Source organism: Sanguibacter sp. Leaf3 (assembly GCF_001425965.1).
GTDB classification, from domain to species: domain Bacteria; phylum Actinomycetota; class Actinomycetes; order Actinomycetales; family Cellulomonadaceae; genus Sanguibacter; species Sanguibacter inulinus.
This window is the reverse complement of the sequence record NZ_LMRH01000001.1, coordinates 512,527-570,197: the sequence shown is the minus strand read 5'-3', so window position 1 is coordinate 570,197 and position 57,671 is coordinate 512,527. Positions and strand designations below refer to the sequence as shown.

Sequence of the window (57,671 nt, the reverse complement as noted above, 5' to 3'; positions counted from 1 at the left end):
GCACGTCCGGGGAGGCCTCGATCGTCGAGGTCGTGGGGCTGGCTGTCCCGGCGACGAAGGTCACTGCCGCCGTCTCGAGACCAGGGGTCCCGTCGAGAGTGAAGCTGAGGGTCGCGACCCCGGCGGTCACGGCTGAGGTGAGCGTCGTTGTGTAGGTGCCGTCGCCGACGTCGGTGGTCCCCGAGACCGTCCCCGCGTCTGTCGCGACGACGACGGTCTCGCGGGAGGAGGTGATGGGGTTGCCGAGAGCGTCCCGGAGCCTGACGGTCACCACAGAAGTCGAGACCCCGTCGGCGACGACCTGCCCCGGAGACGCCTCGATGGTCGTCAGGGTCGGGTCGGCAGCACCTGCCACGAGGGCGACCGTGGCTGTCGCCTCTGCGGGCACCCCGTCGACCGTGAAGCTGATGGTCGCGGTCCCTGTCGTGGTGGGAGCCAGGAGGGTCGCCGTGTACGTGCCGTCGCCCTGGTCTGTCGTCGCGCTGACCGAGCCGGTGTCGGTGATCAGCACGACGGTGCCACCCGAGGAGGTGAGCGGGTTGCCGTTCGCGTCGATCAGACGGACGGTGAGCGTCGAGGTGGAGACCCCGTCGGCGGTGATGGTCGTCGGGTCGGCCTCGACGACAGAGCGCGCGGGGTCGCCCGGACCGGCCACGAAGGACGCCTGGGCTGTCTGGGCACCGGCCGCGCCGTCGAGCGTGAAGCCCACGGTCGCCGTGCCCACGGTGGTCGCGGAGGTGAGGGTCGCCGTGTAGGTGCCGTCTCCGAGACCGGTGACGGGTCCGACAGCGCCGAGGTCCGTCGTGACGGTGACGGGCACGCCGCCTGCCGCCACAGGGTTGCCCTGGGCGTCGACGGTCCGGACCGTGACTGTCGCCGTGGTCGTGCCGTCGGCGACGAGGGTCGTCGGGGACACCTCGACGGTGGTCCGCGTCGGGTCTGGGGCTCCGGCGACGAGGTCGACGGTGGCTGTCGCCTCGGCGGCCGAGCCGTCGAGCGTGAAGCCGAGCGTCGCGGTCCCGACCGTCGTCGCGGCCGTGAGGACCGCTGTGTAGCTGCCGTCCCCGAGGTCGGTCACCGTGCTCACGGTGCCGAGGTCTGAGGTGACCACGACGGTTCCGCCGCTCGAGGTGAGCGGATTGCCGTTGGCGTCGACCAGGCGGACGGTGACCGTCGAGGTCGACGAGCCGTCGGCCGTGAGCGTGGTCGGGTCTGCCTCGATGGTCGAGGCGGTCAGGTCGGCGGCGCCGGCTGTGAGCTCGACCGTGGCGGCGGCGTCTGCGGGGACGTCGTCGAGGGTGAAGGACAGCGTCGCCGTGCCGGTGGTCGTCGAGGACGTCAGGACGGCTGTGTACGTGCCGTCGCCGTTGTCGGTCGTCGTGCCGAGCGTCCCCGCGTCGGTCGCGATGACGACGGCACCGCCGGAGGTCGTCAGCGGGTTGCCGTTCGTGTCGAGCAGCCGGACGGTGACCGTCGAGGTCGAGGCGCCGTCAGCGGTGATCGACGTCGGGCTCGCCTCGACGGTCGAGGTCTCGGTGTCAGCGGGCCCCGCCACGAAGCCGACGGCTGCCGTGGCCTCCGCAGCCGCGTCGCCGAGCGTGAAGGACAGCGTCGCCGTGCCGGCCGTCGTCGAGGACGTCAGCTCGGCCGTGTACGTGCCGTCACCGACGTCCGTCGTCGCACCGACGGTCCCGGCGTCTGTCGCGACGACGACGGTCCCGCCGGAGATCGTCAGGGCGTTGCCGTTGGCGTCGACCAGACGGACCGTCACCGTCGAGGTCGACGCCCCGTCGGCCGTGATCGACGTCGGGGACGCCTCGATCGTCGAGGTCGTCGGGTCGGCTGCGGCAGGCAGGAGGTCGACCGTCGCGGAGGACTCTGCGGGCTGGTCGTCGACTGCGAAAGTCACGGTCGCCTGGCCCGCGAAGGTCCCCGAGGTGAGCGTCGCCGTGTAGGTGCCGTCGCCGACGTCGGTGGTCGAGGAGACCGAGCCGAGGTCCGTCGAGACGAGGACGGTCCCGCCCGAGCTCGTCAGGGGGTTGCCGTTCGCGTCGACCAGACGGACCGTCACCGTCGAGGTGGACGTCCCGTCAGCGGTGATCGACGTCGGGGACGCCTCGACGGTCGAGGTCGTCAGGTCGACGGCGCCAGCCGTGAGGTCGACCGTGGTGGTCGCCTCCGCGGCCACGTCGTCGAGCGTGAACGACAGCGTCGCTGTCCCGGCCGTCGTCGAGGACGTCAGCTCAGCCGTGTAGGTGCCGTCACCCACGTCGGTCGTGGCACCCAGGGTGCCCGCGTCGGTCGCGATCGCGACAGTCCCAGCCGACGTCGTCAACGGGTTGCCGTTCGCGTCGACCAGCCGGACCGTGATCGTCGAGGTCGACGCACCGTCAGCCGTGATCGACGCAGGGCTCGCAGAGATCTCCGACAGGCCAGCCGAAGCCTCACCCGCCACGAAGGTCACGGGAACAGTCGGCCCAGCCACCTCACCACCCAGGGTGAACCCCACGGCAGCGACACCCGCAGCCGTCGACGACCTCAGGAGAGCCGTGTAGGACCCGTCCCCCTCGTCGACAGTGCCCAGCACCTCCCCACGCGAGGAGAGCACCACCACCTCGCCACCCGAGGACACCAGCGCGTTCCCGTTCGCGTCGACCAACCGCACGGTGACCGTCGAGGTCGAGACACCGTCGGCGGTGATCGACATCGGGTCTGCCTCGATCGTCGAGGACCCCAGATCGACCGCGCCCGCGGTGAACGCGACGGGCGCCGTCGCCGGGGCCCCGGCACCGTCGAGGGTGAAGGAGACCGTCGCCGTCCCTGCGGTCTGAGCCGAGGTGAGCACTGCCGAGTACGTGCCGTCGCCGGCATCCGTCGTCGCGCCCACGGTGCCCAGGTCTGTCGCGACGACCACGAGGCCGCCCGAGGTACCCGTCGGGTTCCCGTTGGCGTCGAGGAGCGTCACCGTCACCGTGGAGGTCGACGTCCCGTCGGCCAGGATCGTCGTCGGCGAGGCCGAGATGGTCGACGCCGAGAGGTCGACGTCGCCAGGCGTGAACGCGACGCTCGCGGTCTGCGTCCCGGGCGCATCGTCCAGGCTGAAGGAGACCGTCGCCGTACCAGCCGTCGTCGCGGAGGTCAGCTCGGCTGTGTACGTGCCGTCGCCGACGTCGGTCGTCGGACCGACAGTGCCACCCTCTGTCGCGATGACTACCGTCCCGCCCGACGTGGTCAGGGCGTTGCCGTTGGTATCGAGCAGCTGGACCGTGATCGTCGAGGTCGAGATGCCGTCGGCCGTGATGGACGTCGGGGCGGCCTCGATGGTCGAGGTCGCAGCGTCAGCCGCGCCCGCCAGGAGCTCGACGGCTGTGGTCGCCTCTGCGGGGACATCGTCCAGGGTGAAGGACAGGGTCGCGGTGACGGCCGTCGTCGAGGACGTCAGCTCGGCCGTATAGGTCCCGTCACCGACGTCCGTCGTGGTACCCACGGTGCCCGCGTCTGTCGTGACAACCACCGTCCCACCCGATGAGGTCAGGGGGTTGCCGTTCGCATCGAGCAGCCGGACGGTGACGGTCGAGGTTGACGTGCCGTCAGCGGTGATCGACGTCGGGGACGCCTCGATCGTCGACGCCGTCAGGTCGGCCGCGCCGGCCGTGAAGTCGACCGTCGCGGTCGCCTCCGCCGACACGTCGTCCAGGGTGAAGGAGAGTGTCGCCGTGCCGGCCGTCGTCCCAGACGTCAGGACAGCCGTGTACGTACCGTCGCCGACGTCCGTCGTCGCACCGACGGTCCCTGCGTCCGTCGCGATCACGACGGTCCCGCCCGAGGTCGTCAGCGGGTTGCCGTTGCCGTCGAGCAGCCGGACGGTGACCGTCGAGCTCGACGCACCGTCAGCCGTGATCGACGTCGAGGACGCCTCGATCGTCGAGGTCGTCAGGGCTGCTGGACCGGCCGTGAAGTCGACCGTGGCGGTCGCCTCGCCGGGGACGTCGTCGAGGCTGAAGGACAGCGTCGCCGCCCCGACCGTCGTCGCAGACGTCAGCTCAGCCGTGTACGTGCCGTCACCGACGTCCGTGGTGGCTCCGACGGTGCCTGCGTCTGTCGAGATCACGATGGTCCCACCGGAGGTCTTCAGCGGGTTCCCGTTCGTGTCACGAAGCTGGACCACGAGCTGGGAGGTGCTCGTCCCGTCGGCGACGATGCTGTCCGGGGTCGCGACGATCGTCGACGCCGCGAGGTCGACAGCCCCGACCAGCAGCTCGACCTGCGCGGAGCCCGGTGCGTCGATGCCGCCGACTGCGTACCCGAGGGTGGCTGTGCCTGCCGTGGTGCTGGAGGTGAGGGTCGCCGTGTGCAGGCCGTCTCCCACGGCCGTCGTCGCGGTGACGGTCCCGAGGTCTGTCGTGATGGAGACGACGTCGGTCGACCCGACGATGGTGTTGCCCTGAGCGTCCTTGAGCTGCACCGAGACGAGGGATGTGGACGAGCCGTCGGCGAGGATCTCGGTCGGGTTCGCCGAGATCTCCGACAGCCCGAGGTCGACGGGCCCGGGGACGAAGGCGACGCTCGCCGTGCTGGTCGCCTCGTCGTCGCCGATCGCGAAGCCGAGGGTGGCCGCGCCTGTCGTGGACGACGAGGTCAGGACTGCCGAGTACGTGCCGTCGCCGTTGTCTGTGGTCGCCGAGACAGAGCCGAGGTCTGTCGAGACGACCACGATACCGCCCGAGGTCTCGAGCGCCGTCCCCTGAGAGTCCCGGAGCCGCACGGTGATGGCAGACGTCGACGTGCCGTCTGCCACGATCGAGGTCGGGGAGGCGTCGATGGTCGAGGTCGTCGGGTCGGCGGAACCGACCACGAGGTCGACCGTCGCCCGGGCAGAGCCCTCGACACCGTCGACGGTGAACGTCAAGGTCGCGGTCCCCGGGGTCGTGGTCGACGTGAGCGTGGACGTGTACGTGCCGTTGCCCTGGTCGACGGTCCCGGTGAGCGTCCCGAGGTCGCTCGAGACGACGACGTCACCTCCACCTGTCGTGACGGCGTTGCCCGCTGCGTCGCGGAGCTGGACCGTCGCGACGGCCGTCGACGTCCCGTCGGCCGTGATCGCGACAGGGTCTGCGGTGATCGTCGAGAGCGTGAGGTCGACAGGTCCGGCGACGAGCCCGACCTCTGTCGTCGCCGTCGCCTGGGTGCCGTCGACCGTGAAGGACAGCACGGCCGTCCCAGTCGTCGTGGGGGCTGTCAGCGTGGAGATGTACGTCCCGTCCCCGTTGTCGGTCGTGCCGGAGACCGTCCCGGCCGACGTCGCGACGACCACGTCTCCGCCGGAGGCCGTGAGCGGGTTGTCGAAGCCGTCGAGGAGCGTCACCGTCACCTCGGTCGTCGCGGCGCCGTCGGCGACGAGGGTCGGGTCGGCAGCGACGATCGTCGAGCGTGCTGGGGAGGCGTCTCCCGGCACGAAGGTCACCGTCGTCGTCCGTGCCCCGACCACGGCGTCGAGCGTGAAGCTCACCGTCGCGACCGAGACCTCCGAGGGTGCTGTGAGGATCGCGCTGTACGTCCCGTCGCCGTTGTCTGTCGTCGGACCGACGGTGCCCTCGCTCGTGGCGATGGCCACGGTGCCCCCCGATGTGGTGAGCGGGTGCCCGAGCGAGTCGCGGAGCTGGACGGTGATCTCGCTCTGCGACGCGTTGTCAGCCACGAGCTCGGCGACCGAGGCGGAGATCGTCGAGGTCGTCGCGTCGGCGGGGCCGGCGACGAAGGTCACCGACGCCGGGCTCCCCTGGACCGCGGCGCCGCCGAGGGTCGCGGACACCTGGTAGGTGCCCGGCGTCGTCGACGTGACCGGGACCGAGCAGGTCCCTGCGGCCGAGGTCGTGCAGGTGGTCGACGCCGGCGACGCCCCCGGTGCCACCGAGACGACGAGCGCCACGCCTGCGACGAGACCGCCCGCAGCGTTGCGCGCCGTGACCGTCGCCGAGAGCGAGTCGACGCCGTCGGCGACAGCCGTGCCCGGCTCCACGGTGAGCGTCGACAGTGCCGCGTCGACGACGTCGTCGTCGAGCACGGTGAGGTCGACCGGTGCCAGGACGAGCCCGTCGAAGTTCTGGTCGGTCGACGTCACCGTGTGCGTGATGGTCGTCTGCCGCGTGCCGTCGGTCTCGGCGTCGTCCACTGCGGTGACGACCAGCGAGACCGAGCCGCCCGTGGTCGGCAGGCTCGCCGTCGAAGGGTCCACCGTCGCCCAGGCGGGGGTGCCGACTGTCGCCGCGACGAGGATCGGGGCTGTCGCCGCGAGCGTGCTGGACACCGTGTAAGAGGAGCCGAGGTCGCCCTCCGTCACGGTGACCGACGTCGGTGCGATCGTGAGCGGAGAGACGTAGGTGACCGACCCGTCGGTCGAGGTCGACTCGGCGGAGAGGTTGCCCGACGCGTCGGACACGGCCCCGGCGGGCAGCGAGAGTGTCACGGTGCCCGAGGCGTCCGCGCGGGCCGTGACCGTGTAGAGGGTGTCGTTCACCTTCGCCACCGCCGTGACACGAGTCCCCTGGGCTGTCGAGCCTGCCGTGGAGAAGTCCGAGGCTGTGAGGGCACCCGCACCCGAGGTCGCGAGGGGCTCCGAGACGGCGACGGTGAACCTGAGGTCGCGCACAGAGGTCGGGTCGGCCTGGCTCGCCGCCTGGTCGACCGTGACGCGGGGCCCGCAGAGGTCGGCCTGGGTCTGCTGGACCGTCCTGGAGTACTGCGAGGCCCTACCCGTCGCGTCGATCGTCTGCACCCTGATCTGGCCAGGACCGAGCGTGTAGGGGACAGTCATCTGGCCGGCTGCGCTGAGCGTCTGGCGGCCCAGGTGAACGGTGGCACCGCTCGTCGCGCCTGTCGGGAGGTAGTACGCGTCGATGCTGACGGGGACGGTCGGGACGGTTCCGGAGGAGGGCGGTGTGACGGAGATCGACAGGGTGCACTGCGCAGAGTCATAGCTCGTCGCCGTGGGGTACCAGGTCGAGACCTGGGAGTTGGAGGCCGCGGTCGCGTTGGTCAGCATCGAGACGGCGCTCGTCTCGTTGCCCGCACCGACGCCTCCGTAGGACGCCGTGCCGAAGGTGTTGCGCTGGGCTGTGAGGATCCCGGTCCCGGCGAGGTAGACCGAGCTGCTCGTGAAGCCGTCGAAGTAGTTGTCCTCGATGCGCCAGCCGCTCTGCTGGGCCGCGGTCCGGCTCAGGAGGGCGTAGACGGCGTAGGACGTGGTGCCGGCATTCGCCCCGGCATTGTCGAAGGTGTTGCCCGAGATGACGTTCGGGGCCCCGAGCCCCGGGGTGTTGATGAAGACCAGGGTGTACCCGGCGGTCAGGCTGTTGCGGGTGAAGGTGTTCCCGACGATCTGCGCGTTGGTGAGCGTGAAGCCGCGCAGGTCGAGGGCGTGGTTCGCCCCGCCGAAGCCCTCGAACCTCGACCCGATGACCGTGAGGTTGCTCAGTGTCGCTGCCCCCTGACCCTGGAGTCCTGTGTAGCGCTCGGTGTCAGGGTCGTACATGTGGATGCGGTCGAGGGTCAGACCGTCGACTGTCGCCCCTGCGGCGATCCTGATCGCGGACCCGCCTGCGGCGTAGGTCGAGCCGATCTCGACGGCTCGGACCGTCACCCGGTCCGCACCGTCGGCGAGCCACAGGAAACGCTCGAGGTCGATGCTGCCCGGGTCGAGAGAGGAGCCGTTCTCGATGACGGCGCCGTCGCCCGCCGGGCCGACCACGACGGCAGTCTCGTTGGACCTCACGGTGGTGAAGTTCCGGAGCGTGACGCCGGGGCCGTTGAGGTAGATCGCGGTCGAGCCGTAGACGTCGTTGAGCGATCTGATACCGAGGCGGCCCTGGAAGTCGAGGGTCACCGGAGCCGTCGCCACGAAGTACGCGCCCAGGTCGCCGAGCGGCGTGAGCGCACCCGAGTACATCCAGCCCGCGGACGTCGTCGCGTGCCCGACGATCGTCCCCGAGGTCTGCACCCCGGGGGTGCTCGCGTCGACGTCCTCGGCGGGAGCGATGGTCACGGTGTCGGTCGTGCCGATCGCGTTGGACTCCTGGAGCGCCGCGCGGAGGGTGCACGCCCCTGCGGCCGTGGCGCAGACCCCGTCACCGACGGTCGCGTCGTCGCCGACCGCGCTCAGGCTGTCGACGAGGAAGGTGCGGTCCGCAGCCGAGGCCGTGGTCGCGGGAAGGACGGCGAGGAGCGACGCCAGCATCGCCGTGACCGCGACGGCGCCGGCAGACCGGACCCAGGCCCGACGGGTGCGGGCAGGTCTGGGACCAAGGTCCGAGTCGCGCGTGTTCATGTGTCCCCTCCGGACGAGGTCTACTGACCTCTTGGCGACCGCCCCCGTTGGTAAGGCGAGTCTCGTCTTGGGGGGAAGCGGCAGCAATGCTAGGGTCAGATTTCACCCGCTCGACGTTCTCAAGCCCCGCGGGCCTTGAAATCTGCCCATTCTGAGTGCCATATGAGGGCTCGAGGCCGGCGTTTGGGTGGAGCTCGAAGTGGACGGGACGAAACGTCTAGGTGTATGTGTGCACCTCCAAGCTCGGGCACTGCTGCGCGAGCGCACCTCGAGACGGCACCAGCAGGCCCCACGTCTGCGGTCTGAGACACGCCGACGACAGGTCGGGGTCCGGTGCGGCACCATGTCCTCATGACAGCCGACCTCGCGCAGATCTCCGCAGCCCTGACGAACCAGTGGTCCCTCCTGCGTGCGTGGGTCGCACCTCTCGGTGACGACCTCTTGGGCACACGGGACCGACCGTCGAGCCTAGACGGCTGGACGAACGGTGAGCTCGTGGCACACCTCGGCCGGGCGATGGAGGCCTTGGCTGTGTGCACGCCGGCCCCCGCGGGCACGGTGCCGCTGACCCTCGCCGAGTACCTCGGGACCTACCCCGAGCGGGCCGCAGACATCGACCAGGTCACCCGTGCGCTCGCCGCGGAGATCGCGCACGCACCGCTCGTCGAGGTCGAGGCGCGAGCCCAGAAGGCCTTCGCCGCCCTGGACGCTCTCGGCCCCGACGGGCACAGGGTCGTCCAGGCCCGCCGCGGCCCCATCCGGCTGCGAGACATGGCGATGTCGCGCCTCGTCGAGCTCGTGGTCCACGCCGAGGACCTCGTCGCGTCGCTCGCGGGGGTCGTCGGCTCGGCGGGCTCGGCGAACCCGATCGACCGGACGGCGCAGCGGATCGTCGCCGAAGAGCTGCTCGACATCGTCGTGCGGCGCGGCGCCGGTTCGCTCGAGGTGACCGACGCGGGCCTGTGGATCAGGCTGGCCACAGGCCGGACCCCCTACGACGTCGACGACCTCGCCCGCGCGCTCGCCTCGCAGGACACCGCCGGCGGCGTGCCCGACCTCGGGCGGATGCTGCCGATCCTCTGACCAGGACGTCGACCTTGGTCCCCGTCGCGCCGAGCGCGTGCGCTGTACGTTGGGTCCATGCTTGCCGCATCCGTGACGCGCTTCTCGCCCGACTCGCCCGCAGACGGCCTCGAGGTCGGTGACAGGCCTGAGCCGGCGAGACGCGACGCGTGGACGACCGTCGACGTCCGCGCCGCCAGCCTCAACCACCACGACCTCTGGTCGCTGCGCGGCGTCGGTCTGCGGGCCGAGCAGCTCCCGATGATCCTCGGCACCGACGCCGCGGGCTACGCACCCGACGGGTCCGCTGTCGTCGTGCACGCGGTGATCGGCGCGGACGGCCACGGCGTCGGTCCGGACGAGCCGCGCACCCTGCTCTCGGAGAGGTACGACGGCACCCTGGCCGAGCAGGTGAGCGTGCCGACCCACAACCTGGTGCCCATGCCCTCGGACCTCTCCTTCGAAGAGGCCGCGTGCATCCCGACGGCGTGGCTCACCGCGTACAGGATGCTGTTCAGGTCGGCCCGGCTCACCCCGGGGCAGAGCGTCCTGGTGCAGGGGGCTGGCGGTGGTCTCGCCACGGCGGCGGTCGCGCTCGGCGCGGCAGCCGGTCTCGAGGTGATCGTCACCAGCCGGTCCGGCACGAAGCGTGCAGCTGCCGCAGCCCTCGGAGCCGCGCACGTCCTCGAGAGCGGTGCTCGGCTCCCGCACCGGGTCGACGCGGTGATCGAGTCGGTCGGCGCAGCGACCTGGTCGCACTCGGTCCGCTCCGTCCGGCCCGGCGGGACCATCGTGGTCGCCGGGGCCACCTCCGGGGACCCCACAGCCGCTGAGCTCACGCGGATCTTCTTCAACGAGATCTCGGTGCTCGGCGCCACCATGGGCACCCGCGACGAGCTGTCTGACCTGCTGGCCTTCATGGTGCGCACCGACCTGCGCCCCCGCATCGACCGGACCTACCCGCTCAGCGGGGCGCGCGACGCCGTGACCCGGCTCGCCGGCGGGGAGCACGTCGGCAAGATCGTCCTGACGCCATGACGGACCGGGTCCCGCTGCCGAGGTTCTTGTCGCGTGCCGAGACCCCCGAGGGTGTCGTGCCGGCCCTCGACGCGCACATCTCCGACGTGGTCGCGCACGAGCTCGCCCGCCGGACGCGGGCCGCGTCGCCGCGCACGCGCGGCGCGGGCTGGGAGCAGGACGTCCTCGGCGAGCCCTACGAGGTGCGGACCCTCGAGCTCACCCCCGACGACGAGGGGCCCGTCGTCGCCTCCCTGGTGCGGTACCGTCCGCCGGACGCCGTGCGCTCGGCCCGCGCCGTCCTCTACGTGCACGGGTGGTCCGACTACTTCTTCCAGACCGAGACCGCAGAGTTCTGGCACCGGCAGGGTGTCGCCTTCTACGCGCTCGACCTGCGCAAGTACGGCCGGAGCCTGCGCCCCGGCCAGACTCCCGGCTACGTGACGACGCTGCGCACCTACGACGAAGACCTCGCCGCAGCCCTGGCCGAGATCCGGGTCGACCTCGGTCCGCACACGGCCGTCATGCTGCACGGCCACTCGACAGGTGGGCTCACGGCCGTGCTGTGGGCAGACCGGCACCCCGGCCAGACCTCGGGCCTGGTCCTCAACAGCCCGTGGCTCGAGCTGCAGGGCTCGTCCGTGGTCCGCACGGTCTCGACGCCCGCGATCACGCAGCTCGCCAGGTTCCAGGCGAAGGCCCCGCTGCCCAACATCGACACCGGAAACTACGCACGCACCATCCGCAGGTCCGACGGTGGAGAGTGGGAGTTCGACGAGCGCTGGCGGCCCACCCCGACCTTCCCCGTCCGGGCCGGGTGGCTGCGGGCGATCATCGCCGGCCACGCCGAGGTGGCCCGTGGGCTGCGCATCACGCAGCCTGTCCTGATGATGGCCTCGTCGAAGACCGTGATCTCGCCGCGGTGGTCGGAGGACATGCGCTCGGCCGACTCCGTGCTCGACGTGGAGGCCATCGTCCGGCGGGCCGTCCAGCTCGGGCCGACAGTCACGGTGGCCCGGATCGCCGGGGCTGTCCACGACCTCGCCCTGTCTGCCCTGCCTGTGCGCAGCATGTACTACGCGCAGATACAGCGGTGGGCGAGCGCCTACGGCTGGTCGGACTCCTGAGCCTCTGAGACGAGCTCGTCGAGGCTCGGTCCTGCCTCGCCCGCGCGCCAGACCCGCCAGCCGTTCGAGGACGACGAGCCGGACAGCGCCTGCACGGCTGCGTCGGGGTCGCCGAAGCTCGCGCCGTCCGGGGCGTGCAGCAGACCGTCGAGGCCCAGGACCACCTCGAGACGCTCGCCGCGGCGGTGCCGGACCCACACGAGGTCGAGCGGTGCCTGGAGAGTGCGCGCGACGAGGGCGAGCCGGGCGTCGACGGGGGGCGCGGCGCTCGTCTCGACGGGCTCACCGTCCTGCGGGGGCGAGTCGTAGACCGGGTAGGAACGTTCACGCCGGGGCGCTGGATCCGGCCCTGCTGGCTGCGGGCCGCTGCGTCCGAAGGCATGGAGAGGCTGCGCCTCGGCGGGGCTCTGGCCAGGCGCGGACGTCGTCTCGGCTGGCGCCTGCGGGCGGACGTCAGGGTCGGCGCCGGGAGTGCTCAGGTCGAGCGAGACCGTCTGACGGGCCCCGAGCTCTCCGGGCCGCAAGGACGACACGTCGAGCAGACGTCGACCGTTCGCCCCCTCGACGACCCCGACCGTGAGGACCTGTACCCGCGCGGCGTCGACCGAGAGGAACGAGACCGCCTCGACAGCGTCGTCGTCGATCTCCGAGCAGACCAGGACCAGGCGGGCCGTGCGGCCTGATCCCGTCGCGCGCGGTGCGCCGTCCCGGTCGAAGAACGCGGCGAGGTCACGGTGGAACCTGTCGGGCCCCTGGGCATAGGACGCGGCGAAGGCTCGCCGGGTGATCCCCGAGGCCCGTCCGGCACCTCGGAGCGCGACGACGAGATGCTGGGCGGCGAGCAGCGGCACGGCCTGGACGACCACCGGGTCGCCTGCGGCGTCGATCGCGAGCACCGTCGCGGCACCATCACCGAGGGCGGCCGGAGCCGCCTCACGCTCGAGGGTCATGAAGAGCCGCTCGCCGAGCAGCGTCGGGAGGTGCTCGAGGACGACCGAGAGGACCTGCCCGAACGAGGCGTCGTCAGGGCGCATCGTCGTCACGGGCTCGGCGCGCGCGCCACCCTCGAGGTCGAACAGGGGCATCCCCACAGGGTAGCGATCCCGACCTCACAGCGACAGGGTCGTGGGACCCTCGTAGGTGGAGCAGGACCAGACCTGCGCGGCGGAGGTCCATGTCACACGCGGTCGGACCGCGTCCCGCTGTCTGTGCTGCCTGTCGCGCTGCCCGTCGAGGCCGCGAGCCGTGCCTCGACACGCTCGACCTTGCCGTCGAGCTCGCCGGTGTGCCCGGGGCGGATGTCAGCCTTCACCACGAGCGAGACCCTGTGCCCGCCGGCGCCGACCGCTTCGGTCGCGCGCTTGATGACGTCCATGCACTCGTCCCACTCCCCCTCGATGGTCGTGAACATCGAGTCGGTGCGGTTGGGCAGACCGGACTCACGGACGATGCGGACGGCCTCGGCGACGGAGTCCGTGACGGACTCCCCAGCACCGAGCGGGGCGACAGAGAAGGCGAAGAGCATCCGCCCATCGTGCCACCGCCCGGCGTGGGGCGACAGTGGGAGAGGGCGGTCGACAGCGGAAGCCGCGTTGCAGCCGGCGGCGTACATCTCCACCCTTAGATGCCGCTGACATATCTAGATCGCGCTCTGGCCGTGATCGATCAGTTAAGACAAGGGCAGCCCGCCCACCTCCATCTCGCGTCGTATCGCATCCGCGAGAGCAGACTCCTGACCTATCGCGTGCAAAGCAGCATTTTCGTATAGGGAATACTTTTGAAATCCGAGCGCCTTCGCTATGGCGGACCTAAAACCTGAATCTCGAAATGAGACCTCGCGAACGATGGCTGCGAAATCGTCGCTTGCAAGCTGTTCGCGGAGCCTTGTAAGAATACCGTCGTACGGCGAGGAGAATTTGACCTCTATCGAGGCCTCCCGAAGATCAGGCATTATAAAGTCTCGAATCTTTCGGAAAGCTACTTTCTTCGCCAGATCTAAGGCGAGCCGCTCAACGACGCCTGCAGAACGAAGGGCTCGCAAACCTTCAGATATTGCCTTTTCGTAGAGATCCGACCAAACGGTTCCGTCTGCGGCAGCGCGACGCCGAGCCACCACGCGTATAACTTCCGGAAGATAATAGAGACTCTCCACCTCGGAGCACGGGAGCACCCAAACGTTTTTCGAAGCAAGCGCCAATCGCTCCGTTTCCTCTCGCCCGTCTCCATCAATCACCCCTGCGGCATGCACCCAATGGTGAGCAGCCGCAGAGCGCAAGCCCTCTACGCTTCGAATCACCCATTCACACCCTCCGGCTGCGGCGATTGTCCACCCTGGGAAGAGGTGACGATACAAGGAATAGTCGATACTCCCGTCAGCCCCCTCAACGAATAGTATCCTCTGCCGACCCCCGAGAATCGCCCTGCGTGCCGACTCCGTGAGTGATTCGTCTTCGCGTACTCGCTGGATATCCCAATAAGCAACTTCCTCTCCGACCCATTCGAGTCCGAGGACCGCAAAGGTCTCCCCGGAACGGGCATTCAGGCTCGAAGCTAAGTCAAGGTCGTGGGTCATCACAACGAAGCAGCAATCCGCTCTTGCGTCCAAAAGTGCTTCAATTAGTCCCGCCGAGACGGAACGATGCAAATGCCTTTCTGGCTCATCCAAAATTATTACGCACGAGTCAGGCGCAGAAAGCACCTCGGCTGATAGCAGAAGAGCCGCCCTCTCACCATCCGACATCCTGGATATCGAGTATTCACCGCCGTTCCCACGGTGGACCGCGCTAAATGACTGTCCGCCCCGGATTTCAATCCGAACATTTAGCCCCGCTGCTGACAGGACAGCCTCAAGTTTGTCGAAGACTCGAGCCCCCATCACTGAATCAATCTCGTCAGGTGACATCCGATCCTGCTGCGATAGTCGTGCGATTCGATGATCTTCGGAAGCGACCTTTCCAAGAAAGTCAAAAAGAGCCACATCCGTTCTCTGGTTGGCAGAACGATCGATATACCGCGACTCGGGCGCCTGATTAAAATACACCAATTGCTGCTCAAACTGCTCTCGACCCGAGGCGCTTATGTCCGGTCCGGAATTTTGAAACCACAGTTTTCGATGCGCGAGGACCCTCTGTAATTTTCCTGCAGGGGTCACTGAAGAGAAACTGGCGGCCAGTGCCGATTTTCCTGAACCATTCGCACCAACGAAAACCATCACCTCGCCAGCTTTGGCCTCCAAATTCAGGGATCCTGCTCTAGAAGGAATCTCCCACTGCGCTATCGGCTCCGCGCGCGCGCCCTCATCATCCATGGTGCCTATCCTATCTGAGGCCTCCAGCCGAGCAGGAAAGAAAGCTACGTAGGCCCAGACGCACGGTGGAAACGCTTCAAAGGGTCAGTCGAAGAGGTCGCTGATCGGGGTCGGACCTGAGTTGAACTGGATCGTGCGGCCGACCGAGGCCGGGGCCTCGATGACGGCTGCGGCGACAGCGGCGACGTCGTCGCGCGGGACGGAGCCGGACTCGAGGTCGTCGCCGACCTCGATGGACCCGGTGCCCGGGTCGTCCGTGAGGCTGCTCGGACCGAGGATCGTCCAGCCGAGCGAGGACTGGCGCAGGTGCTCGTCGGCCGCGGCCTTGGACTCGGCGTAGGCGAAGAAGGAGTTGTCCTCGGGCACCCCGTGGTCCGGTCCGGCACCCATGTACGAGACCATCACGTAGCGCGGGACGCCTGATGCGACGGCTGCGTCGATCGAGCGGATCGCCGCGTCGCGGTCGACCGCGTAGGTGCGCTCGGGCGAGCCCCCGCCGGCTCCCGCGGACCAGACGACCACGTCGTGCCCGGCGATCACGTCGCCGATCGACGAGGTGCTGAGCTTCTCGACGTCGGCGACGACGGGCGCAGCGCCCGTGGCGGCGACGTCGTCGCGGTGGTCCGGGTTGCGCACGAGCGAGGTGACCTCGTGGCCGGCGGTGGTGAGCAGCGTGGCCAGCTTGAGCGCGATCTTGCCGTGCCCTCCGACGATGACGATGCGGGTCATGGTGCTCCTCTCAGGCAGTGGGGTGACGGCCGTGACGACGACCTGCGACGTCTGCCGTCCGACGGTTCAGAGCCTGTCGGCGAGGAGCTCGGCGAGCGCCTTGCCCTTCACCCCGGCGAGGTCGTCGGCCTGGGTGCGGCAGGAGAATCCGTCAGCGAGGAAGACGTCGCCCTCCTCAGCCTCTCGCAGAGCGGGCAGGAGCGCATTCTCAGCCACGGCGACCGAGACGTCGTAGTGGCCCTTCTCCATGCCGAAGTTCCCGGCGAGGCCGCAGCAGCCGGCGAGGGTGCGGATCTTCGCGCCGGCCCCGACGAGCAGGGCCTCGTCGGTCTTGTAGCCCATGACCGAGTACTGGTGGCAGTGCGGCTGCACGACGGCCGTGACGTCGGAGAGGTCGGGCATGGCCCAGCCGGAGTCCTCGGCCGGGCGCGTCTGCGGGTCGGTGAGCAGCTCGGCGAGGGTGTGCGTGGCTGTCGAGACGGCGTGGGCGCGCGGGTCGTCGGGGAAGAGGTCGAGCAGGTCCGAGCGCAGCACGGCTGTGCACGACGGCTCGAGGCCGACGATGGGCACGCCGTTGACGGCGAAGGGACCGAGGGTGTCGAGGAGCGTCGACAGCTTCTTCTTGGCGCCGTCGAGCTGGCCCGTGCTGATCCAGGTAAGACCGCAGCAGGCCTCGCCCTCGGGGACGACGACGTCATAACCAGCGGCGAGCAGGACCTTGACGGCGGCCTCGGGGACCGACGGGGCGAGGGAGTCGCTGAAGGAGTCCGTCCACAGGACGACCTTGGGCTTTCGGCGCTCGGTCGTCGTACCCGCGCCTCGCGAGCCCGCGGCGAGCTGGGTGCCCTGACGCTTCCACCACGTGCGGAAGGGGACCTCGGCGAAGGACGGGATCGAGCGCCGGGTGTCCATGCCGCCGATGGTGAGGGACAGCTTCGCGAGCGGCTTGACGCTCAGCGCGAGGTTGACCAGGCGCGGCATGCGGCTCGCCAGGCGCGCCCAGCGGGGCAGCCAGCCGAGCACGTAGTGGTTCATCGGACGCAGCCGGCCCTTGTAGGACTCGTGCAGCACCTGCGACTTGTACTGGGCCATGTCGACCCCGGCCGGGCAGTCGCTCGAGCAGGCCTTGCAGGACAGGCAGAGGTCGAGGGCCTCGTGCACCTCGGGCGAGCGCCAGCCCCCGGTGACCAGGGTGCCGTTGGCCATCTCCTGGAGCACGCGGGCGCGGCCGCGGGTCGAGTCCTTCTCGTCCTTGGTCGCGAGGTACGAGGGGCACATGAAACCGCCCGCGGCGGTCGAGTCCGCGCGGCACTTGCCGACGCCGACGCAGCGGTGGACCGAGGTGGTGAAGTCGCCGCCGTCGTGGCCGAAGCCGAAGCCGCCCGAGAGCGCGACAGGCTTGGCGGCCGGGCGGCGCAGGTGCGCGTCGACGGCGTCGGGACGCACGAGCACGCCCGGGTTGAGCAGGTCGTGGGGGTCGAAGAGCGCCTTGAACTGCTCGAAGACGCTGATGGCCTCGGCCGAGTACATCGAGGGCAGCAGCTCCGAGCGGGCGCGGCCGTCGCCGTGCTCGCCCGAGAGCGACCCCCCGTAGGTGCCGACGAGCGCAGCAGCCTCGGTCATGAAGGACCTCAGGACGTCGCCCGAGGCCTCGAGCGGGATGTCGATGCGCAGGTGCACGCAGCCGTCGCCGAAGTGGCCGTAGGGCAGACCGTCGACGCCGTACCGCGCCATGAGTGCGTCGAGGTCGCGCAGGTAGGCACCCAGGTGGACGGGCGGGACGGCCGAGTCCTCCCAGCCTGGCCAGGCCTGCGCGCCAGAGGGCGTGCGTCCGGCGAGGCCGGCGCCGTCGGCACGGATCTGCCACATGGCCGTGGCCTCCGGGCCTGCCGGGAGGATGCGCGTCGCGGTCGTGCCGGAGTCTCGGACGATGGCCTCGGCGTTGGCGAGAGCCTCCTGCGCGGTGGTCCCGCCGACCTCGACCATGAGCCAGCCGCCGCCCGGCGGGAGCTCGGGGACCGAGCCTGCGCCCTTGGCGCGGCGCACGACGTCGACCAGCCGGGCGTCGAGACCTTCGACGGCGAGCGGCGAGTGCGTGAGGAGCGCGGGGACGGCGTCGGCCGCGCTCGGCATGTCCGGGTAGCCGAGGACCACGAGGGTCGGTGCACCGGCGATCGGCACGAGGTTCACCGTCGCACCGAGGATCGACATGACGGTGCCCTCGGTCCCGACGAGAGCCTTGGCGAGATTCGTGCCGTTCTCCGGCAGGAGGTGCTCGAGAGAGTAGCCGGACACCTGGCGGCCGAAGCGGCCGAGCTCGGTGCGCAGCAGGGCCATGTTGGTGGTGACGAGCTCGCCGAGCCCGGGCACCCTGTCGACGCCCTGACCGTCGGCCCCCGCTGTGAAGCGGCGGCCCAGGCCGTCGACGACGTCGAGCTCGATGACGTTGTCGGCCGTGCGCCCGTAGGCGACGGCGTGCGGACCGCAGGCGTTGTTGCCGATCATCCCGCCGAGGGTCGCGCGGTTCTGGGTCGACGGGTCGGGGCCGAAGCGCAGGCCGTGCGGCGCGGCGACCTTCTGCAGGGAGGACATGACCACGCCGGGGTCGATGCGTGCGGTGCGGTTCTCGACGTCGAGGTGGTGGATCGTGTTGACGTGGCGGGAGAAGTCGATCACCACGCCCGGGCCCACAGAGTTGCCGGCGCACGAGGTGCCTGCCCCGCGGGTGGTCAGCGGGACACCGGCCTCACGGGTGACGGTGATGGCCGCGAGCGCGTCGTCGACGTCTTTCGGCACCACGACGACCTGCGGCACGACGCGGTAGTTGGAGGCGTCCGAGGAGTACTCGGCACGGCGGAGAGTCGAGTCGGAGACCTCGCCGTCGACGGCTCTGCGGAGCGACGCGACGAGGTCTGCGTGCGCGTCTGCGGACCGGACGGTGCGCGGGGTGCCGTCGGGACCGTTGATCTCAACCTCTACCGGGGTAGCCACACGCGCATTCTTCCACCGCCCGCGCGGGACCTCGCGCGCCAACCACTCTCCGGACGCCTGCGCGGGCCGGGGTCGCGTCCTGGCGCGCGAGCATCTGAGTGGCGCACAGGTGCCGGGCTGGCGTGTGGGAATCTTGTCCGCATGTCTGCCGAAGAGATCATCGGGTTCGTCACCGGTGCCGTGTGCGTGTACCTGGCCGTACGACAGAACGTCTGGACCTTCCCCGTCGGCATCGTCAACAACGGTGTCTACATCATCTTGTTCGCCTCGACGGGGCTCTACGCCGGGGCGGGGCTCCAGGTCGTGTACCTCGTGCTGGCCAGCCTCGGCTGGTACTGGTGGCTCCGCGGAGGGACCGGTGGCGGCACGCTCGCCGTGCGCCGGACCCCGCGATGGGTGTGGCCTGCAGCCGCGGTGACCGTGGTCGTCCTCGTCGGGCTGCTCGCCTGGGTGCTGAGCACCTGGACCGACGCGTCGAGCCCGTGGCTCGACTCGGTGACCACCTCGTTGAGCCTCGTCGCGCAGCTCATGCTCGGTCGTAAGTGGATCGGCAACTGGGTGGTGTGGATCGTCGCGGACGTGATCTTCGTCTGGCTCTACCTGTCGTCGGGTCTGTACCTGACCGCCGTGCTCTACGCAGGATTCATCGGGCTCTGCCTGCTGGGGCTGCGGGACTGGAAGGTCGCGCTGCTCAGGTCGGAGGATGCGGACGACGCGCTCCTCGCCGAGCCTCGACCCGGTGCTCCGGCTCCGGGGTCGTCGCGGTGACCGGCGGGCAGAGCACCAGCAGCGTGGGAGGGACGCGCGGTGCTGACAGCGCTGACAGGGCTGACGGGGCGTCCGTCGAGGAGCAGGGGCTGCGGCAGCGGTTCCGGCACGGCCTCGTCATCGGCAAGTTCTACCCCGTGCACGCAGGGCACCTGAACCTCGTGCGCACGGCGCTCGCGCAGTGCGAGCACGTCACCGTGCAGGTGCTGTGGTCGTCGCAGGAGTCGATCCCGGCAGACCTGCGAGCACAGTGGTTGCGCGACGAGCTCCCGGGCGCGCACGTCGTCACCGGGCTCGACGACGCGCCCGTCGACTACGAGTCCCACGACGCGTGGCAGGCGCACGTCCAGGTGATGAAGGACCTGCTAGACGCCGGCTGCGTGCCCGGGTGCTCGGTCAGCGCCCCTGTCGACGCCGTCTTCACCTCAGACGTCTACGGAGCCGAGATGGCACGCCGCTTCGACGCGGCGTGGGTCCAGGTCGACCCGGGCCGCGCCGCTGTGAGCGTGAGCGGCTCGGCGGTCCGGGCCGACCCCGGGGCGCACTGGTGGGCGCTGCCGCCGGCCGTGCGGGCCTGGTTCGCGCGGCGGGTGGTGGTGGTCGGGGCGGAGTCGACGGGCACGACGACCCTCGCCGACGCCCTGCAGGCGCACTACGGGCTGCCCGCGGTCCCGGAGTTCGGGCGGGAGTGGTCCGAGGTCCGTCCGGGCGGGCTCGAGACCCCGTGGCACACGGCCGAGTTCGACCTGATCGCCCGGGAGCAGAGCCGGGTGGAGGACCATGCCGCGGCGACCACCCCGCTCCCCCTCGTGGTCTGCGACACCGACGCCTTCGCGACGACCCTGTGGCACGAGCGGTACATGGGGACGCCCTCTCCGTCCGTGCAGGAGCTCGCGGCCTCACGCGTGCCCGACCTCTACCTGCTGACCGGCGACGAGATCCCCTTCGTGCAGGACGGTCTGCGCGACGGCGAGCACATCCGGCACGGCATGCAGCAGCGCTTCCGTGAGGAGCTCGCCGCGCAGGAGGACGGCGGCGCCCCGTGGGTCGAGCTCCGCGGGACCCGGGAGGAGCGGCTCGCCGAGGCGGTCCGCCTGGTCGACGCCCTCGTCGCGGTGCCGCGGTGGGTGGCCCCGCCGATGGACCAGCACGGCCAGGAGGTCGGTGCCCCGCTGCCCGACCCGACAGCCCCGGCGCCGGCTGGCTCGGACCGCAGGGTCTGAGCCACCCGACAGACGCGCGGCGGCTCGGGCTCGGGCTCGGGCTCGGGCTCGGGCTCGGGCTCGGGCTCGGGCTCGGGCTGAGGTTCTCAGCCCTGGTGCTCGTCCACAGAGAGCGGCGATGGGGCCTTCTCCCCAGCGGCACTGCGACGGCCTGACGGGCCGGTGACCCCGTGGCAGACTCGCCCGTGTGACAGAGCACACCAGCAGCCCCGCGTCAGCGACCTCGTCCGGACCGTCTCCGGCATCGCCCCTCGGCCACGTCTCGGACGCTCCGACCCGGCCGGCCCCGGGCGGGACGTCCAGCACGCAGGGCGACTACGACCTCGACGTCGCGGACCTCTTCGGCACGGCGACCCCCACCGAGGGCTCGCAGGACGCAGACCTCGCGGAGAAGCTGCGGCAGGCGTACTTCTGGGTCGTCAACCACGCGATCATCTCCCCGCACTACGACGTCGAGTTCTCCGCAGGACCGGGGACCCCGGAGACGAGCTTCAGGCTCGGCGACTCGAAGGCGCTGCTCACGCTGCCCTCCGACCAGTCCTACTCGAGCTTCGTGCTGCTGCCGCTGCTCACCTTCGCCGTGCGAGGACGCTGCCTGCTCATCGGCGGACCGGGTCGCGGGAAGACCGCGAGCGCCGTGCTCATGGGCGTGCTGGCCGGGTACCCGATCCAGGACGTGCGCCGCGCGATGCAGCACGGTCACCCACAGCTCACGGTCTCCGACATGTTCGGCACACCGTTGCCCAAGGACCTCGTGCAGGCAGACTCGCTCGCCGACGTCGACGTCGCCTGGCGATCGTGGCTGGGCATGCGCGTGAAGATCGTCGACGAGTACAACCGCATCCCGACGCGCACGCAGTCGGCGCTGCTGACGGTCCTCGCGGACGGGTACGTCGAGGTCTTCGACCAGTTCTACGAGACTGGCGAGTCCGCCTGGTACCTCACCGCCAACGACGACGCCGGCGGCGGCACGTACCAGGTGGTCGAGGCGCTGCGGGACCGCATCGACGTGGTGGTGCACGCGCTGCCCTTCAACAACAGGTTCCTCGGCGACCTCGTGGCGCGGGCCGAGCAGGGTATCCACCCCGAGCGGGCCGTGCCCGAGTCGATCGTCTTCGACGACGCGCAGCACGAGCGCCTGCACCGCGAGGTCACGGCCGTGCAGATCGAGCGGCCCGTCCGGCGACGGCTCGAGTTCTTCGCGAGCCAGCTCGAGCTGCTCGAGGGGTCGGCGTGGCAGTTCGAGTACCGCACGAAGGACACCGCGCGCCTCGCCGGGATCGACCCGCACCTCGTGGCGAGCTCGGACACCGGGCGCGACAAGCTCTCGGACATCGGCGCCCAGACCCTCAACGGGCTCTCCGTCCGGGCGCTGCAGTCCCTCGTGGCGTACGCGAAGGCGATGGCCTACTTCCGTGGTCGCTCGAGCGTCGGCCTCGACGACCTGCGCGCCGTCCTGCCCTTCGTGCTGCACGACAAGCTCGTGCCGGACCAGCAGTCGACGGTCTTCGACGACGCCGACCGCGAGCCGCTGCGCTCGGACCGCGTGTCGTGGATCCGGACGATGTTCGACGACGCGTGCGCCCAGTACGACGCGTACGGGCTGGACCAGGACGACCCCGTCGGCGAGGTCCTCGACCAGGTGCAGGCCGGGCTCGACTCCCTGGGTGAGGACGTCGTGCTCGACAGGATGCGCCGGATCGAGCAGATCCTCGCTGGGTGGGAGGGCGCCGGCAAGCTGCACGGTCACGTCTATGAGGACGCCCTCGTGCTCAAGTACGCGCACCAGCGGTACACCAACTACCTCACGTGGCTGCGCTGGTACCGGTGATGGACCAGTCCACGGCTGCCGCTCCCACGTGGCAGGGCGAGCTGGTCGCGCAGCGCGACGTCCTCAACTCTCGCGTCGCCGCCGCTCGGTCCGCCGGCGCGTCAGCCGACGCGCTGCGCACCGCCCTGCTCGAGATGGGTCCGGGGGCCGACCACCTCGCGCGGACCATGGGAGACCCGTCAGCCTTCGCAGCGGTCGTGCCCGTCCTCGTCGACGCCGTGAGCGCCGTCGTCGTGCGTCGCGCGTGGCACGAGTCCTCGGCCGACCGCTGGGCGCTCCTGGGGGTCGTCCCCTTCCTGCCCCGTGCCATGGGCCGCTCGCCGAAGGTGACCGTCGATGTCGTCGTCCAGGGAGCCGGACGGGTCGCCCGAGGGGCCGACCTCGGTGAGTGGGGCCGACGATTCTGCACTGCCGACGCGCACCTCGACGACGACGACGCCCTGCGTGCGGCGGCTGCGGTCGCCGCCTGGAGATCGGGCTTCGTGAGGCTGCGCGGCGCAGCGCTCGCTGCTGCAGGATCGCTCCCCGATGCTGCTCTCGTACGGCTCCTCGACCTGGCCGGTGCCGTCGACGAGAGCTCCTCTGCAGACGGTGCTGGAGATGGAGTCGCTGGAGTCGCTGGAGTCGGTGAGAGCTTGGGCGCGGGCGGCGCAGGCAGTGCAGGCGGTGCTAGCGGCGCCGGCGGTGAGACCTCCGGCGCAGCCGGGACCCGTGGTGCAGGTGCCGCGCTGCCCGGCTCACGGGGCTCGGCACACGGCCCGGGCAGTCCACGGGACGTCCTGGCGCGCAGCGCTGCGGACCCCTTCTGGTGGCCCGGTGCCCCGGCGGCTGGTCGGACCGGACAGGTCGGCGGCTTCCGTGGGAGCGGCGGGCCGTGGGTCGGTGTCCCCGTCGTCCTGGGTGCCGTCGACGCAGCCACACCGACATGGCGGGTCGCGGCTGACGACCAGGTCTGGGCGGTCGTCGCCGACGTCCACGGGACCGCTGTCCTGCGCGAGAGCGCGGGACGCTCGACCTCGGCTGCCGAGCTCGACAGCCTGCTGGCGGCCGTACGGCCGGACCCCGCGCTCGTGGACGCCGTCGCACCCCACCTAGGTGCTCAGGACACCGTCACCGGAGCGGGCGTCACCAGCGCAGGGATGGTCCTGGTGAGCCGCGCGACGTCGTACAGGCTCGACCTCGTGCGGACCGGCGCAGGCGAGGACCGTGCTCGCGCCGCCTCTCACGACATCCCCCAGGACCAGCCGTGAGGGGCGGTCGTCGTCGCGGGACGGGGACCTCCGCCGACCAGGCTCCTGCGGTCCCGGCGGCACTCCCGTTCCCCGTCACCCGCGCGCCCCGCCCAGACGACGCACGCTACGCATCGCTCAGGGCCGCCTGGACGGCCGCCTGGCCCGAGGCGCTCGGCGCGTGGGGCCGCTTCACCCGTCTGCGACCACCGCGGCTCCACGGCGCTGGCGAGGTGAGCGGGGCGACGAGCTTCGCGTGGTTCAGCCTCGGCGACGTCGAGGTGTCGATCGATCTCGAGCAGGTGCTCGCAGAGGGGATCGAAGACCACGCCGTGGCTGTCCTCGCGCACGAGATCGGCCACCACGTCTACTCCCCGGCCGACATGCTCACGGCTGGCCGGATGACGGCGCAGGTCCGCCTGGGGCTGGTCGACCTGGACCACCGGGCCGGCCTGGTGACCAACCTGTGGTCGGACATGCTCATCAACGACAGGCTGCAGACCCGTGCCGGGATCGACATGGTCGGGCTGTGGCGCAGGCTCGGTCCGCCGCAGGGAGAGGTCATGACTCTCCTGCTGCGCACGGACGAGATCTTGTGGTCGCTCCCCGCGGGGACGCTCAGCGGACCCGGGCCGCACGCTGACGCCGAGGCACAGGTGCTCGCCAGGCTCGTCCGGACCTACGCCGACGACCCCGCAGCCGGCGCCGGCGGCTTCGCCATGGTCCTGCGTCCGTTCCTGGCACGGGACACCGGGAGCGGCGGCGGGCAGACCGTCGTCGACCTGCCCTGCGCCCAGCACGAGCACCCAGGGACGCCAGTCCCCGGGCTGGCGACAGCCGCGGACGCCCTCCGCCCGCCCGTCCACCCGGCGCTCGACCCGCGCGTCGTCGGCACCCTCGCAGCAACCGAGGACTCGACCTCGCCGACCCCTGGACCGCAGACTGGGCTGCAGCGCGACCCCGTCGCGTCCCAGAGCGCCGGGAGCACGCTCACCCCGGCCGACTACGCGGCTGTGCTTCAGTCGCTCGGGGTCGCCACCTCGCCCGAGTCCGCGGCGATCGCCTGGTACCGGGAGCACGCAGCCCGTCACCTCGTCCCCTTCCCGACGACAGCCACACCCGCGGCTCCTGAGACGCTGCTCGGCGGCCTCGACCCGTGGGAGACGGGCGACGACCTCGCCGACGTCGACTGGACCGCGACGATGCTCGCCTCACCCGTCGTCGTGCCCGGGATGACGACGGTCCAGCGCCACCTCGACTCGACCACCTCGACCGAGACCGACGACCAGCCCGTCGACCTCGACCTGTACCTGGACTCCTCAGGCTCGATGCCCGACCCTCGCCACCAGCCTGCCCCGATCGCGCTGGCCGGCGCGGTCCTCGCTCTCTCTGCCCTGCGCAGCGGCGCGCGCGTGCAGGCGACCACCTGGAGCGGTCCCGGGCAGATCGCCGGGACCGACGGCTTCACCCGGGACGTGACAGCCGTGATGTCAGCCGTCGTCGCGTACTTCGGCGGGAGCACGTCCTTCCCCATCCCGCTGCTCGAGCAGACGCACCTCGACGAGGCCGACCGCTCCGGGAGCACCGGGAGCACCGCGAGCGCGGGGAGCAAAGCCAGCAACGGGAGCGCCGCGAGCGCGGGCAGCCCTGCCCGGAGCCGGCGTCGGCGTCGGCACATCGCGGTGATCTCGGACAGCGGGGTCGTGAGCATGTTCGCCGACGGCGCCTGGAGCCTCCCCGAGGACTTCGAGCCGCTCACCACGAGCGCGGCCCGAGCGGTCCGGGCCGCCGGCGGCGGAGGATCGCTCGTGCTCAACGTCGCAGGACCACCCGACCGCTACGTCGACATGGCTCCCGGCTACGCCGTCTACACGGTGTCGGCCTGGGAGGATGTCGTCCCCTTCGCGAGAGACCTCGCCCGGACCCTCTGGGGGCAGAACGCATGACCGTACGAGACGGGCTCGTCGACCCCGCGCAGCCGCTGCGCCCCGGCCCGACGCTCGCGACCGTGATGCAGCGGATCGCCCAGACCCCCGCCGACAGGCTGCCAGCCGTCGGTGCCCTCGGCGACGGCAGCCCACGACCCGGCCGCGCGCACGTCGACGCCGCCGCGGTCGTCTCCGACACCCTCGCCGACCTCGCACCGGGGGGTGTGCGGACCCAGCAGCAGATCGCCTGGCTGCGGACCTTCTTCTCGGCCCCGGGCGGCTTCGGCGACCAGCGCGCACGCGCCGCGCTGATCACCTCCTGGGTGCTGGCCGACCCCGCTCTGCGGCGCACCCCGGTCCTCGCAGACGTGCTCACGGGACCAGAGGCGACGACCGACTGGGCCCTCACGGCGATCTCGCGCCTGTCGACGGTCCTCGCCCCGGTCCTCGAGCCCTCCACGTGGCCGAGCACGACGGCCACCCGCGAAGAGGCCGCGCGCGCCGTGCTGCGTGCCTGCGGTCTGCACCCCGGCGACGAGACCGCCGTCGACGCCGAGGCCCGGTGGCAGACCGTCAGCACAGCGATCCAGAGCCTCGTCCTCGCCCAGCTCGCCGAAGAGGCCCGCCGCACCGAAGAGCTCAACAGGGCGCTCGCCGAGAAGCGCGCCCGCGAGGCCGCGGCGCAGGTGAGCCATGTCTGAGGAGCAGGACATCACCGGCGCGCACGCCAACGGCCCGTCAGCGGCCCCTCCCCAGCGCACCTCCCCAGCCGGGCCCGACCTGAAGGCCCTCCCCCGCGGTGTCCCCGACCCCGCGCTCGCCGAGTACGAGGCCTTCTCGGCCGTCGCGCTCACCGACACGGAACGGTGGCCGTCGCTCTCGGCCGAGGGCTTCGCGGGGATGCAGGCCCTGCGGGACCACCCGCACGCCCCCGCGTGGGTGCACGTCTGCGGCGACAGGGTGATGCCCGAGGACCTCCCGGTGCTGCGAGAGCGTGCCGCCGACGCAGCACAGAGGTCCTGGGAGCCCAGGGGCGAGGTGTGGGCGCGCCCCGGGTGGGTCGACGAGCTGGTGCAGCGGGTCTCGACGACAGTCCCGCACTACAGGGCGCTCGCCCGCCGTGAGGGCCGAGCACCCCGCAGCCTGGACGACGTAGCACCCGTCTCCCGCGACGACCTGGGGCGCGGGGTCGCGGACTTCGTCCCCGTCGACGTCCCCCTCGACAGGGTGCTCGAGGGGTCGAGCTCGGGCAGCACCGGGGCCGCGCTCGTCGTGCCGCTGCACCCGCTCTCGACCGCCGCCGAGGTCGTCTATCTCACCGACCTCGCCGCCCGGGCGGGAGTGACCTGGGAGGCCGAGCATGGACGCACGTGCCTGCTCAACGTCGTCGACCAGCGCACGGCCTTCACCTACGCCTCTGCCCTGACGGCCAAGGGTGGCGCGCCGATGGCCCGCGTCAACGTGCACCCTGACGGCTGGCGCGCACCCGGTGACCGCGAGGCCTTCTTCGCCGACGCCGACGCCCAGGTGCTCAGCGGCAACCCCTTGTCGCTCCTCGCCCTCGCCGACCTCGACGTCGAGCTGCACCCTCTCGTCGTCTTCTCCGGCGCCGCCCACCTGGCACCGGGGGCACGGCGAAGGCTCGAGCAGCGGTGGGGAGCGCCCGTCGTCGACGTCTACGGCACCCGCGAGGCCGGGCTCGTCGCCGCAGACCTCACCGGGGACCGCACGACGGACGGCCAGACGCGCCACACTGTGCTGCCCCGCCGCGTCCACGTGGAGATCCTCGACGAGCACGGGACGCCGGTCCGCGACGGCGAGCGGGGCGACGTGGTCGTCACGGTCGACGACAACCCGTACCTCCCGCTGCTGCGGTACCGCACCGGGGACACCGCTGCCCTCGTCCGCGAGCGCGACGCCGAGGGGACCTGGGCGACGGTCCTCGTCGGGCTCGAGGGTCGGGCGGCCGTCCGCTTCCAGACGGCCGACGGCCGCTGGGTCCCGTCGGTCGACACCACCCAGCTGCTGCAGGCCTACGGGCTCGCCGCCTGGCATCTGCACCAGGCAGCGGACGGCACGATCCACCTCACCGCGCTGCCGACCCGGGCCACGCCTCCCACCGTGGCGACGGTGCCCGCACAGCCCGGGCTCAGCACGCTCGACACAGCCCTGACCGCGCTGCTGGGACGTCCTGTCCTCACCACGACGGTCTCGGACCCGCGTGACCTCGGACCCGGGGCCAAGCGCCGCTTCAGCAGCGACCTCGACATATAGCCGCAGGTCAGCGGAGCGGCGAGAAGACCACTGCGGCCCGGGGTCCGAGCCACAGGACTCTCAGGCAGGTCTCAGGGTCGGGTGGGGGACCTCCCCTATTCCCGCAGCGGTCGGCCACCGCCAGGATGGTCTCAGACGCGGGCGCACCCCGCGTGCCACCCGACCCAGCAGAGAAGAGCACGGTCATGTCGCCCTCCCCCGCCAGCACAGCCCCCACGTCCCCGGGACCCGGCAGCCGCTCAGCGGCCATCGCGACGGCCCGTGGTCTCACCAAGACCTACGGCAAGGGCTCGACCGTCGTCAGGGCTCTCGCCGGGGTCGACGTCGACTTCGCCCGCGGGCAGTTCACCGCGATCATGGGCCCGTCCGGGTCGGGCAAGTCGACACTCATGCACTGCATGGCGGGTCTGGACACCCCGACGTCGGGGACCGTGGTCGTCGACGACCTCACGGTGTCGTCGATGAACCAGCGTCAGCTCACACGTCTGCGCCGCACCCATCTCGGGTTCATCTTCCAGTCCTTCAACCTCGTGCCCACGCTCACCGCCGAGGAGAACATCACGCTCCCCCTCGACATCGCCCGGGTGCCTGTCGACCGCGCGTACCTCGCGGAGGTGGTCGAGGCCGTGGGTCTCGGCGACAGGCTCAAGCACCGCCCGGCCGAGCTCTCCGGCGGGCAGCAGCAGCGTGTCGCCTGCGCCCGGGCTCTCGTGTCCAAGCCGTCGGTCGTCTTCGCCGACGAGCCGACAGGCAACCTCGACTCGACGTCCTCGCGTGAGGTGCTCTCGTTCTTGCGGACCTCCGTCGACACCCTGGGCCAGTCTGTCGTCATGGTCACGCACGACCCCGTCGCGGCCAGCAACGCGCACAGGGTGCTGTTCCTCGCGGACGGGCAGATCGTCGCCGAGCTCTCCGAGCCGACCCCCGAGACCGTCCTCGACGTGCTCGCGTCCCTCACGCGCCAGAAGGTGACGGGCTGATGCTCCGCGTCGCGCTGCGCAACGTCCAGGCGCACCTCGTCCGCCTCGGGCTGTCCATCCTCGCCGTCGTCCTCGGCGTCTCTTTCGTGGCAGGCACCTTCTCGCTGCGCGAGATGCTGTCCGACACCTTCGACGGGATCGTCGACGCCGGCACCTCCTCCGACGTCTACCTGCGCGGGGCCGACGACGTGTCGACCCTCGTCCAGGAGAACGCGAGCGCCGGGGCCGTCCGCAACACGATCCCCGCCGACCTCGTGACCACCGTGGCGCAGGTCGACGGCGTCGCCCACGCCTTCGCGGACCTCACCGGTCCGCTCGTGCTCGTCGGGGCCGACGGCACGGTGCCGCCGACGACGGGCGCGCCCACCTTCGGGCTCGCCTGGTACGCCGACGACCCGGCGACGCCGATCTCCGAGGGAACCGCCCCCAGCGGGCCTGGGGAGTTCATGCTCGAGGCCGGTGCGCTCGAGACGACGGGCCTGGCAGTCGGTGACACCACGACGCTCGTCGTCGGCGGGCAGCTCACGGAGGCGACGCTCACGGGCATCGTCGACATGGGTACCTCGATGGCCGGTGCGACCATCGTGTTCTTCGACGAGGCCACGGCTGCCGCGGCGTTCTCGCCCGACGGAATGGTCTCGACCATCTCGGTCCTCGGCGACGGCAGCGTCGACGACACGGCACTCGCGGAGCGCGTCGACGCGGCAGTCCAGCCGGCGGCCGGTGCCACCGACGCGGCGCCCGTCGAGGTCGTCACCGGCGAGACGGCCCGCGAGGAGGCCCGCGACGAGATCTCGACCATGCTCGGCTTCGTCGAGACCTTCTTGCTGGTCTTCGCAGGGATCTCGCTGTTCGTCGGCGGGTTCATCATCTCCAACACCTTCGCGATGACGGTCCGTCAGCGTCAGCGGGAGTTCGCGCTGCTGCGGGCTGTCGGGGCGTCACCGCTCCAGGTCTTCGTGTCGATCCTCGTCCAGGCGGCTGTCGTCGGGGCGATCGGCGGCGCCCTCGGGGTCGCCGGTGGTCTCGGGCTGGTCCTCGCGCTCAAGGCGCTCTTCGCCTCGATGGGCATGGAGCTCGCGGGCAGCGTGCCGGTCTCGACCTCGATGGTCGTCATCTCGCTCGTGCTCGGGATCGTCGTGAGCATCCTCTCGGCGGCTGTGCCCGCCCGGCGTGCGGCGCTCGTCGCGCCTGTCGAGGCGATGCGGGACGACTCCCCGGCCCAGAGCGCCTCGCTGCGGGTCCGCACCATCGCCGGGCTGGTCGTCGCCGGTGCAGGGGCGAGCGCCGTCATCGCGGCTGTCGTCACCGCCGCCCGGGACGACACGGCGAGCACCGGGAGCATCCTCGGCATCGGCGCAGCCGCCGTCGTCGTGGGCGTGCTGCTGCTCGCGCCGGCCATCGCGAAGCCTGTCCTGCGCGTCATGGCGCTGCCCTTCGTCTGGCTCGTCAAGCCTCTCGGGAAGCTCGCGTCCGGCAACGTGACCCGCAACCCTCGCCGGACTGCGAGCACGGCCAGCGCACTGATGATCGGCATGTCGCTCGTCGGGGCCGCCTCTGTCCTCGCCGCGTCAGCGCAGTCGTCGGTCAGCAGCATCGTGGAGAACGAGTCGCGAGCCGACCTCATCGTCCAGTCGGCGACGGGCACCCTGCCGGCCGGGGTCGTCTCCGACATCGACGCGCTGCCCGAGGTCGGTGCCGCAGACGCGATGCTGCTCGACCAGTACTTCGTGACGGACACCTCCGGGGGTGACCCCGTCAGCCTCTACGCCCTCGGCGCAGACCCTGGCGTCTTCGACCGCAGCTGGGCGACCGAGGCTGTCGAGGGCGATCTCGACACCCTCGCTGACGGCCAGGTCAGCGTGCTGAAGTCAGCCATGACGTCCAACGGCTGGGCACTCGGAGACAGCCTCACCCTGTCGACCCAGGTCGGCGAGGTCGAGGTGACCATCGGCTCGGTCTTCGACTCCCCGGCCCTGGGCACCCCGCTCCTGGTCGCGGACTCGATCTTCGACCAGCTGGCCTCGAGTCCTGCAGACATGGCCACGATGGTCCTGCTGCAGGCAGCAGACGGCGTCTCCCAGGCCGACCTCGACGCAGCCGTGACCGCTGCCGCGAAGCCGTACATGATCGTCTCGGTCATGGACAACGACGAGTTCGTGTCGTCCCTCGCGGCGCAGGTGGACCAGGTGCTGACGATCCTCTACGCGCTGCTCGGGCTGTCGATCGTCATCGCGATCTTGGGCATCGTCAACACCCTGGCCCTGTCGGTCATCGAGAGGACCCGCGAGATCGGCCTCATGCGGGCCGTGGGCCTCGGCCGGGCGCAGCTCGCCGCGACGATCACCATCGAGTCGGTCCTCACGGCGGTCTTCGGCACAGTCCTCGGGCTGGCCGTGGGCGTCGGGCTCGCCGCGGGGATGCCGACGGTGTTCCAGAGCTCCGGGCTGACCGAGCTTGTCGTCCCGTGGGGTGGTCTCGCGGTGATGCTGGGCATCTCGGTCGTCGTCGGTGTGCTCGCGGCGGCGTGGCCGGCGATCCGCGCGGCACGGCTGCCTGTGCTCGAGGCCGTCACGGTCGACTGACCAGCGCTGCCGTACGGCGGACGAACTCGTCCGCCGTACCGTCCTGCCGCTCTGTCAGAGCACCAGCTCGGGCTGGAGCGTCCGCACGGTCCACAGCCGCTGCTTGCGAGCAGCGAGCGTGGTCACCGCGAGCGACCCCACGAGGAACAGCGCGAGCACGGCCGCGTCGGTCCCGACGTTCGTCAGCGAGCCTCCGTAGAGCAGGTGCCGCAGACCGTCGACGCCGTAGCTCATCGGCAAGAACTGGTGCAGCGAGCGCAGCGGCTCCGGGATCGTCTGCCACGGGAAGGTGCCGCCCGCGGTCACCAGCTGGGTCAGCATGAGGACCAGACCGAGGAACTGCCCTGCCGCACCCAACCAGGCGTTGAGGGCCTGGAGGATCGCGACGAAGGTCGCCGAGACGAGCACGAGGAACAGCGCCGTGAACCACGGGTAGGCGGGCTGGATGTCGAGGGCGAACTTGGTCACCGTGAACATCAGCGCGGCCTGCGCGACACCGATGGCTGCCGGGGTCAGCCAGCCGCCGAGGGCTGTGGCGACCGACGACCAGATGGACCGCCCGGCGGCGAGCGCACGCCTGGACAGCGGCTTGACCAGCAGGAACAGCACGTAGGCGCCGATCCACGAGGCGAGCGAGAGGAAGAACGGTGCGAGACCGGCGCCGTAGGTGCCCGCGCTGGTGAGCGACTCGTTCTGCACGACCACAGGGTTGCCGATGGTCTGGGCGGTGTCGTCCTGCGTCTGGGCGTCGACGTCGGGCACCTCGCCCATGCCGGAGGTGAGGCCGTCGCGCAGCTGGACAGCTCCGGAGTCGGCCGCGACGATCCCGTCGTGGAGGGTCGAGACACCCGTCGCGAGGGTGCTGGCACCCTCGGAGAGGGTCGCGGTCCCGGTCTTGAGCGAGTCGGCACCTGTCGAGAGCTCCGAGGCGCCCGTCGAGAGGTCGGAGGCACCTGTCGCGAGGGTCGAGGCGCCTGTCGCGAGGCTGTCGGCCCCCGTGGCGGCGTCGGCGATCCCCTGGGCGAGGGTCGGTGCGGAGAGCGCGAGCGCTGCAGCCCCGTCGCTCACCTGCGTGGCACCTGAGGACAGCGTGTCGAGGGAGGTCGAGACCTCGCCGAGCGCCGTCGAGGCGTCGGTGATGGGCTGGCGCGCGGTGTCGAGGGCCGTGAGGACCGTGGTGATCTCCTCCTCGGTGAGGCCCTGCGCACGCAGGTCGTCGGCGATCCCGGTCCGGATGGTGTCGAGGTCGTCGACGAGAGCCTGCGCGCCAGTGGCTGCAGCGTCGCCGTAGCCGGCGATCGTCGCGTTGCCGTCGGCGACCTTCTTCGCGCCGTCGGCGAGAGCCTGGGCCTGGGTGGGCAGGTCTGTCGTGGCGGTCTTGAGGGTCCCCAGGCCCGTGTCGAGGTCGTCGATCCCGGTCTTGAGGGTGCTCGCGCCTGTCGCGAGGGTGGCGGCGCCGGTCTTGAGGGTGCTCGCACCTGTCGCGAGGTCGGAGGCACCCGTGGCTGCCGTCGACGCCCCCGTCGCGAGGTCCGCCGAGCCCGTGACGAGCTGGTCCGAGCCTGTGACGAGCTGCGCCGTCCCGTCGGTGAGCTCGGTCGCGCCGCTCACGGCGTCTTCCAGGCTCGTGCGGATGTCGGAGAAGCCCGCGAGGAACTGCGCTGCCGCCTCGGTGCCGACCTCGGAGGCGATCGAGTCGCGCACCTTCCCGACGATCTGGTCCGCGATCGTGCGCGCCAGATAGTTGTTGGCGTCGTTGGTGACGAGCGTGATGCTCGCCTGCTGCGGCGCGAACTCCCCTGACGAGGCGAGGTCGTCGCTGAAGGTCGGGCCGATCACGAGCGCGGCGTCGTACTCGCCGGAGCGGACCCCGACCTGCGCCTCGGCCCGTGAGGTCTCGACCCAGCCGAAGCCGCCGTCGTCGAGGAGGTTGTCCGCGACCTTCTGCCCGAACTCCCCGGTGTCCTCGACGACGAGGGCCGCCGGGACCTGGTCCAGACGCGAGTAGGGGTCGGAGTTCACGAAGAGGTAGAGCCCTGCGTACAGGGTGGGGATGATCGCGAAGGCGGCGATCGCGAGCTTGGGGAGCGTGCCGGCGCTGATGCGGCGGAGCTCGGAGAGGCTGATCCGGACGGCCTTCATCGCAGGACCTCCATCGCGTCGTGGTTGTCGGTGCCCTCGACGGGCCGTTCGATGTGCCGTCCGGCCTCGAGGACGTGGGCCGAGGCGGGGGTGCACTGGACCATCACGCCGTAACCGGACTCGGCGTACCCGCCGGCCATCCGCCACCAGTCCTTGGGGTTGCCGCCGTGGCGGTCGGGGAGCGTGAGGACGAGATACCGCACGGCCGGGTCTGCGGCGCCCAGCGCCAGCAGCGTCTGGACGCGGGTGACGGGGTCGAGCTGGTCGACCCGCAGCGAGCGGCGCTCGGCGAGGTCGTGCTCGGTGAGCCAGTGGTTGACGGCCCGACGGCTGGACGGTCGACCGGCGAGGGCGAGCCCCTCGGCGACGGTCCCGGCCACGGTCAGGGCGTCGTCAGGCTCGGTGATGGTGGGGGCGTCGACCACGGCTGAGACCTTGCGCAGGGTCTCGGCGTCGGGCCGCCCGTCGAGGAGCACGTCTCCCTCGTCGGGCACCATGCGGCCCGTCGCGACGAGCGCGAGGGCCGTGTGCCCGTGGCCGGGCTCGGCGACGACGAGCAGGCGCGAGCCCCGCTCGAGCCGGAGGGTGACCGGGTCGAGCATGGTGTCGCGCCGTCCCTCGACGCGCACTGCGCGCAGCGAGATGGCTTCTGGGTGGTCGTGAGTCGTCATGTGCCCCTCGTACTGACTAGTGGTCAACAAAGAATCTACGACGCTGTTGACCTGAGGTCAACACTGTTGGTAGACAAGAGCCATGAGCCGCGACACACCCCGGACCCGACTCGAGCCCGCCGACCGCCGACGCGAGCTGCTCGTCGTGGCCGAGCGGCTCGCCGCCGCCGACGGGATCGGCAGCCTCAGCACGCAGGCCGTCGCGACGGCCGCCGGGGCGTCCAAGGCGCTGGTGTTCCACTACTTCGGCTCGGTGGTCGGGCTGCAGCGCGCGGTCGTCTCCGCGGCTGTCGACGACCTGCTCGCGGCCCTCGCCGCGACCGAGGGGCCCGTCTCCCCCGAGCGGCCCGTCGTGGTCCTCGACGCCTTCATCACCACGGTGACCGCACGCCGCGAGCTGTGGACGGACATCTGGCGTGGTGCGCTCCACGACGACCCCCAGACCCAGGAGATCCTGGCCGACGCCCGCTCGCTCCTCGTCGAGCGACTCGCACGCCGGTCGACGGCGGTCCACGCGTCGAGCACCTCGCCCACCCCGGACGCCTCCGGAGGGGACCAGCGGCTCGGCCCCGACGCGCTCGCCCTCCTGTCGCGCGGGTGGGTCGCCCTCGCCGAGAACACGACAGCCGCCTGGCTGGCCGGCAGCCCGCTGACCCAGCACGAGCTGCGCGACCTCCTCGTCCGGACGCTCTCGGCCGTCCTGGGAGACCTCACGGGGCCCCTCCCCCGGTGACGCAGCAGGACCGCCGGGCTCGTGCCCGGCGGTCCTGTGCGTCATGGTCTTCTCCTGCTGCCCTGCTACTTCTCGAGCGAGGCGTCCAGCGTGATCGTCGTGCCGGTGAGGGCCTTGGACACCGGGCAGGTGGCCTTCGCGTCCTCGGTCGCCTTGAGGAAGGTGGCCTCGTCGATCCCGGAGACCTCGCCGCGGACCGTGAGCACGATCTTCGTGATCTGGAAGCCGCCGGCCGGGTCGGGGGCGAGCGAGACGTCGGCGCTCACGTCGAGGGAGTCCGGCGTGCCGCCGGCCTCGCCGATGAGCGCGGAGAGCTGCATCGCGTAGCAGGAGGAGTGCGCCGCGGCGATGAGCTCTTCGGGGCTGGTCGTGCCACCCGCCTCGTCAGCTGCGCGCTTGGGGAACGACACGTCGAAGGTCCCTGCCTTCGAGCTGCTGAGCTCGACCTGGCCAGCGCCCTCCTCGAGCGTGCCGTTCCATGCTGTGCGTGCGGTGCGAGTAGGCATGAGGACCTCTTTCACGTCGGGTACGGTTTGTCCCCCTACCGTACCCCTGACCAGGTCGGAGCCCCAGGGCTCGAGCGCACGCACATCTCGCCGCCCCGGGACCACCTGCCTAGACTGGCGACGCGCTCCGACAGGCGCGCGAGACGCCTCACCCCCGGGAGCCGCAGTGGTCGTCCAGCGCACGTGGCACGCAGCGACAGCCCTCCTCGCCGGGACGGGTGTCGTCATGGAGGTGGTCGTCGCCCTCCTCGACGGTCCCGGCGAGGCAGGGTCGATGCTCGAGCGCCTCGTGAGGCTCTTCAGCTATTTCACGATCTTGTCGAACGTCCTCGTGTGCGTCGTCGCGGTCCTGCTCGCGGTCCGACCCGACCGCGACGGGCGGCTGTTCCGCGTCGCCCGCCTCGACGCGATCCTGTGCATCGCCGTGACGGGCATCGTCTACAACGCCGTCCTGCGAGGGCTCGTCGAGCTCTCGGCCGCCGGCGCGGTGTCGAACCTGCTGCTGCACGTGCTCTCCCCTCTGGCCGTCGTCGTCGGCTGGGTGCTCTTCGGGCCGCGCCCGCGGATCGACCGGAGCACCATCGGGTGGTCGCTCGTCGCGCCGCTGGCCTGGATCGCGTACACCTTCGTGCGCGGAGAGATCGTGGGCTGGTACCCGTACCCCTTCCTCGACGCCGCGGAGAACGGCTACGCCTCGGCGCTGCTGAGCACGCTCGTGGTCGCCGTCGTCTTCCTGGTCCTCGCCGCCGGGGTGGGCTGGCTCGACCAGCGGATGAAAGGCGGCGCAGACTCGCCCGGAAATCGTCAAGAACAGGTGACCTCCGGCCGATAGGGAGGGCATGAAGCCACTGCTGCGATCGCACGGACGCACGTCGTCCCCGCAGGCCGACCCGACGCCCGCGGCCCCAGGCCCCGAGGACGGCGCCGTCGTGCTGCGCGAGCCGAGCGTGGTCGAGCTCGTGTGGATGGAAGAGCTCCGCCAGCACCTGCGGGGCCCCGGTGCCGACCTGAGGTCTGTCGGGTACCTCTCGTCCCTGTTCGACGCGTACTGCCGGGCGTGGCACAGGGCCCCCGAGTCGGACCGTTGGGACCCCGACTATCTGGTCGGCGCGCTCGGTGTGGCCCTCGGCGACGTCCTCGTCAAGCAGTGCGGCACCAGCCGCTGGCAGGTGGTGGCCGACGAGCCGCGCACGACAGTCGCCGTGCGCAACGACCTCTTCCGCCGGACCTTCTTCCCTGTCGACGCCGTCGCCCGCCGGTGGCTCACGGCCGAGCTCGGGTGGATGCCCGCCTTCGTCCAGTCGGCCGGCGCTCAGCTCCAGCGTGGCGCGCTGCGCACCCTGGCGTCCCAGAGCCGCTGAGCGGCTGGACCGCTGAGCCGCTAGACGGCTGACCGCCCGAGCACACGACCGACCGGACGATGCCCTGACGACGGCCGAGAGGGCCGGACAACCCGTCCGGCCCTCTCGTCGGTCGGCTGCGGTGCCACCCGCAGCCCCCTGCTGGTGGTGCCGGGGCGCCGAGGCCCCGCCCGCGTCTCAGCGCGTCAGCGCTGGGCCGCGAAGTCCAGGTGCTCCTCGGTGACGGCCACGACCGTCCAGCCGCTGCCGTCGTCTCCCGTGAGCCTGTACGCCGGCACGAGGGCGACGGACCCGTCGGCCGCGTAGACCGTGGTGGTCGTGAGCTCGGCCCCGGTGATCGCCACCTCGGCGACAGGCCACGAGAAGCTGGTCCCCGGGGTCAGGGTCGGCGGGACCGTCGGGACGGCGGCCGGGTCGTCGGAGGGCACCTCGGCCGGGTCGACCCCGACGCCGGGGTCGACCATCTCGGGCGTCTGGACGTCGGCCCTGGCGAAGGGCTGGTCCGCGAGGATCGAGAAGTCCGGGGTCGCGCCGAAGCGGGGGTCGGTGAGCCGGGCCACGGCGGTCGTGGGGCCGACGACGTCGTAGCTGCCGAGGTCGACGAGGGGCGCGAGGGTCCCGCTCAGGCTGTAGATCCCCTCGCTCGAGACGCTGAGCTGCCACGTCTGGCCGGTCGCCCCGGGGCCGGCGACAGGGTAGGCGGTGACAGTCGTGACGTTCTGCGTGCCGGTGTCTTCGACGGTCAGCGTGTACGCGGCCGGGTCGACGCCGAGGGTCGTCATCATGTCGGCGAGCTGCGCGGTGGCGGTCGCGCCGTCGACCGCGACGGCCGTCGAGCCCTCGACCCACGGGTCCTTCGTCGGGTCGCTGTAGTAGAAGCTCGTCGCGGCGTCGGGCTGCACGTCGAGGGTCGGGCCCGTCCAGTCGGTCGACCCGAGGTGCCACGCCCCGTAGACGAGCTCGGGGGTGCCCTCGAGACCGACGAGGGAGGCGATCGCCGAGGCCTTCTCCGAGGTGAAGGCTGCTGACGAGTCGTAGCCGTAGGCGGTGGCCGTGCCCGGCTCGTCGCCGAGGCCGACAGCCGTGAAGAGGGTGCGCATCCCACCGAAGGGCGCGATCATCGACCTGTCGGCCTGCGAGGCAGAGCTCTCCTCGGTCGACGGTGCGCCGAGACCCTGCTGCTGGTCGCCCGCGGCAGTCCCAGCCGGTACGGGGAGAGCCGGTGCGTCGGCAGCCTCGCTCCCGACGCCACCCGCCGTCGGCTCCGGGTCTGCGCCCTGGGCGCCGAAGGCGTATCCGGCGGTCCCCACGGCGACCACGCCGACAGCGGCGGCTGCGACCTGGAGCCAGCGCGAGGGCCGACGGCGCGCGCGGGCCGCGGCGAGGTCGGCGACCCCGTCCTGGCCGGGCACGGCACCGAGGGGCTCCTCGGGAGTGCCGTCGCCGTCACGCGCGCCTGCGGGCTCGTCGCCTGTCGAGGAAGCGACCTTGCGGCTCACGGCGGCCCGGATCGCGGAGAGGTCGGGCTCGGCGGACGCTGCGGGATCGGCCGCACGGAGGCTGTCGTAGGCCTCGTCGGGCTCGTCGCCGTGCTGCTGGGGGGTGCGGTCGGTGGTGTCCATCATGTCCTCCTGGGGGCTGGGCCACCCTGTCGGCCCGTCACCCTGTCTGTGTCGTCAGCGTCGTCGTCCTTGCGCGCCGTACCCCGCGGAAGCTGCGGAGGCTCCGGAGCCGGCGGGTCGGTCGCTCCGTCAGCGCGACCGTCAGCCGGTGGCCTGCCGACGGACGTGGGACCGGACCGCTCCGTCCCCGCCTCAGCCCCTTCCTCCTGCGCCTCCCAGGCAGCCCGGAGCCGGCTGCGGGCCCTGGACAGCGCCGCGTCGGCACCACCGCGCGAGACGCCGAGGACCTCGGCGAGCGCGTCGCCGTCCACGCCGTCCCAGGCCGTGAGCAGCAAGATCTCGCGGTCGCGGTCCGAGAGCGTGGCGAGCGCTGCCCGCACCTCGAGGTCCGCGACGACGAGGAGCTCGGGCGACGTCTGGTCGGGGTCTTCGGGGAGCACCTCGACGAGCACGGGGCGCGAGCGGCGGTGGTGGTTGGCGACGGTGAAGGCCGCGGTCCTGTAGAGCCAGGCGAGCTCGTGCCCCTCGGGGACCTCGTCCCGGCGACGCCACGCGACTGTCAGCACGTCGGCCGTGAGATCGTCGGCGTCGTCGTGCGCGGCACGGCGCGCGACGTACCTGTAGACGCTGCGCGCGTGCTCGCGGAACAGCGCGTCGAACCAGGCCTCGTCGCGGTCTGGGCGGGTCTCGGGCGTCACACGGTCCTCCGGACGTCTCTGCCTGGCGGCCTGCCAGGCATCGTCGGCATGCTCGATGCCGTGACTGGACTGTGTCATCAGCCTGCGCGATCTTGCGCGAGGTCAGGTCTCGGTATGGTCACGGTCTGGCGGAGGGCGCATCCAGGTCCTCGCCCGGTAGGACCGTGGGCACGCGAGGATCGGCGCTGGCCGGGGAGCGTAACCTGTCATCGATCATCACGACGACATCAGGAGCAAACATCTCGAAACGCGCACGCATCTACGGGACGAGCGGGCTGCTCCTCCTGGCGATGCTGGTCTACGCCCTCAACCTGCGGGCCCCCTTCATCTCCCTCGCGCCGATCGTCACGACGGTCGCCGACGGACTCGGTGTCACGCCGGAGACCGTCGGGATCCTCACCGGCATCCCGGTCCTCTGCTTCGCCCTCGTCGCCCCCTTCGCCTCGATGCTCATCGGGCGGGTCGGGATCGAGCGCGCCATCACCCTCTCGCTCTTCGCGGTGTTCGTCGGGACCTGCGTGCGCTCGGCCGGCGGTTTCGAGCTGGCGGTCGTGGGCACAGTGATCATCGGTGCCGCGATCACGATCGGCAACGTCGCGGTCCCCGTCCTCATCGCCCGGGACTTCTCGCAGTCCGCCGGGGCCGTGACAGGTCTGTACACAGGGGCGCTCAACCTCGGCTCGGTCGTCACCACGCTCGTCACAGCGCCGTTGGCCGCGTCCTTCGGGTGGCGCTGGGCTCTCGTCGCGTGGGGCCTGGTGATGATCGTCGCGGCGGTCCTGTGGCAGCGTGCGACGGCCGGCCGCGAGAAGGTGCCTGTCGTCCTGGTGCCCGCGCACGGGACCTCCGACGCCGAGCTCGGGCCCGTCTGGCGGCGCGGCATCGCGTGGTGCCTGACGCTCACCTTCGTGGGCCAGGCCTTCTCCTACTACGCCGTGACCACCTGGTTGCCCAAGATCCTCACGGACACCCAGGGCATGAGCGACTCCGGCGCGGGTGGCGCCGCGTCGATCTTCCAGTTCTTCGGCATCGTCGGGGGTGTCGGGGTCCCGCTGCTCATGTCGCGCCGGATGCCGCTGCGCGCGGTCTTCGCCTGCATGAGCGTGCTCTGGCTCTCGCTCCCCGTCGGCCTGCTCGTGGCCCCTGAGCTGTGGCCGCTGTGGGCCGCGCTCGCCGGGATGTCCCAGGGTGGCAACTTCACGGTGATCTTCACGCTCGTGGTCCAGCGGTCGCGGTCGCAGAGCGAGGCCCGGCGCATGTCGGCGATGATCCAGGGCCTCGGGTACAGCGCCGCTGCCGCCGGGCCGTACGCGATCGGCGCGCTGCACACAGCCACAGACGGATGGACGGTCCCGCTGTTCGTCGTCCTCGGGGCGCTGACGATCATGACTGTCAGCGGGCTCCTCGCGACGGGCGCACGCCGCGAGACCGCGTAGTCGCCATGCCTCCGGCGCCGTCGCGCGGTCAGACGGCTCGTGAGGGTCTGGGCAGCTGACGCACCGCCGTCTGCGGTCCGCCGGCTGCGGTCCCCCTGGCACCCCACCCCCACGGGACGACGAGAGAGGCCGGGCGTTCGCGGCGCCCGGCCTCTCTCGTCGTCTGCTGGTGGCGCGCGGCGGCGCGCCGGCCGGCAGCCCTAGTCCACAGGTTCCAGGGTGGACAGGATCAGACCGGCGGCCGTCGGGGTGAACGGTGCCGGGAAGGCGTAGAGGTCGTCCTCGGTCGGCCACCCCGTGAAGTGCTCGGTGTCGTAGAAGGTCTGCGACGCGGAGAGGATCAGCGGGATGTACGGCAGGTCTTCGACGATCTTCTCCTGGATGACGCCGTAGGCCTCGAGCTTGGTCGCCGCGTCGTCGGTCACCGAGGCGGCCTCGACAGCCGCGTCGACCTCGGGGTCGGAGTACCGCGAGAAGTTCCAGGCGCCGAGCGGGACCTCTTCGCCCACCGGAGCCGTCGTCCCCGTGGTGAACCAGTCGTGGTAGATCTGGAACGGGTCGGCGACCGACGTGCCGCTCACCCCGCCGATGATCAGCTGGAACTCACCGCTCTGGCGGGCGTCGGCAAACTCGCTCTGCGAGACCGTCGTCGCCGTGACCTGGATGCCTGCCGCCGAGACCTGCTCGGCGATGAGCTTGGCCGCGGAGTTGTAGTCGTTCCAGCCGTCGACCGAGACGAGGGTCATCTCGACCCGCTGACCGTCCTTGGCGTAGACGCCGTCGGCGTCGGGGGCGTAGCCGGCCTCGTCGAGGATGGCCTGGGCGGCCTCGACGTCCCTCTGCTGCGGGCTCTGGGACGGCATGCCCGGCGCCACCCACTGGTCGTCACGTCCTGGCAGGGCGAAGGTCGGGGACGCCGCCCCGCCGACGCCGGCGAAGGCCTTCTCGTTGATGGACGACCTGTCCAGGGCTGCGTCGATCGCCTGGCGGACGGCGACGTCCGTCTGGGGTCCCTCGCACCCCATCTCGGCGTTCGCGCAGGTGTAGATGACCGTCGCGGTGCTGTAGAGCGGCAGGTACCCCATGCGGCCGTCGGCCGTGATCGACTCGGGCTCGGGCGAGAACATGCTGACCCAGTCGATCTTCCCCGTGCGGATGAGGTCTTCGGCCGACTGGTTGCTGTCGATGCCGAGGTAGCGGACCTTCTTGACCGCGGGCTTGCCCTCTTCGCGGTACTCGGGGTTCGCGACGATCGTGTAGGCCGAGGTCGAGACGTTGTCGACGATGTACGGTCCGGTGCCCACAGGCTCGGCGTCGGCGAAGGCCGTGGTGTCCTCGATCGTCGACCAGATGTGCTCGGGGACGATGTAGGTCGACCCGAGGACCGTGAACTCGTTGGTGTACTGCGGGCCGTCGAAGACGAACTTCACGGTGGTCTCGTCGACGGCCTCGACCGAGGTGATCCACTCCTGCGAGGCGAAGGGCTGCTCGAAGGTGAAGACGACGTCGTCGGCCGTGAAGGGCTCGCCGTCGCTCCAGGTGACTCCCGACTTCAGGGTGACCGTGAGCTCGGAGCCCGTGTCGTCGAAGGCGAAGGACTCTCCGAGCAACGGTGTCGGGTCTCCGGCGGCACCCTTGTTGTAGTAGTACAGCGTCTCGTAGATCGCCCCTGACGACGCGTGCAGCGCTGTCGGCGAGTACGGGTTGAAGTTGGCGGTGATCGGCGTCTGGCTCCCGGCGAAGACGTTGAGCACGCGGTCTTCGCCCTCGCCGCCACCTGCTCCGGCGCCGCTGCTGGAGCACCCGGCGACCACCAGCGTCATGCTCGAGGCCAGCGCCACCGCGGCCAGAGCTCGGTTGCGCCCCGTGGATAGAAACATCATCGGTCCTCTCGTCCAGGGCGACGCGGACGCGTCGCCGCCTCCCTGCGGAGGCTCTGGATGCAATCTAGCAAAGAACCTTCAGAGATTCTCCCGAGTTAGTAACTTCGCTACATGATCGAAACATGCGGTGACCTCCCGGACACACGAGCCTCACTCTGAGGCGTCTGCGGCCTCCTGCGCCCGGCGGTCTCGCACGAACTCTCGGAGGTACTCGAGCATGTCGGGCGAGGGTGACGAGCCGAGGCCGAACTCGGCGGCGAGCTCTTCGGGCGTGGGCTCGTCGTCTGGGTCCGGGTCGGGGCCCACGAGCGCGCGGAGCGACTCCGCGAGCCACCGCACCTCCTCAGGACCGACGGGCTCGCCGTCTGAGATCTTCGCCTCGATCGAACGGAGCGTGGGGGCCATCTGTCCTCCTGGGTCGGTGCACCGCAGCGGGCGCCTGTGAGTCGGTGCCGCGCCGGGTCGTCGAGCGCCGACGACCTCGTCGAGGCTACCCGCGGCCGCGGGAGGTCAGCCCGCGCTGCGCAAGACGCGGGCCTCGATCTTCGCGCGGTCCCGAGGGTGCATCTTCTCGACCCTGCGGACCAAGACCTCGACGGGCACGTCGAGCTGGTCGGCCACGGCGGCCGTGTCCCCCGGGTAGGCGGCCACGGCGTCGGCGATGACGTCGACGTTTCCCAGCAGCCGGCGCGCCGCGAGCATGTCGGCCTCACGCTCGACCCGCCGCGCGAAGTACCCCTCGACGAGCGAGACGTGCCCGAGGTCGACGTGCGCGAGCTCGTGCGCCAGCGTCGCCCGGCGCCACGGGCGGTCCAGGTTCTCGTCGATGAGGATCATGTTCTCGCTGCGCACCCAGACGCCGCGCGCCGGTGCGATGTCGCACCGCTCGATGTCCAGGTGCGGATGACGCACCTCGGCGTCCTTCCACGGGCTGTAGCTCATGCAGACCCCCTCTGCCTCGCGACCGGCTGACGCCGGGACAGACCATCCTGCGCCCGACCGCTGACACGGACCCCGCCGGCCAGCCCTGAGCGGCACCTCAGAGGGCACCTCGGGAGCGGCGGATCTCCCGGGCCCGCTCGAGGTACGTGAGCTTTGCGGCCGCCACGGCCTCGGCACGCTCGCTCGGGTCGAGGTCGGAGAAGACCTCCGGGTCGATGTCGAGCAGGACACCCGAGGCAGGCGAGTCCGCAGGCTCGCCCGGAGCGTCGACGTCGCCGCTCAGGTCCTCGCCCGCGCCGAGCCTGTCCAGGCGACCGGGCGGCCAGCCGAGGAAGGCCTCGATCTTGCCGAGGCTGCCGCTGCGCGGCCAGCGGACGCCGTTGAGGAAGTCGTTGACGGTGTCGACGGAGAGACCGCCCTGGATCGCCAGCTGGCGGGGTGTCACCCCGCGTCGCCGCAGCTCGGTGGCCACGGCCTCGCGGGCCCTGTCGTCGTGGTCGAGAGGCATGAGGGCTCCCTTTCGCGTCGGTCCGTCGTCTTCAGGGCACCCTACACCAAAGACGCAGGATCATGACCGGAGATGAAGGTCTTAACGGAACTGCTTCGCGGGTGGCGACGAAGTAGCGCGTTGAACTTGTCGGAACATGGTGTAACCATCGATGGCACCCGACACCGACGAACGACGCCGGAGGACGACCTGACCGATCGAAGGACGCTCATGGACACACTCACCCTCACCCGACCCGAGACCATCCCGACAGCACGCGCCACCCCTCCCGAGACCACCCCTCCCGAGACAGCCCCCCGAGCCACGCTCCGGCGTCTCGAGCTGGACTGGGTCAGCGACGCCGCCTGCTACGGTGCAGACCCGGCGCTGTTCGACCCCGTCAACCGCCACGTCGCGGCCCGCGCGACGGCGATCTGCGCAGCCTGCCCGGTCCGCCGCGCCTGCCTGCTCGACGCCCTCGAGGACGAAGAAGACACCGCCTACGGTCCGTGGCTGGTCCGCGGGGGCATGACCCCCAAGGAACGCCGGGACCTCCGCGGCCCCTCGCGCGCAGCACTCGTCGACGAGCTGCGGGCTTCGCCGGCACCGGCACCGGTCCGATGAGCTGGGTGCCGACGGCCGTGAGCCTCGTCGTCGGCACCGTCGGGGCCGGCGGGCTGGCCGCGCTGCTCCGGGTCGCCCACGACCACGCGATCGCCCGACGCACGGCCCTGCGCGACGACGACGCCGCCGGCGACGCGCACTGGTCTTCTCTCGTCGAGGCCCAGACCCGCTCGTTGCTCGAGCCGCTCCAGCAGCAGGTCGACAGGCACGCCGCGCGGATCGGCGAGCTCGAGGCCGAGGTCCGCGAGGTGCGCGACCGCCACTGGCGCGCGCTGCGCCTCATCAACGCGCTCTATGCGCACATCGCGCGGCACAGCGCCCCCGACGCACCGCCACCACCCCCGCTCCCCGCCGACCTCGGCGACTGACACGGTCTGGAGGACCGCATGAGCACAGAGCACGAGACCTTCGAAGTCACAGACCCGCCGCCCGACCCCCCGGAGGAGACCGACCCCGTGGGCGGCCACGACCTCGTGACCTCGTGGTTGCGCACGACAGTCCCGGCGATCTGGGGCGCGTCGGTCACGGCCGGGCTGGCCGCCGTCGAGCCGCACCTCCCCGCCTGGGCAGCCACCCCTCTCGGCGCGGCACTCGGGGACGAGTCGACGACGCTCCTCGTCACCGTGGCGGCCGTCGCGGGGTGGCACGCCGCCTGGCGACACCTCGAGGCGCGCGCCCCGAGGTGGGTCGTCCGGCTCGCGCTGGGCTCGCCTCGGCAGCCCTCGTACGACGACACCGCGACCAGCAGCGCTCGGCACGCGTCCCGCAGCCGGAGCAGACCTGACCCTGATGCGTCTGCACCTCGCACGGCGACCATCAAGTCCTGATCCTTGATCTGCCGTGATCAAGTCGCACGACTGGACGAGGGCCTCTCCGCGCTCGAGGCCAGCCCGGGCTCAGGGCCCGACACAGGGTCTAGGGCGAGGCCGACGGACCTCATAGTCTCGAACACATGTTCGACAGCAGTCGAGCAGAAGCAGTCCAGATCAACGACAGACCGACACCAAGAAGGAGGTACACCATGGCCGTCTCGCAGAACGGCTGGCCGGCGATCGAGTCGGGCAGCGACCCGCGGCTCAGCCTCACCCCGTGGGTGACCGGCAGGATCCTCGCCGGCTCCGTCTGCACAGTGCTCAGCCACGTCGCACGACGGTTCCACGCCGAGGTCGAGAGCGTCACCGTCGCCAGCTCGTGGGGATGGGCCTACAGGCCGATCTCCGGCAGCACCGACATCTCGAACCATGCCTCGGGCACCGCGATCGACCTCAACGCCCCGCGCCACCCGCTCGGAGCGAGCGGGACGTTCACGGCAGCACAGGTAGCCGTCATCCGAGACATCCTCCGGGAGGTCTCCCCGGCCGTCCGCTGGGGCGGCGACTACTCGGGCCGCAAGGACGAGATGCACTTCGAGATCAACACCACGAGGGCGACCGTCGACACGGTCGCGGCACGCCTCGTACCCACCCGCACCACCACACGACGAAGGGAAGGCAAGAAGATGATCTACCGCTCTGGAGGACGCTACGCCCCGCTGGTCCACGGCATCTACGCCCACAACGGGGGCTGGGTCGAGCTCCGCTCGGCCGAGGAGCGCACCAACCTCATGGCAGCGGGGGTGCCCGAGGTCTGGATCCTCGAGCAGTCGCTGCTCAACCTCATGCAGGACTCGCGCGCCTGACGCCCCGCGAGCGCAGGCCGGCCCGGCCACCGCACGGCAGACCGGGTCGGCACGCGTCGTCACCTCGACCCCTCGCCCCGGGATCGCCTCTGGCCCCGGGGCGAGGCCTCGTCGTCACGCCGGGATCGCGCGACGACCATCAGCCCCTCCGAGGAGACCCCCGTGGCACTGTCCAGACAGCTCACCCCCACCCCCGTCCTGCTCGACTTCCTCGCCTGGGCGGCTCGCGCCGGCTACTCCGTCCGGGAGCACCCGCACTACGGAGGCGTGACACCCGGCGTCCACAGGCCTGGCTCGTGGCATGGCGACGGGCTCGCCGCAGACCTCAACCACGGCTCGAACGGCTGGACCGAACGCGCTCGGCTGCTCGTCGCCCTCGGGGAGGCGGAGCGCGTCGGCCTCGCGGTCACCTTCTCCCGCGACGGCGTGGTGGGGTCGGCGCGCACCCACCAGAACCACCTGCACGTCGACGTCGGCGAGTGGTCGAACCTCGGGCGAGGGCTGGTGCGGCGCACACCGCCGCGGGGCACTGCTGCGGCCGGTGCAGCGCGACCTGGGACCACAGCAGACCCCGTGCTGCGGTCGGTCCAGGCTCGGCTCAACCGGGACTACCCCGCGTACTCACGGCTCGTCGTCGACGGCCTCGACGGACCGGCGACCCGAGCGGCAGTGACGGAGTTCCAACGCAGGTCAGGCCTCGTCCCGGACGGTGTCGCGGGGCCTCTGACGCGCGCCCGGCTCGGCCTCCCCTGAGGCGTCGAGGTCGGACCGAGCAGGGTCTCGGGCACGACGAGCGGAGCTCGTAGATTCCTCCAGGTCCTCGACCCCGGTCGCCACGGGCAGCCCCAGACGGGCCCGTCGGACCGGCTGGGGCACACCCAGCGATCACCATCTGCACCATCCGGAGCCCGGCAGACCCGAGCTCCGGACCATCACCCCACCACGAAAGGAGCACACCATGTGGAGCAACCCGTGCACAGGGCCGATCACCTCGCGGTTCGGCCCTCGTACCCCGCCGGCAGGCGGCGCCTCGTCGATGCATCTCGGCACAGACATCGGCGCACCGTCCGGCACACCGGTCTACGCAGCCGCCACAGGAACCGTCACGTTCTCGCAGGCCACCCCCACCGGGGGCAACGAGGTCTGGATCCAGCACGCCGGAGGGATCCTCACCAAGTACCTGCACCACTCGACAGTCCGGGTCTCACGCGGGCAGGTCGTCGCGCAGGGACAGCAGATCGGCACCGTCGGCAAGACCGGCACCGCCACGGGCAACCACCTGCACTTCGAGACGCACGTGAACGGCACCCCGCAGGACCCACAGCCGTTCATGGCCGCCCGGGGGATCACCCTCGGTACCGGCGCACCCACCACACCAGCACAGGAGGACGACATGATCTATCTGCGAATCATCGACGGCTCGGGCGACGGCCGACTCAACAAGGGCGACGTCTTCGAGGTCGGCGAGCTCACCGCCGACAGGCTCAGCGCGCAGCAGTTCGAGGACATCCGGTCCACCGTCGAGCCGCGCATGAAGGACGCCACCGCCGCAGCCGTGGACCGCATCGCCAACCGCGTCGCCGCACGACGGACCCACATCTTCGGGCCCGACAAGGGCGGCAAGTAGCCGCACGCGACGGAGCGCCCTGCTCCGTCGGAAGGTGCCGGCCGACCGGTCGGCAGCACCTCTCGGCCCCTGACCGTGCGTCAGGTGCCCAGACGACAGAAGGAGGCAGCCCATGGCTGTATCTCAGAACGGGTGGCCGGCCATCGGGGCCGGGACGGACACCCGGCTCGCGCCGTTCCCGTGGGTGACGGGCAGGGTCCTCTCGGGCCCGGTCTTCACAGTCCTCGAGCACGTAGCGCGTCGTTTCAACGCCGAGGTCGAGGGCATCACCGTCTCGTCCTCGTGGGGGTGGGCGTACCGCGCCATCGAGGGCAGCTCCGATCTCTCCAACCACGCCTCGGGGACTGCGATCGACCTCAACGCTCCGCGACACCCTCTCGGGGCGAGCGGGACCTTCACAGGAGCTCAGGTCGCCGCGATCCGGCGCATCCTGGCCGACGTCTCCCCGGCAGTGCGCTGGGGCGGCGACTACTCGGGCCGCAAGGACGAGATGCACTTCGAGATCACCACCGGCGCCGCCACCGTGGCGGCCGTCGCAGCACGACTGACCGGAGGAACTCCCCCGGGCAGCACACCAGCACAGGAGGACGACATGATCTATCTGCGAATCATCGACGGCTCGGGCGACGGCCGACTCAACAAGGGCGACGTCTTCGAGGTCGGCGAGCTCACCGCCGACAGGCTCAGCGCGCAGCAGTTCGAGGAGCATCTTGAGGAGGACCTGCTCGGCCGAGACGGAGTCCTGGTAGGACCTGACGGTCCCGGGTGCAGCGGCAGGGGCGGCCTCAGCCCCGGTCTCCGTAGCCCCAACCCCAGCCCCAGCAACCCCGCCGAATCATCGACGGCTCGGGCGACGGCCGACTCAACAAGGGCGACGTCTTCGAGGTCGGCGAGCTCACCGCCGACAGGCTCAGCGCGCAGCAGTTCGAGGACATCCGGTCCACCGTCGAGCCGCGCATGAAGGACGCCACCGCCGCAGCCGTCGACCGGATCGCCAACCGCGTCGCCGCACGACGGACCCACATCTTCGGGCCCGACAAGGGCGGCAAGTAACCGCAGGCACGTCCAGGGCTCGACCGGCCAGGCCATGGCGGCGGAGGTCTGAGGTCTGAGGTCTGAGGTCTGAGGTCTGAGAACGCAGAACGGCCCGGTCCCCCCGCAATGGGGACCGGGCCGTTCGTGGTGCTGGAGCCGCCTATCAGAATCGAACTGATGACCTTCTCATTACGAGTGAGACGCTCTACCGACTGAGCTAAGGCGGCCGACCTCTCCTGTGCCCGGAGACGAGTCACTGACACAGGTGAAGAACCGCGCTCAGCCTACAAGCGATCTGCCGCGACGCCAAAACGACGGACTGTGTGATGCTCCGCACGTCCCGTGACCAGCAGCGACGTGCGGCACACGCCGCGCGGTGCACGTCACCTCGAGGCCCTGTGACCAGGGCCCCGAGACAGCCTTCAGGCCGGTCAGCAGACCAGGCCCTCGTCGGGGACGGTCCCGTCGACGAAGTACTCGTCCACGGTGTCGAGGACGCAGGAGTTCGACTGGCCGTAGGCCGTGTGGCCCTCGCCCTCGTAGGTGACGAGGACACCGGACTCGAGCTGCTCGGCCAGGCCCTGCGCCCACACGTAGGGGGTCGCGGGGTCGTTCGTCGTCCCGATGACGAGGATCGGCGCGGCGCCGCTCGCGGCGAGGTCGCCGGTCTTCTCGGCCTGCGGGAAGGGCCAGTCCGCGCAGCCCAGACCGCCGTAGGTGAAGAACTGCCCGACCGTCGGGGCCTCGGCCTCGATCTCAGCAGCCTCGGCGTCGAGCGTGGCCATGTCGACCTCGGTGCGGGAGTCGAGGCAGTTGATCGCCCTGAAGGCCTCGCCCTGGTTGTCGGCGTAGGTGCCGTCGGTGTTGCGGGAGTTGTAGCTGTCGGCCGAGGCGAGCAGGCCGCTGCCGTCCCCGTCGGAGATCGCGGAGTCGAGGGCGTCCGTGAGCTGACCCCAGAGCTGCTGGGAGTACAGCGGCTGTGCGATGCCGTAGAAGGCGAGGGTCTGCGTCAGCGGACGCGCCGGGTCGCCAGTTGGCATGGGGTTGGCGAGGATCTGGTCGAGCAGACCAGACACCTGCGCGAGCGCCTCGTCGGTCGTCCCGGTGAGCGGGCAGCTGCCGCTCGCGAGGCAGTCGTCGACGAAGGCCGTGAGGGCGTTCTCGAAGCCGACGGCCTGCTGCAGGCTCATCTCGTGGTCGGTGAGACGCAGGTCGATCGCACCGTCGAGGACCATCCGGCCCACGTTCTCCGGGTACAGACCGGCGTAGGTCGCCCCGAGCTGGGTGCCGTAGGAGTAGCCGAGGTAGTTGAGCTTCTCGTCGCCGACCACGTGGCGGATCACGTCCATGTCGCGCGCCGAGGACTGCGTGTCGACCTCGCCGAGCACCGGACCGGTGTTCTCCAGGCACTTCTCGCCGAAGGCCTTCGCATCGGCGCGCATCTCGGCGAGCCCGGCCTCGTCGGAGGTGTACGTCTTCGCGTCGGAGACGTCACGCTCGGCGTCGGACAGGCAGCTGACAGGGCTCGACTCGCCGACACCGCGGGGGTCGAAGCCGAGCACGTCGAAGTTCTCGAGCAACGGCAGGCCGAAGAGGAAGGGCACGTACTGCACGAACTCCACACCCGAGCCGCCGGGACCGCCGGGGTTGATGAGGACTGTGCCCTGCTTCTTGCCCGAGGCGGGGTAGCGCTTGGCGCCGAGCGTGATGGTGTCGGCGGCCGGGTCGTCCCAGTCGAAGGGCACCTCGATGTCGGCGCACTCGAAACCGCTGCCGCAGTCGGACCAGTCGACAGTCTGCTCGTAGAAGGGCAGGAGGTCCGCCTCGATCCCGTCGGTGCTCAGCGCGTCACCCGAGGGCGCCGTGGTGCCCGTGTCGGCCTGCTGGTCCACGTCGGTCTGGACCTTCGAGCCGGGGTCGCTGCACGCCGCGAGGACGAGGGAGACTCCGGCGAGGGCGGCCGCAGCGCGCAGCAGCCTGCTGCGGCGCGGGGACCGGCTGGCGGGCAGCGCGGCGGAGCCGGGCGCAGAGGGTGCTGGAGAGGACGCAGGTGTCGCGTGGAGGGCTGAGGTCACGGAGCCAACCTATCGACTGCACGTCGTCGTGCCCAACGAGACGACCGTCCTGTGGACCACGGACCGGGCTATGGCCCTGTGGACCATCACCACCAGCCGCCCGCCGGCCGACCGGCTGTCGCTCAGCCCGGGCCCCGGGCCGCCATCCAGCCTCCTGCTCAGCCCTGCGGCCGCAGCGCGATCGCCATCGCCTCGAGCGCGAGGACCGGCGACACGTTGCCTCCCAGCCGCGTGCGGGCGACGCCGATCGCGTCCATCCGCCGCACGGTCTGCTCCGGGGTCGACTCCTCGGCGAGCGCCTGGACGGTCTCCGCGAGCTCGGTGTTGACGAGGTCGACCTGCGCGCCGAGCTGGACCACCAGCACGTCGCGGTAGAGGGAGAGCAGGTCGACCATCGACCTGTCGAGCACGTCACGCTGGCGCCGGGTCGCACGCCTCTTCTGGTCGTCCTCGAGCTGCTTGACCTGCGAGCGCAGCGACGGCGGCAGCGTCTGGCTGCCCTCGGCGCCGAGCGAGCGCAGCAGCTCGGCCTTCTCGGTCGCGTCACGCTCCTCGGTCGCCGACCTCGCCTCGGCCTGCGCGACCTCGACGAGCTCACCGGCGGCGATGACCGCGTCGGGCACCCCGCGGATCTTGCGGGCGATCGACAAGACCGACGAGCGGCGCTGGCGGGCACCGGCGTCGCGCGCCAGACGCCGCGCGAGGCCGATGTGGGACTGCGCGGCGCGGGCGCTCGCGAGGGCGACGGCCGGCTCGATCCCGTCACGGGACTCGAGCAGCGCGGCGACGTCCTCGACAGGCGGGATGCGCAGGCTCACGCCGCGGCAGCGCGAGCGGATGGTGACCATGACGTCCTGCGGGCTGGGTGCGCAGAGCAGCCAGACCGTGCGCGGCGGCGGCTCTTCGATCGCCTTGAGCAGCACGTTGGTGGTGCGCTCGGCCATGCGGTCGGCGTCCTCGACGAGGATCACCCGCCACCGTCCCTGCGAGGGGGTGCGGGAGGCGAGGGTGATGAGCGAGCGCACCTCGTCGATCGCGATGGTGACCTTCTCGGTCGCGACGACCGTGAGGTCGGCGTGGGTCCCGGCGAGGGTCGTGGTGCAGGCGTGGCAGTGGCCGCAGCCGCCCTGCTCGCACTGGAGCGCGGCGGCGAAGGCACGGGCAGCGTTGGACCGGCCTGACCCGGGCGGTCCGGTGAGGAGCCAGGCGTGGGTCATCGCCGACGGGTCGGCGATCGCGCCCCGCAGGGTCGCGACGGCGGTGTCCTGCCCGACGACGTCGTCCCAGACCGACACCTCAGACCTCCTCGGGCAGCGCGAGGCCGAGGCGCTGGGCGACAGCCTCACGGATCGTCTCGTGGATGTCGTCGACGGTCCCTGAGGCGTCGACGACCACCCAGCGGTCGGGGTCCTGGGCGGCACGGTCGAGGTACGCCTGCCGGGTGCGCTGGTGGAACTCGTCACCGGCCCGCTCGAGGCGGTCCGGCGCGGTGTCGAGGCGTCGCGTCCCGACGAGAGGGTCGATGTCGAGCAGCACGGTCGCGTGCGGCAGCAGACCCTCGACGGCCCAGAGGGACAGCTGCTCGATCTCCTCGACGGGCAGCGTGCGTCCGCCGGCCTGGTAGGCGACCGAGGAGTCGAGGTAGCGGTCGGTGATGACCACGTCGCCGCGCTCGAGAGCGGGGCGGACGAGGGAGGCGACGTGGTGCGCGCGGTCGGTCGCGTAGAGCAGCGCCTCGGTCCGCGGGTCGACGTGATCGCCGTGCAGGACGGCCTGGCGCAGCACGAGCCCGAGCTCGGTGCCGCCGGGCTCACGCGTCCAGACGACGCTGCGGCCGGTGACCTGCTCGAGCCACAGCCCGAGGAGCCTGGACTGGGTGGACTTCCCGGCGCCGTCGCCGCCCTCGAAGGAGATGAAATACCCCTGCTGGCCGCCTGCCTGCTCGTCTGCGCTCACGCCCCACAGCCTATCTGTGCCCACCGACGCGTCGACGCGTCCCCCAGCCGGTCCGGGTGCTGCCCCAGCAAGGGCCACACAGCCCCGCCCCCACCCGTAACCCCGGCACCCGGTCCGTCGGCGCTTGTAGTCTCGGGGGCATGCTCTCTCCAGGACTGGCCTTCGCCGACCGCACCTTCGACGCCATCCTCTTCGACATGGACGGGACGCTCATCTCCTCGATCGAGGCCGTCGACCGCAGCTGGGCCCTGTGGGCCCGCGAGCACGGCTTCGGCGAGGACTTCCGGATCGCGCACGGGACCCCCGCGCGCTCGCTCGTCGAGCGCCTCGTCGCGCCCGAGCAGGTCGAGGCGGCACTGGCCCGGGTGACCGAGATCGAGCTGTCCGACACAGACGGCGTCCGCGTGCTGCCCGGGGCCGCAGAGCTGCTGGCCTCGCTCCCCCGCGACAGGCACGCGATCGTCACCTCGTGCACCCGTGACCTCGCCGCCGTGCGCATCGCGGCCACCGGGATCGGCGCACCCGAGGTGGTCGTCACGGCCGACGACATCACCCGCGGGAAGCCCGACCCCGAGCCGTTCCGGCGTGGCGCCGAGCTGCTCGGCTTCGCGCCCGAGCGCTGCCTCGTGGTCGAGGACGCCCCCGCCGGGCTCGCCTCGGGCCGGGCGGCCGGCTGCGCGACGCTCGCGGTCGCGGGCACGCACACCCTCGACGAGCTCGACGCAGACGCGCACGCCTCGGGTGTCGACGCCGTCGCCGTGCAGGTCAACGCCGACGGGTCGCTGACCCTCGTCGACCGCAGGCCGTGAGGACCGAGGCCCGTCACGCATCGGGGCTCAGAGGACCCCGGCGGCTCGACCGGCCTCGACGACCCGGGCGACGGACCGTCTGACGTCGGTCAGCTCGTCGAGGGTGAGCCCGGTCCGCCGGACGACCTGCTCGGGGATGCCCTCGGCGACGGAGCGCAGCGCTGCTCCCTCAGTGGTCAGCGAGACCACCATGACCCGGGCGTCGTCGGCGCCGCGGGCGCGCGCCACGTACCCGGTGGCCTCGAGACGCTTGACCAACGGTGTGAGGGTCCCCGGGTCGAGGTGGACGAGCGAGGCGATGCTCGTCATCGACAGGTCGCCGTGCTGCCACAGCGCGAGCATCACGAGGTACTGGGGGTGCGTGAGGTTGAGCGGCTCGAGGATCGGCCTGTAGACGGCGACCATCGCCCGCGCCGCTGCCGAGAGCGCGAAGCAGACCTGGCTCTCGAGGGCCAGCGGGTCGGTCGCGGGGGTCGCACTCATCCGGTCATCGTACGCACAGAGGCGCTATGCTTGGTACACCAATGGTTGGTGCACCAAGAGTCGACGTGCGGTCAGCGCGCCGAGAACGAAGGAGAGCCGTGATCTTCGGACGTCGCCGCGCTGCAGCCCGTGCCCAGCGAGAAGCGCTCGAGCCGCACGCAGGTGACGGCACGACCTCCAGGGACGCCACGGACCATGACGCTCCTGGACGCACCGAGCACGCCGCGGACCACCCCGACGGCCGCTCGGGCGGGCTGCGGATCACCGAGGGCCTGCTGCCCATCTTCGGGCCGGCCCAGGTCGGCGACTCGACGGCGCCGCTGCGCCCCGCCACGGAGGCGGAGCGCAGCAGGGACCGTGCGTTGCGGACCACCCTCACCCGGGTGGTCGGCGCCGACGGCAAGAGCTACGTCGTCGCCGTCCCGGACGAGCAGGCCGGAGCCCAGACCAGCGAGCAAGACGCCGGGGAACCCACGGCCTGAGCGGTCGGTCGGGCCGTGGGTTCCCACCGGTCGGTCAGGTCGTGGCGACCACCGGTCGCCCTGCCGAGACCTCGCCCGGGTACACGACCCCGAGCTGGGCGCGGACGTCGTCCATGATCTCCATGAGCTCGACGGTCTGGTCGAGCGTCATGCGCGGGCTCTCCGTGAGCCCGGCCGCCACGCACCGGGCCACCTCGGCGGCCTCGTACTGCTTGCCCTCGTCCACGAGCGCGCCGTCGGCGTCGCGCAGCCGACCGTCGTACTCGGTGACACCCTGGGCGTTGTCGACCCGGAAGGTCGTCGGCACGAGGTACCGCTCGTCGATCTCGATCCGCCCCTCCGAGCCGACGATCGTCGCCGTCCCGGGCGCTGTGGTCCGGACCGAGGTCGTGAGGATCGCCAGTGCTTCCTGCCCGTAGCGCAGCACGATCGTCTCCTGAGCGTCGACCCCCGTCGGCGCCAGCAGACCTGTCGCGCGGACCTCGTCCGGGGTGCCGAGCAGGTCGACCGCGAAGGACAACGGGTAGATGCCCAGGTCGAGCAGGGCTCCCCCGGCCAGGGCCGGGTCGAACATCCTGTGCGCCGGGTCGTAGGGCACCGTGACGTCGAAGCCTGCGCGGACCTCACGGACCGTCCCGATGTCGCCGCGCTGGACGATCTCGCGGAGCATCGCCGTGTGCGGCAGGTGCCGCGTCATCATCGCCTCCATGCAGAACACCCCGGCGGCCCGGGCCGCCGCGACGACCTCGCGCGCCTCGGCCGCGTTCCGCGTGAAGGCCTTCTCGACGAGCACGTGCTTGCCTGCCGCGATCGCGAGGAGCGCGTGCTCGTGGTGGTGCGAGTGCGGCGTCGCGACGTACACGGCGTCGACGTCAGGGTCGGCGACGAGCTCGTCGTAGGAGCCGTAGGACCGCTCGATCCCGTGCTCGGACGCGAAGGCGGCGGCCTTCGCCGCGTCACGGGAACCGGCTGCCACGACGGACCCGCTCGTGTGGTCGCGGACGGCGTCGGCGAAGGAACCGCCGATCCAGCCAGCACCGAGCACACCCCAGCGCAGCGCCGGGGCCAGACGCGGGTCGTCGACCGCGGGGGTCGACCCCACGGCGGCGTCGCTCATACGCCCCGCTCCTCGCCCGGGTAGACCACGCCGACCTGGCGGCGGATCTCGTCGAGCGCGTTCATCACGTCGAGCGTGCCCTGCCACGACATGCGGTCGGACTCGGTCTTGCCCTCCGACACGAGCCGGGCGACCTCGGCCGCCTCGAAGGCCAGCCCCTGCACCTGCGGCGTCGAGTAGGACCGGGTGGTGCCGTCGCGGCGCGTCACCCGGAACGTCGTCGGCGTGTAGAAGGCGCCGTCGATCTCGATGCGACCCTCCGTGCCGGAGATGCTCGCTGTGGTCGGCGTCGCCGACCACAGGGTGGTGTGCAGCAGCGCCTGCTGGCCGCTCTCGTAGTCGAAGACGATGCTCACCTGACCGTCGACGCCGGTCTCCGTCAGCTGGCCGACAGCCGTGACCGACGACGGTGCACCGAGGATGTCGTGCGCGAAGGACACCGGGTAGACCCCGAGGTCGAGCAGCGCACCGCCGGCCAGCTCAGGGTTGACGAGCCTGTGCTCGGGCGGCACGTCGAAGTACTGGCCGTGGTCCGCGACCACGGTGACCACGCGGCCGATGTCACCGCGCGCGATGATCTCGTGGATCGCGGCGACGTGCGGCAAGAACCGGGTCCACATGGCCTCCATGACCAGGACACCCTGGGCCTTCGCGGCGGCGAGCACCTCGTCGGCCTCGGCGGCCGACTGCGTGAAGGCCTTCTCGACGAGGACGTGCTTGCCCGCGCCGATCGCGAGGAGCGCGTGGTCACGGTGGTGGGAGTGCGGGGTCGCGACGTACACGACGTCGACGTCGGGGTCGGCGACGAGCGCCTCGTAGGAGTCGTGGACGTGCGCCTGCGCGGCGTCGTCGCCGAGGTGCTCGTCGGCGAAGGTGCGGGCCTTGGCCTCGTCGCGCGAGCCCACGGCGACGACTGTCGAGGCTGTGTCCTGCGTGACGGCACGGGCGAAGGCGGCGGCGATGCCACCGGCTCCGAGGATGCCCCACCGGACGGCGGGCGCGTCGGCCGGGGAGGGCACGGCGTCGGTGAGGGAGATGGTCGTTGTGTCTGACGGTTCGACGCTGAGAGTCATGCGCCCACGCTAGCCGAGTGGCACCAGACGGTGCTCGACGAGCCACGGGAGCACCTCAGCGGGCACATACCTGCTGCACAGACCCCCTCGGTACACCTGCACCATGAACCAGCCGACCCGCACCCCCGAAGCTCCACGCAGACCGCGCCGCGTCCGGCGCGCGGTCCTCGCCGGGGTCCTCGCCGTCGCCCTGCCCGTCGCGGGCGGCACGGCCTGGGCCCTCGACAGGTACGTCGTCGAGCACGTAGAGATCTCCGACGTCTCCGCCTACGAGGCCAGCCAGGCCGCGGCGGCCGGGACGGCGGCCACGACCGCGGACACCGCAGAGTCCGACACCTCTGGTGTCCTCACCGACACCACCTACACCTCCGACGACGCCGACATCTCCGTCTCGACGGTCACGACGGGGACGGGCGACGACACCGTCACCTACTACGTCGCCGACGTGACCCTCACCGACGCGACGGTCTTGCGCTCTGCCTTCGCGCAGGACGCCTTCGGCGAGAACATCACCGAGACGACCTCGGACATCGCCGCCGACAACGACGCCGTCTTCGCGATCAACGGCGACTACTACGGCTTCCGGGACACCGGGATCGTCATCCGCAACGGGGTCGTCTACCGCGACGAGGGCGCCCGCCAGGGACTGGCCTTCTACACCGACGGCCACGTCGAGGTCTACGACGAGACCGCGACGACGGCCGACCAGCTCGTCGCCGACGGCGTGTGGAACACCCTGTCCTTCGGCCCTGCGCTGCTCGAGGACGGGCAGGTCCTCTCCGGGATCGACGACGTCGAGGTGGACACGAACTTCGGCAACCACTCGATCCAGGGCGAACAGCCCCGGACCGCGGTCG

Annotated in this window: 47 protein-coding genes and 1 tRNA gene (2 of these 48 only partly in view); 26 read left to right on the top strand and 22 right to left on the bottom strand. The window is 71.2% G+C overall.

Annotation, left to right across the window (positions count from 1 at the left end):
• Positions 1–8,323 carry the 5' portion of an invasin domain 3-containing protein gene (locus tag ASG53_RS19735; protein WP_056127994.1) on the bottom strand. It extends 2,483 nt beyond the left edge of the window, so only the first 8,323 of its 10,806 coding nucleotides appear in the window; the start codon lies at positions 8,321–8,323; its stop codon lies off the left edge, out of view.
• 351 nt (positions 8,324–8,674) lie between these two features.
• Here ASG53_RS19735 and ASG53_RS02435 point away from each other — a divergent pair, with 351 nt between their 5' ends.
• From ASG53_RS02435 to ASG53_RS02425, 3 genes are read left to right on the top strand one after another with little or no spacing between them, the layout of a single operon-like run.
• Positions 8,675–9,406 carry a maleylpyruvate isomerase N-terminal domain-containing protein gene (locus ASG53_RS02435; protein WP_056127989.1) on the top strand — a complete coding sequence of 244 codons (732 nt, stop codon included), beginning with the start codon at positions 8,675–8,677 and terminating at the stop codon, positions 9,404–9,406.
• Positions 9,407–9,463: 57 nt separating this feature from the next.
• On the top strand, positions 9,464–10,423 hold the full coding sequence (locus ASG53_RS02430) for a zinc-binding dehydrogenase (protein WP_056127986.1): 960 nt from the start codon (positions 9,464–9,466) through the stop codon (positions 10,421–10,423).
• A complete protein-coding gene (locus ASG53_RS02425) occupies positions 10,420–11,529 on the top strand; it encodes an alpha/beta hydrolase (RefSeq protein WP_082543728.1) in 1,110 nt (369 codons plus the stop codon). The genes ASG53_RS02430 and ASG53_RS02425 overlap by 4 nt, the downstream gene beginning before the upstream one ends.
• Here ASG53_RS02425 and ASG53_RS02420 read toward each other — a convergent pair.
• From ASG53_RS02420 to ASG53_RS02405, 5 genes are all read right to left on the bottom strand, one after another.
• Entirely contained in the window at positions 11,508–12,614 is a 1,107-nt protein-coding gene (locus tag ASG53_RS02420) for a hypothetical protein (RefSeq protein ID WP_056127982.1), read from the bottom strand. The genes ASG53_RS02425 and ASG53_RS02420 overlap by 22 nt on opposite strands.
• 92 nt (positions 12,615–12,706) lie before the next feature.
• Positions 12,707–13,054: an MTH1187 family thiamine-binding protein gene (locus ASG53_RS02415; protein WP_056127979.1), complete on the bottom strand. Its 348-nt coding sequence runs from the start codon at positions 13,052–13,054 to the stop codon at positions 12,707–12,709.
• 144 nt (positions 13,055–13,198) lie between these two features.
• Positions 13,199–14,836 (bottom strand): AAA family ATPase, encoded by a 1,638-nt coding sequence (locus tag ASG53_RS19290; protein ID WP_082543727.1) that lies wholly within the window; start codon positions 14,834–14,836, stop codon positions 13,199–13,201.
• Positions 14,837–14,920: 84 nt separating this feature from the next.
• Entirely contained in the window at positions 14,921–15,565 is a 645-nt protein-coding gene (locus ASG53_RS02410) for an SDR family oxidoreductase (protein ID WP_056127975.1), read from the bottom strand.
• A gap of 66 nt (positions 15,566–15,631) precedes the next feature.
• The gene (locus ASG53_RS02405) at positions 15,632–18,556 is read right to left on the bottom strand and encodes an FAD-binding and (Fe-S)-binding domain-containing protein (protein ID WP_082543726.1); all 2,925 of its coding nucleotides are present in this window, start codon (positions 18,554–18,556) and stop codon (positions 15,632–15,634) included.
• 141 nt (positions 18,557–18,697) lie between these two features.
• Between ASG53_RS02405 and pnuC the strand changes: the two genes are divergently transcribed.
• The 9 genes from pnuC to ASG53_RS02360 all read left to right on the top strand — a co-directional run bounded on the left by pnuC (position 18,698) and on the right by ASG53_RS02360 (position 31,374).
• Entirely contained in the window at positions 18,698–19,324 is a 627-nt protein-coding gene (gene pnuC / locus ASG53_RS02400; RefSeq protein WP_056127972.1) for a nicotinamide riboside transporter PnuC, read from the top strand.
• A gap of 23 nt (positions 19,325–19,347) precedes the next feature.
• Positions 19,348–20,547, top strand: coding sequence for an AAA family ATPase (locus ASG53_RS02395; protein WP_235533808.1), 1,200 nt, complete (start codon positions 19,348–19,350; stop codon positions 20,545–20,547).
• 187 nt (positions 20,548–20,734) lie between these two features.
• Positions 20,735–22,378, top strand: a complete 1,644-nt coding sequence (locus ASG53_RS02390) for an AAA family ATPase (protein WP_056127970.1) — start codon at positions 20,735–20,737, stop codon at positions 22,376–22,378.
• Positions 22,375–23,628: a hypothetical protein gene (locus ASG53_RS02385; RefSeq protein WP_156382638.1), complete on the top strand. Its 1,254-nt coding sequence runs from the start codon at positions 22,375–22,377 to the stop codon at positions 23,626–23,628. The genes ASG53_RS02390 and ASG53_RS02385 overlap by 4 nt, the downstream gene beginning before the upstream one ends.
• On the top strand, positions 23,625–25,553 hold the full coding sequence (locus ASG53_RS02380) for a hypothetical protein (RefSeq protein ID WP_056127964.1): 1,929 nt from the start codon (positions 23,625–23,627) through the stop codon (positions 25,551–25,553). Before ASG53_RS02385 ends, ASG53_RS02380 begins: the two co-directional genes overlap by 4 nt.
• Complete coding sequence (locus ASG53_RS02375) at positions 25,550–26,236, top strand: hypothetical protein (protein WP_056127962.1); 687 nt, start codon at positions 25,550–25,552, stop codon at positions 26,234–26,236. Before ASG53_RS02380 ends, ASG53_RS02375 begins: the two co-directional genes overlap by 4 nt.
• Positions 26,229–27,809 (top strand): AMP-binding protein, encoded by a 1,581-nt coding sequence (locus ASG53_RS02370; RefSeq protein WP_056127959.1) that lies wholly within the window; start codon positions 26,229–26,231, stop codon positions 27,807–27,809. The genes ASG53_RS02375 and ASG53_RS02370 overlap by 8 nt, the downstream gene beginning before the upstream one ends.
• A gap of 185 nt (positions 27,810–27,994) precedes the next feature.
• Entirely contained in the window at positions 27,995–28,789 is a 795-nt protein-coding gene (locus tag ASG53_RS02365; RefSeq protein ID WP_056130519.1) for an ABC transporter ATP-binding protein, read from the top strand.
• On the top strand, positions 28,789–31,374 hold the full coding sequence (locus ASG53_RS02360) for an ABC transporter permease (RefSeq protein ID WP_056127956.1): 2,586 nt from the start codon (positions 28,789–28,791) through the stop codon (positions 31,372–31,374). The genes ASG53_RS02365 and ASG53_RS02360 overlap by 1 nt, the downstream gene beginning before the upstream one ends.
• Positions 31,375–31,428: 54 nt before the next feature.
• Here the strand turns inward: ASG53_RS02360 and ASG53_RS02355 are convergent, their stop codons facing one another.
• Both ASG53_RS02355 and ASG53_RS02350 read right to left on the bottom strand, forming a co-directional pair.
• Positions 31,429–33,516, bottom strand: coding sequence for a YhgE/Pip domain-containing protein (locus ASG53_RS02355; RefSeq protein ID WP_056127953.1), 2,088 nt, complete (start codon positions 33,514–33,516; stop codon positions 31,429–31,431).
• Entirely contained in the window at positions 33,513–34,187 is a 675-nt protein-coding gene (locus ASG53_RS02350; RefSeq protein WP_056127950.1) for a hypothetical protein, read from the bottom strand. The genes ASG53_RS02355 and ASG53_RS02350 overlap by 4 nt, the downstream gene beginning before the upstream one ends.
• An 82-nt stretch (positions 34,188–34,269) precedes the next feature.
• Here ASG53_RS02350 and ASG53_RS02345 point away from each other — a divergent pair, with 82 nt between their 5' ends.
• A complete protein-coding gene (locus ASG53_RS02345; protein WP_056127947.1) occupies positions 34,270–34,920 on the top strand; it encodes a TetR/AcrR family transcriptional regulator in 651 nt (216 codons plus the stop codon).
• Positions 34,921–34,985: 65 nt separating this feature from the next.
• Here the strand turns inward: ASG53_RS02345 and ASG53_RS02340 are convergent, their stop codons facing one another.
• A complete protein-coding gene (locus ASG53_RS02340; protein WP_056127944.1) occupies positions 34,986–35,426 on the bottom strand; it encodes an OsmC family peroxiredoxin in 441 nt (146 codons plus the stop codon).
• Positions 35,427–35,592: 166 nt separating this feature from the next.
• Between ASG53_RS02340 and ASG53_RS02335 the strand changes: the two genes are divergently transcribed.
• Both ASG53_RS02335 and ASG53_RS02330 read left to right on the top strand, forming a co-directional pair.
• Entirely contained in the window at positions 35,593–36,258 is a 666-nt protein-coding gene (locus ASG53_RS02335; protein WP_056127941.1) for a Pr6Pr family membrane protein, read from the top strand.
• 7 nt (positions 36,259–36,265) lie between these two features.
• Positions 36,266–36,787 carry a DUF3806 domain-containing protein gene (locus ASG53_RS02330; RefSeq protein WP_056127937.1) on the top strand — a complete coding sequence of 174 codons (522 nt, stop codon included), beginning with the start codon at positions 36,266–36,268 and terminating at the stop codon, positions 36,785–36,787.
• Between the two features lie 185 nt (positions 36,788–36,972).
• Here the strand turns inward: ASG53_RS02330 and ASG53_RS02325 are convergent, their stop codons facing one another.
• Together ASG53_RS02325 and ASG53_RS20240 are read right to left on the bottom strand one after the other, a co-directional pair.
• Complete coding sequence (locus ASG53_RS02325) at positions 36,973–38,409, bottom strand: hypothetical protein (protein WP_056127933.1); 1,437 nt, start codon at positions 38,407–38,409, stop codon at positions 36,973–36,975.
• Complete coding sequence (locus ASG53_RS20240; protein WP_327286182.1) at positions 38,409–39,107, bottom strand: RNA polymerase sigma factor; 699 nt, start codon at positions 39,105–39,107, stop codon at positions 38,409–38,411. The genes ASG53_RS02325 and ASG53_RS20240 overlap by 1 nt, the downstream gene beginning before the upstream one ends.
• Positions 39,108–39,397: 290 nt before the next feature.
• Between ASG53_RS20240 and ASG53_RS02315 the strand changes: the two genes are divergently transcribed.
• A complete protein-coding gene (locus ASG53_RS02315; protein ID WP_056127930.1) occupies positions 39,398–40,543 on the top strand; it encodes an MFS transporter in 1,146 nt (381 codons plus the stop codon).
• A gap of 200 nt (positions 40,544–40,743) precedes the next feature.
• On the opposite strand, the gene ASG53_RS02310 is transcribed toward ASG53_RS02315, so the two are convergent.
• From ASG53_RS02310 to ASG53_RS02295, 4 genes are all read right to left on the bottom strand, one after another.
• The gene (locus ASG53_RS02310; protein ID WP_056130515.1) at positions 40,744–42,423 is read right to left on the bottom strand and encodes an ABC transporter substrate-binding protein; all 1,680 of its coding nucleotides are present in this window, start codon (positions 42,421–42,423) and stop codon (positions 40,744–40,746) included.
• 153 nt (positions 42,424–42,576) lie between these two features.
• Complete coding sequence (locus ASG53_RS02305; protein WP_056127928.1) at positions 42,577–42,831, bottom strand: hypothetical protein; 255 nt, start codon at positions 42,829–42,831, stop codon at positions 42,577–42,579.
• Positions 42,832–42,936: 105 nt separating this feature from the next.
• Positions 42,937–43,368 carry an ImmA/IrrE family metallo-endopeptidase gene (locus ASG53_RS02300; protein ID WP_056127925.1) on the bottom strand — a complete coding sequence of 144 codons (432 nt, stop codon included), beginning with the start codon at positions 43,366–43,368 and terminating at the stop codon, positions 42,937–42,939.
• A gap of 97 nt (positions 43,369–43,465) precedes the next feature.
• Positions 43,466–43,876, bottom strand: coding sequence for a helix-turn-helix domain-containing protein (locus ASG53_RS02295; protein WP_056127922.1), 411 nt, complete (start codon positions 43,874–43,876; stop codon positions 43,466–43,468).
• A gap of 210 nt (positions 43,877–44,086) precedes the next feature.
• On the opposite strand from ASG53_RS02295, the gene ASG53_RS02290 reads away from it, so the two are divergent.
• The 7 genes from ASG53_RS02290 to ASG53_RS02260 all read left to right on the top strand — a co-directional run bounded on the left by ASG53_RS02290 (position 44,087) and on the right by ASG53_RS02260 (position 48,745).
• Positions 44,087–44,479 carry a WhiB family transcriptional regulator gene (locus ASG53_RS02290; RefSeq protein WP_056127918.1) on the top strand — a complete coding sequence of 131 codons (393 nt, stop codon included), beginning with the start codon at positions 44,087–44,089 and terminating at the stop codon, positions 44,477–44,479.
• Positions 44,476–44,847, top strand: coding sequence for a hypothetical protein (locus ASG53_RS02285; RefSeq protein WP_056127915.1), 372 nt, complete (start codon positions 44,476–44,478; stop codon positions 44,845–44,847). Before ASG53_RS02290 ends, ASG53_RS02285 begins: the two co-directional genes overlap by 4 nt.
• A gap of 18 nt (positions 44,848–44,865) precedes the next feature.
• On the top strand, positions 44,866–45,306 hold the full coding sequence (locus ASG53_RS02280) for a hypothetical protein (protein ID WP_056127911.1): 441 nt from the start codon (positions 44,866–44,868) through the stop codon (positions 45,304–45,306).
• A 194-nt stretch (positions 45,307–45,500) separates the two neighbouring features.
• Positions 45,501–46,157: a M15 family metallopeptidase gene (locus tag ASG53_RS02275; protein ID WP_056127909.1), complete on the top strand. Its 657-nt coding sequence runs from the start codon at positions 45,501–45,503 to the stop codon at positions 46,155–46,157.
• Positions 46,158–46,319: 162 nt separating this feature from the next.
• Positions 46,320–46,910: a peptidoglycan-binding domain-containing protein gene (locus ASG53_RS20055; protein WP_056127907.1), complete on the top strand. Its 591-nt coding sequence runs from the start codon at positions 46,320–46,322 to the stop codon at positions 46,908–46,910.
• 205 nt (positions 46,911–47,115) lie between these two features.
• A complete protein-coding gene (locus ASG53_RS02265) occupies positions 47,116–47,784 on the top strand; it encodes a M23 family metallopeptidase (RefSeq protein ID WP_056127904.1) in 669 nt (222 codons plus the stop codon).
• A gap of 112 nt (positions 47,785–47,896) precedes the next feature.
• Positions 47,897–48,745, top strand: a complete 849-nt coding sequence (locus tag ASG53_RS02260) for a M15 family metallopeptidase (protein ID WP_056127901.1) — start codon at positions 47,897–47,899, stop codon at positions 48,743–48,745.
• Positions 48,746–48,970: 225 nt separating this feature from the next.
• Here ASG53_RS02260 and ASG53_RS02255 read toward each other — a convergent pair.
• From ASG53_RS02255 to tmk, 4 genes are all read right to left on the bottom strand, one after another.
• Positions 48,971–49,046 (bottom strand) — tRNA-Thr (locus ASG53_RS02255).
• Between the two features lie 204 nt (positions 49,047–49,250).
• Positions 49,251–50,894: an alpha/beta hydrolase gene (locus tag ASG53_RS02250; RefSeq protein WP_082543721.1), complete on the bottom strand. Its 1,644-nt coding sequence runs from the start codon at positions 50,892–50,894 to the stop codon at positions 49,251–49,253.
• Positions 50,895–51,052: 158 nt separating this feature from the next.
• Entirely contained in the window at positions 51,053–52,189 is a 1,137-nt protein-coding gene (locus ASG53_RS02245) for a DNA polymerase III subunit delta' (protein ID WP_056127899.1), read from the bottom strand.
• A 1-nt stretch (position 52,190) separates the two neighbouring features.
• Positions 52,191–52,850, bottom strand: a complete 660-nt coding sequence (gene tmk / locus ASG53_RS02240) for a dTMP kinase (protein WP_056127897.1) — start codon at positions 52,848–52,850, stop codon at positions 52,191–52,193.
• A gap of 140 nt (positions 52,851–52,990) precedes the next feature.
• Here tmk and ASG53_RS02235 point away from each other — a divergent pair, with 140 nt between their 5' ends.
• A complete protein-coding gene (locus ASG53_RS02235; RefSeq protein WP_056127894.1) occupies positions 52,991–53,659 on the top strand; it encodes an HAD-IA family hydrolase in 669 nt (222 codons plus the stop codon).
• A gap of 27 nt (positions 53,660–53,686) precedes the next feature.
• On the opposite strand, the gene ASG53_RS02230 is transcribed toward ASG53_RS02235, so the two are convergent.
• Positions 53,687–54,142 (bottom strand): MarR family winged helix-turn-helix transcriptional regulator, encoded by a 456-nt coding sequence (locus ASG53_RS02230; protein WP_056127891.1) that lies wholly within the window; start codon positions 54,140–54,142, stop codon positions 53,687–53,689.
• A gap of 98 nt (positions 54,143–54,240) precedes the next feature.
• On the opposite strand from ASG53_RS02230, the gene ASG53_RS19730 reads away from it, so the two are divergent.
• Entirely contained in the window at positions 54,241–54,624 is a 384-nt protein-coding gene (locus ASG53_RS19730) for a hypothetical protein (protein WP_156382637.1), read from the top strand.
• A gap of 34 nt (positions 54,625–54,658) precedes the next feature.
• Here the strand turns inward: ASG53_RS19730 and ASG53_RS02220 are convergent, their stop codons facing one another.
• Entirely contained in the window at positions 54,659–55,741 is a 1,083-nt protein-coding gene (locus tag ASG53_RS02220) for a Gfo/Idh/MocA family protein (RefSeq protein ID WP_056127888.1), read from the bottom strand.
• Positions 55,738–56,814: a Gfo/Idh/MocA family protein gene (locus ASG53_RS02215; protein ID WP_200945444.1), complete on the bottom strand. Its 1,077-nt coding sequence runs from the start codon at positions 56,812–56,814 to the stop codon at positions 55,738–55,740. Before ASG53_RS02215 ends, ASG53_RS02220 begins: the two co-directional genes overlap by 4 nt.
• Before the next feature lie 103 nt (positions 56,815–56,917).
• Between ASG53_RS02215 and ASG53_RS02210 the strand changes: the two genes are divergently transcribed.
• Positions 56,918–57,671: the 5' portion of a phosphodiester glycosidase family protein gene (locus tag ASG53_RS02210; protein ID WP_056127886.1), read on the top strand. 239 nt of this gene lie beyond the right edge of the window; 754 of the gene's 993 nt are visible here — the first part of the coding sequence; the start codon lies at positions 56,918–56,920; the stop codon falls past the right edge of the window.

Excerpts from the sequence above, each read along its gene's own strand:
- ASG53_RS02435 (WP_056127989.1), top strand. The coding sequence starts at position 8,675 with ATGACAGCCGACCTCGCGCAGATCTCCGCAGCCCTGACGAACCAGTGG.
- ASG53_RS02430 (WP_056127986.1), top strand. The coding sequence starts at position 9,464 with ATGCTTGCCGCATCCGTGACGCGCTTCTCGCCCGACTCGCCCGCAGAC.
- ASG53_RS02425 (WP_082543728.1), top strand. The coding sequence starts at position 10,420 with ATGACGGACCGGGTCCCGCTGCCGAGGTTCTTGTCGCGTGCCGAGACC.
- ASG53_RS02420 (WP_056127982.1), bottom strand. The coding sequence starts at position 12,614 with ATGCCCCTGTTCGACCTCGAGGGTGGCGCGCGCGCCGAGCCCGTGACG.
- ASG53_RS02415 (WP_056127979.1), bottom strand. The coding sequence starts at position 13,054 with ATGCTCTTCGCCTTCTCTGTCGCCCCGCTCGGTGCTGGGGAGTCCGTC.
- ASG53_RS19290 (WP_082543727.1), bottom strand. The coding sequence starts at position 14,836 with ATGGATGATGAGGGCGCGCGCGCGGAGCCGATAGCGCAGTGGGAGATT.
- ASG53_RS02410 (WP_056127975.1), bottom strand. The coding sequence starts at position 15,565 with ATGACCCGCATCGTCATCGTCGGAGGGCACGGCAAGATCGCGCTCAAG.
- pnuC (WP_056127972.1), top strand. The coding sequence starts at position 18,698 with ATGTCTGCCGAAGAGATCATCGGGTTCGTCACCGGTGCCGTGTGCGTG.
- ASG53_RS02375 (WP_056127962.1), top strand. The coding sequence starts at position 25,550 with ATGACCGTACGAGACGGGCTCGTCGACCCCGCGCAGCCGCTGCGCCCC.
- ASG53_RS02370 (WP_056127959.1), top strand. The coding sequence starts at position 26,229 with ATGTCTGAGGAGCAGGACATCACCGGCGCGCACGCCAACGGCCCGTCA.
- ASG53_RS02365 (WP_056130519.1), top strand. The coding sequence starts at position 27,995 with ATGTCGCCCTCCCCCGCCAGCACAGCCCCCACGTCCCCGGGACCCGGC.
- ASG53_RS02360 (WP_056127956.1), top strand. The coding sequence starts at position 28,789 with ATGCTCCGCGTCGCGCTGCGCAACGTCCAGGCGCACCTCGTCCGCCTC.
- ASG53_RS02355 (WP_056127953.1), bottom strand. The coding sequence starts at position 33,516 with ATGAAGGCCGTCCGGATCAGCCTCTCCGAGCTCCGCCGCATCAGCGCC.
- ASG53_RS02350 (WP_056127950.1), bottom strand. The coding sequence starts at position 34,187 with ATGACGACTCACGACCACCCAGAAGCCATCTCGCTGCGCGCAGTGCGC.
- ASG53_RS02345 (WP_056127947.1), top strand. The coding sequence starts at position 34,270 with ATGAGCCGCGACACACCCCGGACCCGACTCGAGCCCGCCGACCGCCGA.
- ASG53_RS02340 (WP_056127944.1), bottom strand. The coding sequence starts at position 35,426 with ATGCCTACTCGCACCGCACGCACAGCATGGAACGGCACGCTCGAGGAG.
- ASG53_RS02330 (WP_056127937.1), top strand. The coding sequence starts at position 36,266 with ATGAAGCCACTGCTGCGATCGCACGGACGCACGTCGTCCCCGCAGGCC.
- ASG53_RS02325 (WP_056127933.1), bottom strand. The coding sequence starts at position 38,409 with ATGGACACCACCGACCGCACCCCCCAGCAGCACGGCGACGAGCCCGAC.
- ASG53_RS02315 (WP_056127930.1), top strand. The coding sequence starts at position 39,398 with ATGCTGGTCTACGCCCTCAACCTGCGGGCCCCCTTCATCTCCCTCGCG.
- ASG53_RS02310 (WP_056130515.1), bottom strand. The coding sequence starts at position 42,423 with ATGTTTCTATCCACGGGGCGCAACCGAGCTCTGGCCGCGGTGGCGCTG.
- ASG53_RS02305 (WP_056127928.1), bottom strand. The coding sequence starts at position 42,831 with ATGGCCCCCACGCTCCGTTCGATCGAGGCGAAGATCTCAGACGGCGAG.
- ASG53_RS02300 (WP_056127925.1), bottom strand. The coding sequence starts at position 43,368 with ATGAGCTACAGCCCGTGGAAGGACGCCGAGGTGCGTCATCCGCACCTG.
- ASG53_RS02295 (WP_056127922.1), bottom strand. The coding sequence starts at position 43,876 with ATGCCTCTCGACCACGACGACAGGGCCCGCGAGGCCGTGGCCACCGAG.
- ASG53_RS02290 (WP_056127918.1), top strand. The coding sequence starts at position 44,087 with ATGGACACACTCACCCTCACCCGACCCGAGACCATCCCGACAGCACGC.
- ASG53_RS02285 (WP_056127915.1), top strand. The coding sequence starts at position 44,476 with ATGAGCTGGGTGCCGACGGCCGTGAGCCTCGTCGTCGGCACCGTCGGG.
- ASG53_RS02280 (WP_056127911.1), top strand. The coding sequence starts at position 44,866 with ATGAGCACAGAGCACGAGACCTTCGAAGTCACAGACCCGCCGCCCGAC.
- ASG53_RS02275 (WP_056127909.1), top strand. The coding sequence starts at position 45,501 with ATGGCCGTCTCGCAGAACGGCTGGCCGGCGATCGAGTCGGGCAGCGAC.
- ASG53_RS02265 (WP_056127904.1), top strand. The coding sequence starts at position 47,116 with ATGTGGAGCAACCCGTGCACAGGGCCGATCACCTCGCGGTTCGGCCCT.
- ASG53_RS02260 (WP_056127901.1), top strand. The coding sequence starts at position 47,897 with ATGGCTGTATCTCAGAACGGGTGGCCGGCCATCGGGGCCGGGACGGAC.
- ASG53_RS02235 (WP_056127894.1), top strand. The coding sequence starts at position 52,991 with ATGCTCTCTCCAGGACTGGCCTTCGCCGACCGCACCTTCGACGCCATC.
- ASG53_RS02230 (WP_056127891.1), bottom strand. The coding sequence starts at position 54,142 with ATGAGTGCGACCCCCGCGACCGACCCGCTGGCCCTCGAGAGCCAGGTC.
- ASG53_RS02220 (WP_056127888.1), bottom strand. The coding sequence starts at position 55,741 with ATGAGCGACGCCGCCGTGGGGTCGACCCCCGCGGTCGACGACCCGCGT.
- ASG53_RS02215 (WP_200945444.1), bottom strand. The coding sequence starts at position 56,814 with ATGACTCTCAGCGTCGAACCGTCAGACACAACGACCATCTCCCTCACC.